Annotated in this window: 61 protein-coding genes and 1 riboswitch (1 of these 62 only partly in view); of the genes, 53 read left to right on the forward strand and 8 right to left on the reverse strand. The window is 32.0% G+C overall.

Annotation, left to right across the window (positions count from 1 at the left end):
• Positions 1-948: the 5' portion of a glycine--tRNA ligase gene (locus C7J89_RS08055; protein ID WP_106884405.1), read on the reverse strand. The gene continues 444 nt to the left of window position 1, outside the view; 948 of the gene's 1,392 nt are visible here — the first part of the coding sequence; the start codon lies at positions 946-948; its stop codon lies off the left edge, out of view.
• A gap of 349 nt (positions 949-1,297) precedes the next feature.
• Here C7J89_RS08055 and C7J89_RS08060 point away from each other — a divergent pair, with 349 nt between their 5' ends.
• From C7J89_RS08060 to gcvPB, 30 genes are all read left to right on the forward strand, one after another.
• Positions 1,298-1,921 carry a transcriptional regulator CcpN gene (locus C7J89_RS08060; protein ID WP_103295090.1) on the forward strand — a complete coding sequence of 208 codons (624 nt, stop codon included), beginning with the start codon at positions 1,298-1,300 and terminating at the stop codon, positions 1,919-1,921.
• A gap of 12 nt (positions 1,922-1,933) precedes the next feature.
• Entirely contained in the window at positions 1,934-2,758 is an 825-nt protein-coding gene (locus C7J89_RS08065) for a pyruvate, water dikinase regulatory protein (RefSeq protein ID WP_103295091.1), read from the forward strand.
• Positions 2,759-2,803: 45 nt separating this feature from the next.
• A complete protein-coding gene (gene dnaG, locus C7J89_RS08070) occupies positions 2,804-4,588 on the forward strand; it encodes a DNA primase (RefSeq protein ID WP_103295092.1) in 1,785 nt (594 codons plus the stop codon).
• A gap of 144 nt (positions 4,589-4,732) precedes the next feature.
• Positions 4,733-5,839, forward strand: coding sequence for an RNA polymerase sigma factor RpoD (gene rpoD / locus C7J89_RS08075; RefSeq protein ID WP_048793577.1), 1,107 nt, complete (start codon positions 4,733-4,735; stop codon positions 5,837-5,839).
• A 67-nt stretch (positions 5,840-5,906) separates the two neighbouring features.
• Positions 5,907-6,596, forward strand: coding sequence for a tRNA (adenine(22)-N(1))-methyltransferase (locus tag C7J89_RS08080; RefSeq protein WP_103295093.1), 690 nt, complete (start codon positions 5,907-5,909; stop codon positions 6,594-6,596).
• Positions 6,586-7,689 (forward strand): Nif3-like dinuclear metal center hexameric protein, encoded by a 1,104-nt coding sequence (locus C7J89_RS08085; protein WP_103295094.1) that lies wholly within the window; start codon positions 6,586-6,588, stop codon positions 7,687-7,689. The genes C7J89_RS08080 and C7J89_RS08085 overlap by 11 nt, the downstream gene beginning before the upstream one ends.
• Before the next feature lie 83 nt (positions 7,690-7,772).
• Complete coding sequence (locus C7J89_RS08090; protein WP_103295095.1) at positions 7,773-9,116, forward strand: DEAD/DEAH box helicase; 1,344 nt, start codon at positions 7,773-7,775, stop codon at positions 9,114-9,116.
• Between the two features lie 9 nt (positions 9,117-9,125).
• On the forward strand, positions 9,126-10,016 hold the full coding sequence (locus C7J89_RS08095; RefSeq protein ID WP_103295096.1) for a deoxyribonuclease IV: 891 nt from the start codon (positions 9,126-9,128) through the stop codon (positions 10,014-10,016).
• Positions 10,017-10,163: 147 nt separating this feature from the next.
• Positions 10,164-10,940 carry a metal ABC transporter ATP-binding protein gene (locus C7J89_RS08100; protein WP_103295097.1) on the forward strand — a complete coding sequence of 259 codons (777 nt, stop codon included), beginning with the start codon at positions 10,164-10,166 and terminating at the stop codon, positions 10,938-10,940.
• The gene (locus tag C7J89_RS08105) at positions 10,933-11,793 is read left to right on the forward strand and encodes a metal ABC transporter permease (protein ID WP_103295098.1); all 861 of its coding nucleotides are present in this window, start codon (positions 10,933-10,935) and stop codon (positions 11,791-11,793) included. The genes C7J89_RS08100 and C7J89_RS08105 overlap by 8 nt, the downstream gene beginning before the upstream one ends.
• Positions 11,783-12,190, forward strand: coding sequence for a Fur family transcriptional regulator (locus tag C7J89_RS08110; protein ID WP_103295099.1), 408 nt, complete (start codon positions 11,783-11,785; stop codon positions 12,188-12,190). The genes C7J89_RS08105 and C7J89_RS08110 overlap by 11 nt, the downstream gene beginning before the upstream one ends.
• Before the next feature lie 364 nt (positions 12,191-12,554).
• Positions 12,555-13,154, forward strand: coding sequence for a superoxide dismutase (locus tag C7J89_RS08115; protein ID WP_048793585.1), 600 nt, complete (start codon positions 12,555-12,557; stop codon positions 13,152-13,154).
• Between the two features lie 120 nt (positions 13,155-13,274).
• The gene (locus C7J89_RS08120) at positions 13,275-15,323 is read left to right on the forward strand and encodes a peptidoglycan D,D-transpeptidase FtsI family protein (protein WP_103295100.1); all 2,049 of its coding nucleotides are present in this window, start codon (positions 13,275-13,277) and stop codon (positions 15,321-15,323) included.
• A 141-nt stretch (positions 15,324-15,464) separates the two neighbouring features.
• Positions 15,465-15,614, forward strand: coding sequence for a 50S ribosomal protein L33 (rpmG, locus tag C7J89_RS08125; protein WP_002483181.1), 150 nt, complete (start codon positions 15,465-15,467; stop codon positions 15,612-15,614).
• Between the two features lie 127 nt (positions 15,615-15,741).
• Positions 15,742-16,278, forward strand: coding sequence for a 5-formyltetrahydrofolate cyclo-ligase (locus C7J89_RS08130; protein WP_103295101.1), 537 nt, complete (start codon positions 15,742-15,744; stop codon positions 16,276-16,278).
• Positions 16,279-16,292: 14 nt separating this feature from the next.
• Positions 16,293-17,735 (forward strand): rhomboid family intramembrane serine protease, encoded by a 1,443-nt coding sequence (locus tag C7J89_RS08135; protein ID WP_103295102.1) that lies wholly within the window; start codon positions 16,293-16,295, stop codon positions 17,733-17,735.
• A complete protein-coding gene (locus C7J89_RS08140) occupies positions 17,736-17,936 on the forward strand; it encodes a YqgQ family protein (RefSeq protein ID WP_103295103.1) in 201 nt (66 codons plus the stop codon).
• A complete protein-coding gene (locus C7J89_RS08145) occupies positions 17,937-18,923 on the forward strand; it encodes a glucokinase (RefSeq protein WP_103295104.1) in 987 nt (328 codons plus the stop codon).
• Positions 18,923-19,261, forward strand: coding sequence for an MTH1187 family thiamine-binding protein (locus tag C7J89_RS08150; RefSeq protein ID WP_061854584.1), 339 nt, complete (start codon positions 18,923-18,925; stop codon positions 19,259-19,261). The genes C7J89_RS08145 and C7J89_RS08150 overlap by 1 nt, the downstream gene beginning before the upstream one ends.
• Positions 19,248-19,871 (forward strand): MBL fold metallo-hydrolase, encoded by a 624-nt coding sequence (locus C7J89_RS08155; RefSeq protein ID WP_103295105.1) that lies wholly within the window; start codon positions 19,248-19,250, stop codon positions 19,869-19,871. Before C7J89_RS08150 ends, C7J89_RS08155 begins: the two co-directional genes overlap by 14 nt.
• Positions 19,872-19,920: 49 nt before the next feature.
• Complete coding sequence (comGA, locus tag C7J89_RS08160) at positions 19,921-20,895, forward strand: competence type IV pilus ATPase ComGA (RefSeq protein ID WP_103295106.1); 975 nt, start codon at positions 19,921-19,923, stop codon at positions 20,893-20,895.
• On the forward strand, positions 20,867-21,934 hold the full coding sequence (comGB, locus tag C7J89_RS08165; RefSeq protein ID WP_233432426.1) for a competence type IV pilus assembly protein ComGB: 1,068 nt from the start codon (positions 20,867-20,869) through the stop codon (positions 21,932-21,934). The genes comGA and comGB overlap by 29 nt, the downstream gene beginning before the upstream one ends.
• Positions 21,935-21,947: 13 nt before the next feature.
• Entirely contained in the window at positions 21,948-22,256 is a 309-nt protein-coding gene (gene comGC, locus C7J89_RS08170; RefSeq protein ID WP_103295107.1) for a competence type IV pilus major pilin ComGC, read from the forward strand.
• Positions 22,237-22,677, forward strand: a complete 441-nt coding sequence (gene comGD, locus C7J89_RS08175) for a competence type IV pilus minor pilin ComGD (protein WP_233432455.1) — start codon at positions 22,237-22,239, stop codon at positions 22,675-22,677. The genes comGC and comGD overlap by 20 nt, the downstream gene beginning before the upstream one ends.
• Positions 22,664-22,951 carry a hypothetical protein gene (locus C7J89_RS08180; protein WP_103295109.1) on the forward strand — a complete coding sequence of 96 codons (288 nt, stop codon included), beginning with the start codon at positions 22,664-22,666 and terminating at the stop codon, positions 22,949-22,951. The genes comGD and C7J89_RS08180 overlap by 14 nt, the downstream gene beginning before the upstream one ends.
• Positions 22,935-23,357 (forward strand): competence type IV pilus minor pilin ComGF, encoded by a 423-nt coding sequence (gene comGF / locus C7J89_RS08185; protein ID WP_267895088.1) that lies wholly within the window; start codon positions 22,935-22,937, stop codon positions 23,355-23,357. Before C7J89_RS08180 ends, comGF begins: the two co-directional genes overlap by 17 nt.
• A 167-nt stretch (positions 23,358-23,524) precedes the next feature.
• Positions 23,525-24,037: a shikimate kinase gene (locus tag C7J89_RS08195; protein WP_103295711.1), complete on the forward strand. Its 513-nt coding sequence runs from the start codon at positions 23,525-23,527 to the stop codon at positions 24,035-24,037.
• A riboswitch (glycine riboswitch) is annotated at positions 24,034-24,127 on the forward strand. Its footprint overlaps the gene before it by 4 nt.
• Positions 24,128-24,202: 75 nt before the next feature.
• Positions 24,203-25,294, forward strand: coding sequence for a glycine cleavage system aminomethyltransferase GcvT (gene gcvT / locus C7J89_RS08200; RefSeq protein WP_103295710.1), 1,092 nt, complete (start codon positions 24,203-24,205; stop codon positions 25,292-25,294).
• Between the two features lie 19 nt (positions 25,295-25,313).
• On the forward strand, positions 25,314-26,666 hold the full coding sequence (gcvPA, locus tag C7J89_RS08205) for an aminomethyl-transferring glycine dehydrogenase subunit GcvPA (RefSeq protein WP_103295709.1): 1,353 nt from the start codon (positions 25,314-25,316) through the stop codon (positions 26,664-26,666).
• Positions 26,653-28,128, forward strand: a complete 1,476-nt coding sequence (gene gcvPB / locus C7J89_RS08210) for an aminomethyl-transferring glycine dehydrogenase subunit GcvPB (protein ID WP_103295708.1) — start codon at positions 26,653-26,655, stop codon at positions 28,126-28,128. The genes gcvPA and gcvPB overlap by 14 nt, the downstream gene beginning before the upstream one ends.
• 214 nt (positions 28,129-28,342) lie before the next feature.
• On the opposite strand, the gene C7J89_RS08215 is transcribed toward gcvPB, so the two are convergent.
• Positions 28,343-28,729, reverse strand: coding sequence for a rhodanese-like domain-containing protein (locus C7J89_RS08215; RefSeq protein WP_061854596.1), 387 nt, complete (start codon positions 28,727-28,729; stop codon positions 28,343-28,345).
• Positions 28,730-28,876: 147 nt separating this feature from the next.
• Between C7J89_RS08215 and C7J89_RS08220 the strand changes: the two genes are divergently transcribed.
• Positions 28,877-29,707 carry a lipoate--protein ligase family protein gene (locus C7J89_RS08220; protein WP_061854597.1) on the forward strand — a complete coding sequence of 277 codons (831 nt, stop codon included), beginning with the start codon at positions 28,877-28,879 and terminating at the stop codon, positions 29,705-29,707.
• Positions 29,708-29,771: 64 nt separating this feature from the next.
• Here the strand turns inward: C7J89_RS08220 and C7J89_RS08225 are convergent, their stop codons facing one another.
• Complete coding sequence (locus C7J89_RS08225) at positions 29,772-29,990, reverse strand: SA1362 family protein (protein ID WP_061854598.1); 219 nt, start codon at positions 29,988-29,990, stop codon at positions 29,772-29,774.
• A gap of 26 nt (positions 29,991-30,016) precedes the next feature.
• On the reverse strand, positions 30,017-30,598 hold the full coding sequence (locus C7J89_RS08230; protein ID WP_106884406.1) for a hypothetical protein: 582 nt from the start codon (positions 30,596-30,598) through the stop codon (positions 30,017-30,019).
• Positions 30,599-30,701: 103 nt separating this feature from the next.
• On the opposite strand from C7J89_RS08230, the gene C7J89_RS08235 reads away from it, so the two are divergent.
• From C7J89_RS08235 to C7J89_RS08315, 17 genes are all read left to right on the forward strand, one after another.
• Positions 30,702-31,760 carry a M24 family metallopeptidase gene (locus tag C7J89_RS08235; protein WP_061854600.1) on the forward strand — a complete coding sequence of 353 codons (1,059 nt, stop codon included), beginning with the start codon at positions 30,702-30,704 and terminating at the stop codon, positions 31,758-31,760.
• Positions 31,761-31,788: 28 nt separating this feature from the next.
• A complete protein-coding gene (efp, locus tag C7J89_RS08240) occupies positions 31,789-32,346 on the forward strand; it encodes an elongation factor P (RefSeq protein ID WP_061854601.1) in 558 nt (185 codons plus the stop codon).
• A gap of 206 nt (positions 32,347-32,552) precedes the next feature.
• Complete coding sequence (accB, locus tag C7J89_RS08245) at positions 32,553-33,026, forward strand: acetyl-CoA carboxylase biotin carboxyl carrier protein (RefSeq protein ID WP_103296094.1); 474 nt, start codon at positions 32,553-32,555, stop codon at positions 33,024-33,026.
• Complete coding sequence (accC, locus tag C7J89_RS08250) at positions 33,026-34,387, forward strand: acetyl-CoA carboxylase biotin carboxylase subunit (protein ID WP_103296095.1); 1,362 nt, start codon at positions 33,026-33,028, stop codon at positions 34,385-34,387. Before accB ends, accC begins: the two co-directional genes overlap by 1 nt.
• Before the next feature lie 11 nt (positions 34,388-34,398).
• Positions 34,399-34,776, forward strand: a complete 378-nt coding sequence (locus tag C7J89_RS08255; RefSeq protein WP_103296096.1) for an Asp23/Gls24 family envelope stress response protein — start codon at positions 34,399-34,401, stop codon at positions 34,774-34,776.
• 125 nt (positions 34,777-34,901) lie between these two features.
• Positions 34,902-35,288, forward strand: a complete 387-nt coding sequence (nusB, locus tag C7J89_RS08260) for a transcription antitermination factor NusB (RefSeq protein WP_061854605.1) — start codon at positions 34,902-34,904, stop codon at positions 35,286-35,288.
• Positions 35,289-35,302: 14 nt separating this feature from the next.
• On the forward strand, positions 35,303-36,643 hold the full coding sequence (xseA, locus tag C7J89_RS08265) for an exodeoxyribonuclease VII large subunit (protein WP_103296097.1): 1,341 nt from the start codon (positions 35,303-35,305) through the stop codon (positions 36,641-36,643).
• On the forward strand, positions 36,633-36,869 hold the full coding sequence (locus C7J89_RS08270; protein WP_061854607.1) for an exodeoxyribonuclease VII small subunit: 237 nt from the start codon (positions 36,633-36,635) through the stop codon (positions 36,867-36,869). Before xseA ends, C7J89_RS08270 begins: the two co-directional genes overlap by 11 nt.
• The gene (locus C7J89_RS08275) at positions 36,850-37,728 is read left to right on the forward strand and encodes a polyprenyl synthetase family protein (RefSeq protein WP_103296098.1); all 879 of its coding nucleotides are present in this window, start codon (positions 36,850-36,852) and stop codon (positions 37,726-37,728) included. The genes C7J89_RS08270 and C7J89_RS08275 overlap by 20 nt, the downstream gene beginning before the upstream one ends.
• Positions 37,729-38,100: 372 nt before the next feature.
• Positions 38,101-38,553, forward strand: coding sequence for a transcriptional regulator AhrC/ArgR (ahrC, locus tag C7J89_RS08280; RefSeq protein ID WP_048793615.1), 453 nt, complete (start codon positions 38,101-38,103; stop codon positions 38,551-38,553).
• Between the two features lie 20 nt (positions 38,554-38,573).
• The gene (gene recN, locus C7J89_RS08285; protein ID WP_061854609.1) at positions 38,574-40,247 is read left to right on the forward strand and encodes a DNA repair protein RecN; all 1,674 of its coding nucleotides are present in this window, start codon (positions 38,574-38,576) and stop codon (positions 40,245-40,247) included.
• Between the two features lie 398 nt (positions 40,248-40,645).
• Positions 40,646-42,067, forward strand: a complete 1,422-nt coding sequence (lpdA, locus tag C7J89_RS08290; RefSeq protein WP_103295137.1) for a dihydrolipoyl dehydrogenase — start codon at positions 40,646-40,648, stop codon at positions 42,065-42,067.
• 13 nt (positions 42,068-42,080) lie between these two features.
• Positions 42,081-43,082 carry a thiamine pyrophosphate-dependent dehydrogenase E1 component subunit alpha gene (locus C7J89_RS08295; RefSeq protein WP_061854611.1) on the forward strand — a complete coding sequence of 334 codons (1,002 nt, stop codon included), beginning with the start codon at positions 42,081-42,083 and terminating at the stop codon, positions 43,080-43,082.
• Positions 43,075-44,058: an alpha-ketoacid dehydrogenase subunit beta gene (locus C7J89_RS08300; protein WP_103295136.1), complete on the forward strand. Its 984-nt coding sequence runs from the start codon at positions 43,075-43,077 to the stop codon at positions 44,056-44,058. The genes C7J89_RS08295 and C7J89_RS08300 overlap by 8 nt, the downstream gene beginning before the upstream one ends.
• A 13-nt stretch (positions 44,059-44,071) precedes the next feature.
• A complete protein-coding gene (locus C7J89_RS08305) occupies positions 44,072-45,328 on the forward strand; it encodes a dihydrolipoamide acetyltransferase family protein (RefSeq protein WP_103295135.1) in 1,257 nt (418 codons plus the stop codon).
• Positions 45,329-45,539: 211 nt separating this feature from the next.
• Entirely contained in the window at positions 45,540-45,977 is a 438-nt protein-coding gene (gene brxB, locus C7J89_RS08310) for a bacilliredoxin BrxB (RefSeq protein WP_103295134.1), read from the forward strand.
• 14 nt (positions 45,978-45,991) lie between these two features.
• A complete protein-coding gene (locus C7J89_RS08315) occupies positions 45,992-46,975 on the forward strand; it encodes an aromatic acid exporter family protein (protein ID WP_103295133.1) in 984 nt (327 codons plus the stop codon).
• Between the two features lie 200 nt (positions 46,976-47,175).
• On the opposite strand, the gene prli42 is transcribed toward C7J89_RS08315, so the two are convergent.
• Positions 47,176-47,271 (reverse strand): stressosome-associated protein Prli42, encoded by a 96-nt coding sequence (prli42, locus tag C7J89_RS13230; RefSeq protein WP_157881583.1) that lies wholly within the window; start codon positions 47,269-47,271, stop codon positions 47,176-47,178.
• Between the two features lie 209 nt (positions 47,272-47,480).
• Between prli42 and C7J89_RS08320 the strand changes: the two genes are divergently transcribed.
• From C7J89_RS08320 to C7J89_RS08335, 4 genes are all read left to right on the forward strand, one after another.
• Positions 47,481-48,602, forward strand: coding sequence for a M20/M25/M40 family metallo-hydrolase (locus tag C7J89_RS08320; RefSeq protein WP_103295132.1), 1,122 nt, complete (start codon positions 47,481-47,483; stop codon positions 48,600-48,602).
• Between the two features lie 82 nt (positions 48,603-48,684).
• Positions 48,685-50,094, forward strand: coding sequence for an NADP-dependent phosphogluconate dehydrogenase (gene gndA, locus C7J89_RS08325; protein ID WP_103295131.1), 1,410 nt, complete (start codon positions 48,685-48,687; stop codon positions 50,092-50,094).
• Between the two features lie 156 nt (positions 50,095-50,250).
• Positions 50,251-51,903, forward strand: a complete 1,653-nt coding sequence (locus C7J89_RS08330; RefSeq protein ID WP_103295130.1) for a glycoside hydrolase family 13 protein — start codon at positions 50,251-50,253, stop codon at positions 51,901-51,903.
• 190 nt (positions 51,904-52,093) lie between these two features.
• Positions 52,094-52,885, forward strand: a complete 792-nt coding sequence (locus tag C7J89_RS08335) for an alpha/beta hydrolase (protein ID WP_233432427.1) — start codon at positions 52,094-52,096, stop codon at positions 52,883-52,885.
• Between the two features lie 60 nt (positions 52,886-52,945).
• On the opposite strand, the gene C7J89_RS08340 is transcribed toward C7J89_RS08335, so the two are convergent.
• Positions 52,946-53,812: an AraC family transcriptional regulator gene (locus C7J89_RS08340; RefSeq protein WP_103295129.1), complete on the reverse strand. Its 867-nt coding sequence runs from the start codon at positions 53,810-53,812 to the stop codon at positions 52,946-52,948.
• A gap of 268 nt (positions 53,813-54,080) precedes the next feature.
• Positions 54,081-55,565, reverse strand: a complete 1,485-nt coding sequence (gene zwf, locus C7J89_RS08345; protein ID WP_061854620.1) for a glucose-6-phosphate dehydrogenase — start codon at positions 55,563-55,565, stop codon at positions 54,081-54,083.
• A gap of 151 nt (positions 55,566-55,716) precedes the next feature.
• On the opposite strand from zwf, the gene rnz reads away from it, so the two are divergent.
• Positions 55,717-56,637: a ribonuclease Z gene (rnz, locus tag C7J89_RS08350; protein WP_103295128.1), complete on the forward strand. Its 921-nt coding sequence runs from the start codon at positions 55,717-55,719 to the stop codon at positions 56,635-56,637.
• Positions 56,638-56,725: 88 nt separating this feature from the next.
• Here the strand turns inward: rnz and proC are convergent, their stop codons facing one another.
• Positions 56,726-57,544, reverse strand: a complete 819-nt coding sequence (gene proC / locus C7J89_RS08355) for a pyrroline-5-carboxylate reductase (RefSeq protein WP_061854622.1) — start codon at positions 57,542-57,544, stop codon at positions 56,726-56,728.
• Positions 57,545-57,671: the final 127 nt, after the last annotated feature.

The following is a 57,671-nucleotide window of genomic DNA, read 5'->3' on the forward strand; positions in this document are numbered from 1 at the left end:
ATGGTAAGTAAAGTCTTCACCAGAATGCTCACTATGTTTTTTCAAGTCGAAATCAGTACGGCTTGCAATCCCCCATAGTTCACCCCAACCGAATGGGAAACGATATTCAATATCTGTTGTTGCATTTGAATAGTGAGATAATTCGTCTTCATCATGATCTCTTAAACGAGTGTTTTCTTCACTTAAGCCAAGATCTTTTAACCATTCGCTAGCAAATGTTTTCCAATAGTTTTGCCATTCAATTTCTTCGCCAGGTTTACAGAAAAATTCTAATTCCATTTGTTCGAATTCACGTGTACGGAAAATAAAGTTACCTGGTGTGATTTCGTTACGGAAAGATTTACCGATTTGACCAATACCAAATGGTAATTTTTTACGCATAGTACGTTGAACATTTTTGTAGTTAACGAAAATACCTTGAGCAGTTTCAGGGCGTAAGAATAATTCGTTTGTTGAATCTTCAGTAACACCTTGGAAAGTTTTAAACATTAAGTTGAATTGACGGATATCAGTCCAGTTAGCTGTTCCACTTACAGGACATACAATGCCTTCTTCATCAATAATGCGTTTCATTTCATCAAAGCTTAAACCATCAGCAACAAAATTTTCGTCACCTTTTTCGTTTAACATGTAATCTTCAATGATTTTATCGGCACGATATCTAATTTTACTATCTTTGTTGTCAATCATTGGATCATTAAAGTTCCCTAAATGTCCAGACGCTTCCCAAGTTTTAGGATTCATTAGGATAGCAGCGTCGATTCCGACGTTGTATGGTGATTGAGTAATAAATTTTTGCCACCATGCTTTTTTAACGTTATTTTTTAATTCTACACCCAGTGGACCATAGTCCCATGTGTTTGATAGTCCTCCATAAATTTCACTACCAGGAAATACAAAGCCTCTATGCTTTGCTAATTGAACTACAGTATCCATATCTTTTGCCATTTTCAATTGCACTCCTTTTTTACATAAAAACGCCCCAAGACAACGAAAAATAAACATACTTCATCATTGTCTTGGGACGAGTTATACTTTAATCACATTAAATGTGTTTAATATTATAGTTTTTAACCCGCGGTTCCACCCAAATTAGTGTAGTCACTCGCTTTTAATTTGATTCATAAATTTTTATTTATATGTGCCATTAAATAGTTGTTAAGCTCTCACTATCCTTAACTCGCTTACAATCTTTATTTTAATCTATAGATACTCTATTAGCAAGTAATTATATGTATTTGTAGCTTGAGATAAATCAATGTATAATTAAAGTGTATGAATAAAGGGGTGAATCACAATAGAACTGAGTAAAAGACAACAACAAATAGTTGAGATTGTTAAAAACAATGGCCCAATTACGGGTGAACATATTGCAGAACGTTTAGAATTAACTCGAGCTACACTAAGACCTGATTTAGCTATACTAACAATGTCAGGCATATTAGAAGCAAGACCACGTGTTGGTTATTATTATCCTGGAAAACCAAAGAATAAATTAATATCTGAACAATTGAAAAAATATGTCGTCAAAGATTACTCATCACATCCAGTTGTTGTTAAAAGTGAAATGACTGTTTATGACGCAATTTGTACAATATTTCTTGAAGATGTAAGTACTTTATTTGTTATTAATGAACAAGGTGATTTTATCGGTGTATGTTCTAGAAAAGATTTATTAAGAGCGTCTATGATAGGCGAAGACATACATACAATGCCAGTCAATATCATTATGACACGCATGCCAAATTTAAATTATATATTAGAAAACGAACGCGTAATTTACGCCGCAAATTTAATGATCGAGAAAGAAATAGATTCATTACCTATTGTTAGTAAAAAAGACAACGGTAACTTTGAAGTAAAAGGTAGAATTTCTAAAACTACGATCACGAAAATTTTTGTGTCATTATTTAACGAATAGGTGGTATTTAACATGGAAAAAATTAATTTAATTGTTGCTTCTGACTCTGTAGGTGAAACAGCCGAATTAGTAGCAAGAGCCTGTATATCGCAATTCAATCCTAATCAATGCGAACATGAGATTATACGTTATCCTTATATAGAAGCGTTAGAGAATGTCGATGAAGTTATACAAGTAGCTTTAGATACGCAAGCAATCGTAATCTATACACTTGTTAAACCTGAAATCAGAAAATACATGGAAGCTAAAGTAAATGAATTAAGTATCCAGTCTGTCGATATTATGGGTCCACTTATGAATATATTATTAGATAGAATAGACGAACAACCTTATTTCGAACCTGGTTTAGTTCATAGATTAGACGAAGCATATTTCAAAAAAATTGATGCAATCGAATTTGCAGTTAAATATGATGATGGTAAAGACCCTAAAGGATTAGCTACTGCTGATATAGTACTTTTAGGTATTTCTCGAACATCTAAGACACCACTTTCTCAATATTTAGCGCATAAAAGCTATAAGGTGATGAATATTCCAATTGTTCCTGAAGTTACACCTCCAGACAATTTATTCGAAACAGACCCTTCTAAATGTATTGCACTAAAAATAAGTGAAGAAAAGTTAAATAGAATTCGTAAAGAGCGTTTACGCCAATTAGGATTGGGTGATAGCGCTAGATATGCAACTGAACAACGAATTAAGGAAGAACTGGATTATTTCCATGATTTAATTGATAGAATTGGATGTCCAGTTATCGATGTTTCAGACAAAGCAATTGAAGAAACTGCAAACGATATAATTAGCATCATTGAGCAAAATAATTTCAAAAAGGACTAATAACATTTATAATTATATAATTAATGTTTAATAAGGTGATGAACTTTGCGAATCGAACAATCTGTTATTGATGAGATTAAAAATAAGACTGACATTTTAGACTTAGTCAGTGAATATGTGAAATTAGAAAAAAGAGGGCGCAATTACATTGGTTTGTGTCCTTTTCATGATGAAAAGACGCCTTCATTTACTGTTTCTAAAGATAAACAAATTTGTCATTGTTTTGGTTGCAAAAAAGGCGGTAACGTTTTTCAATTTACTCAAGAAATTAAAGATATTTCTTTTACGGAAGCCGTACAGGAATTAGGTGCACGTGTTAATATTACCGTTGATACACAACAGGATAATCAATATCAAAATGAGGGTCATCAAATAGCGTCAGATGATTTGAAAATGATAGAAATGCATGAATTAATGCAACAATATTATCATTACGCCCTTAAAAAATCAGTCGAGGGTGAAGCAGCATTAGCATATTTAAAAGATAGAGGATTTACAGATGAGCTCATCGATGCACGTAAAATAGGCTATGCACCCAATAATTCTCACTTTTGCCATGATTTTTTAGAGAAAAAAGGATATGATATTCAACTTGCTTATGAAGCGGGCTTACTATCTAGAAACGAAGAAAACTTTAGTTATTATGATAGATTTAGAGACCGTATTATGTTTCCGTTAAATAATTCTCAAGGTAGAACTGTAGGCTACTCAGGACGAACTTATACAAACCAAGAACCAAAGTATTTAAACTCCCCTGAAACACCTATCTTTCAAAAGAGAAGGTTGTTATATAATGTAGATTTGGCACGTAAAGCAATTCGTAAAAATGATGAAGCTATCTTATTAGAAGGTTTTATGGATGTAATTAAGGCCGATCAAGCTGGTCTTAAACAAGTTATTGCGAGTATGGGGACACAAATTTCTCAAGATCATATAACTTTTTTAAAAAAGCTTACAAACAATATAACTTTAATGTTTGATGGTGACTTTGCAGGTAGTGAAGCCACATTAAAAACGGGTAATAATTTACTTAAACAAGGCTTCAATGTTTTTGTTGTTCAATTACCTAAAGATATGGATCCTGATGAATATATTGGTAAACATGGTGAAGAGGCATTCAATCATTATGTTGAACATGAAAAAAAAGCATTTATTCTTTACAAAGTAAATATGCATCAAGAAGAAATAGAAAATAATGACTTGGCTTATGAAAAATATTTAAAAGAAATAACGAACGATATTGCCTATATGTCTTCCACTATTTTAAGAAAAAAAGTTATCCAAGATGTGTCTGAAGTGTTTAAAGTCAATTTAGATAGTCTAAACAGTGAAATAGATAGTCAACAGTCTTATCATCAAGCACCATCTTATCAAGCACCGTCAGTACCACAATTTGCCAATTTGTCTAAAGAACAAAAAGCTGAGCGTGCTTTGCTCAAACATTTTATGAATGATAAAGATACTTTTTTAAATTATCATCAGTTAATTGAGCCTGAAGACTTTACAAATGAGTATTTTAAGCGTATATTTATTACTTTACGCGAGTTTTACGCAGAGAATGATTCGTTTAGTATAAGTGACGTATTACAGTACATCGAAATTTCGGAAATTAAAGAAGCATTTATATCATTAGATAACTTTATGATAAATGAAGAACCGTATGAAAACGAAATTGATGATTATATTAATACTATAACAAAATACAGAACCTCTGAAACGATAGAGTCGCTTAACAACAAATTAATAGAAGCTACTAGATTAGGGGATCAAGCTTTACAAAAACAATATTTAGAACGAATAGTAAACTTCAATAAAAATAGAATGAATTAAATATAATAGTTAAGTATCATTGCATATTTGACTATTGCTGGATTAACAATGTTTAATATGTGTCTTATTTGGAAATGAGTAGTAGTAATAAGCGTTCGTAATGATTATTATTACTAGTTGATATTATATTCGGGAGGCCTTTTCATGTCTGACAATAAAGTTAAAGTAAAAAAACAAACCATCGACCCATCTCTAACTTTAGAAGATGTTAAAAAACAATTGATCGAAAAAGGTAAAAAAGAAGGTCATCTTAGCCATGAAGAAATTGCAGAAAAACTGCAAAACTTTGAAATGGACCCAGACCACATGGATGACTTCTTTGATCAACTAAACGATAACGATATTAGTTTAGTAAATGAAAAAGATAGTTCAGATACTGATGATAAAATTAACCCAAACGATTTAAGTGCGCCTCCAGGTGTTAAAATTAACGATCCAGTGCGTATGTATTTAAAAGAAATCGGGCGCGTTAATTTATTAAGTGCACAAGAAGAAATTGAATTGGCTAAAAAAATTGAAGAAGGCGATGAAATTGCTAAATCAAGATTAGCAGAAGCAAACTTACGTCTTGTTGTTAGTATCGCTAAAAGATATGTAGGCCGTGGCATGTTATTCTTAGACTTAATACAAGAAGGTAACATGGGACTTATCAAAGCAGTAGAAAAATTCGACTTTAGTAAAGGGTTCAAGTTTTCTACTTACGCTACGTGGTGGATTCGACAAGCAATCACTCGTGCTATTGCTGACCAAGCTAGAACTATACGTATACCAGTTCATATGGTTGAAACGATTAATAAACTTATCCGTGTACAAAGACAATTACTACAAGATTTAGGCAGAGATCCAGCACCAGAAGAAATTGGTGAAGAAATGGATTTACCACCTGAAAAAGTACGTGAAATCTTAAAAATTGCACAAGAACCAGTTTCATTAGAAACACCAATCGGTGAAGAAGACGATAGTCATTTAGGTGATTTCATCGAAGACCAAGAAGCACAAAGTCCATCTGACCATGCTGCTTATGAACTATTAAAAGAGCAATTAGAAGACGTACTTGATACATTGACAGACCGTGAAGAGAATGTCTTAAGATTACGTTTTGGTCTTGATGATGGTAGAACTCGTACACTTGAAGAAGTAGGAAAAGTCTTTGGCGTTACTAGAGAACGTATTAGACAAATCGAGGCTAAAGCATTGAGAAAATTGAGACATCCAAGTAGAAGTAAACGTCTTAAAGACTTTATGGATTAATAATTGGGCTCTTTTGTACAACTACGTGCAAAAGAGTCTTTTTTACATTTATTAGAGGGGTAACGCAATGATTACTATTAATAAACGATTACAAAAAGTGAGTGAATTTATTAAAGGCGAGTATCTAGCTGATATTGGTTCAGATCACGCTTATTTACCTATTTATGCAATAACAAATAATATTGTTAGCACTGCAATTGCAGGTGAAGTAATAAAAGGCCCGTATGAAGCATCGATACAAAACGTTCAACAGTACCAACTTGATGATGTAATAAGTGTTAAATTAGGAGACGGTTTATCTGTATTAGACGATAATAATAAAATAGACTCTATTACAATATGCGGCATGGGTGGACCTTTAATCACGAAAATATTGACAGAAGGTAAAAACAAATTAGCTAACCATCCGAGACTTATTTTACAAAGTAATATTCAATCATATCCAATTAGGTTATGGCTGGAACAATCAGGATATACTATTACGAGTGAAGAAATAATGGAAGAAAAGAAACATATATATGAAATTATTGTCGCAGATAAACTAGATAATGATATGATACTTACTGAGCAAGAACGTAAATTCGGACCATTACTATTACAACAAAAAAATGATTGTTTTATAAAAAAATGGACACATGAATTGCAAGCGTTAAAAACAATAGCGCAGCAATTAGATGCATCAACACACCGTGATAGATTAGCAGAAGTAGACACAGAAATTAAATTAATTAGCGAGGTGCTAAATTATGAAAATTAATACATTGTTAACTATTATTAATAAGCATGTGCCACTAAACACTGCGGAAGAATGGGATAATGTTGGTTTATTAATTGGAAATAATGACAATGACGTTACCGGTATATTAACAGCTTTAGATTGTACCGAAGATGTTGTAGATGAGGCAATAGCGGAAGACCGTAATACAATAATTTGTCATCACCCGCTTATTTTTAAAGGCGTTAACAATATCGTAGAAAACGATGGTTATGGTGTAATTATCCATAAATTAATTAAAAATAATATTAATTTAATCGCTTTACATACTAATTTGGACATGTATGAACACGGTGTAAATAAAATGCTTGCCGATAAAATTGGCTTAACCAATCTATCCTTCTTAAATGAAGAAACTTATGAATACTACAAAGTACAAGTTTTCGTACCTGAAGAAAATAAAGAGGCATTAAAAAATAAACTGAGTGAACATGGCTTAGCTTCCGAAGGGGATTATGAACACTGTTTCTTTGAAAGTTCAGGCACAGGTAATTTCAAACCTATTGGCAATGCAAACCCACATATCGGCAATATTGATGAAATAGAAGCCGTTCAAGAAGCAAAAGTAGAATTCATGATTGAACTTCATCAAAAAGCATTAGCGCAACGATTAATTGAACAATATCATCCATATGAAACGCCAGTATATGATTTTATAACAATGACAAAAGTTGCGTCACATGGTCTAGGTATGATTGGTGATTTGGATAAGCCTGTTAACGCTAAACAATTTGCACAATCGGTTAAATCTAATTTATCTATTCCAAGCGTTCGTTTTACAGGGAATATAGATACCACTATTAATCGTGTAGCTATCATCGGTGGTTCAGGAATTGGTTTTGAATATCAAGCACAAGCTTGTGGTGCAGATGTTTTTATTACAGGAGACGTAAAACATCATGATGCGCTAGATGCGAAAATTAATGGCATGAACATATTAGACATTGATCATTATAGCGAATATGTTATGAAAGAAGGATTATTACAATTATTGCATACTTGGCTTAGCGATCATGATACTAAATTTAGTATTAAAGCTTCAACGATAAATACAAATCCTTTTGAATACCTTTAATAAACGAACTAATAATAAACTTATTCAAATTTAATAGCAGTTGCTTTATAATGAATAAGATGAACTTTAAGGAGGGCCAAAACGTGGCTAACCATCCATTTGAAAATTTTAATTTACAATCAGAACTTATAACAGCAGTAAAAGATTTAAACTTTAACAAACCAACAGAGATTCAAAGTCGAGTTATTCCTAAAATCATTAAAGGTACAAGTATAATCGGACAATCTCAAACAGGTACAGGCAAGTCTCATGCTTTCTTACTACCATTAATGCAACGAATAGACAGCTCAATTAACGAACCTCAAGCAATAATCGTCGCGCCAACGCGTGAATTAGCACAACAATTATTCGATGCAGCAAGTCATCTTGCTAAATTTAAACAAGATATATCTGTAAAATTATTTATTGGTGGAACAGATATTGAAAAAGATCGTCAACGTGCGAAAAATCAACCACACTTAGTAATCGGTACACCTACAAGAATTAATGATTTAGCAAAAAACGGTGAATTACATGTACATCTGGCATCTTATTTAGTCATCGATGAAGCTGATTTAATGATTGATTTAGGTCTTATTGAAGATGTAGATTTAATCGCAGCACGCTTAGAAGACAATGCTAGTATTGCTGTATTTAGTGCAACAATTCCAAAATCATTACATCCATTTTTAAATAAATATTTAGAAAATCCAGAGTTTATTGAGATAGAAAAACCTTCTCAAAACAAGGATAATATTGAATTTTATTTAATACCGACTAAAAGTGAAGATAAAGTTGATAAAACTTTAAAATTAATGAACGTTATTAATCCGTATTTAGGTATTATATTTTGTAATAGCCGTGATAGTGCGAATGAATTAGCAAAACATATAACTGAAGCAGGTGTTAAAGTAGGTATGATTCATGGTGGTTTAACGCCACGTGAAAGAAAACAACAAATGAAACGTATTAGAAATCTTGAATTTCAATATGTGATTGCCAGTGATTTAGCTTCTAGAGGCATTGATATACCAGGCGTCAGTCATGTTATTAATTTCGATGTTCCTAATGACATTGATTTCTTTACACACAGAGTTGGACGTACAGGACGTGGACAATACCACGGTGTAGCAATCACGTTATATAGTCCAGATGAAGAAGAAAACATTGGCCTAATTGAAGAACGTGGATATAAATTTAATGATGTTGATATTAAAGACGATGAACTTAAACCTATTAAGGCTCATAACAAGCGTAAAGTGAGAAAGAAACAAGATGATCACTTAACGAATCAAATTAAAAATAAGGTTAAGCGAAATAATAAGAAGAAGGTAAAACCTGGTTACAAGAAGAAATTCAAACAAGAAGTTGAAAACTTAAAACGTCAAGAGCGCAAACAATATAGTAAACGTCAAAATAGACTAGCCCGCAAAAATAAAAAAGGATAGGTGATTATTATGTTATTAGGCTCTCATGTTTCAATGAGTGGTAAGAAAATGCTAGAAGGTTCTGCAGAAGAAGCACATAAATTTGGTGAATCAACATTTATGATTTATACTGGTGCGCCTCAGAATACGCGTAGAAAACCAATCGAAGATTTAAATATTACTAAAGGTCATGAAGCTATGGAAAAATATGGCCTATCAAATATAGTCGTACATGCACCGTATATTATTAATATTGCTAATACTGAAAAGCCACATGTTTTTAATCTAGGTGTAGAATTTTTACAAAATGAGATTGCACGTACTGAAGCTATCGGCGCTAAAGATATCGTATTACATCCAGGCTCACACGTTGGTGCGGGAGCAGATGTCGGTATCAAAAAAATCATCGAAGGTTTAAATGAAGTATTAACGCAAGATAACGATGTACGAATCGCCTTAGAAACAATGGCTGGTAAAGGATCAGAAATCGGACGTAGCTTTGAAGAATTAGCTCAAATTATTGATGGTGTGCACCATAACGAACGCTTGTCGGTATGTTTCGATACTTGTCATACTAATGATGCAGGATATAATGTCAAAGAAGATTTTGATGGTGTTATTAACGAATTTGATAAAATTGTTGGTATCGGTAGAATTAAAGTTTTACACGTAAACGATAGTAAAAATCCAATTGGCGCACATAAAGACCGCCATGAAAATATTGGCTTCGGCCACATTGGTTTCGACGCGTTAAACTATATCATTCATCATGATTCATTCAAAGATATTCCAAAAATATTAGAAACACCATATGTTGGTGAAGATAAAAAGAACAAAAAACCACCATACAAATATGAAATTGAAATGATTAAAAACCAAAAATTTGATCCAGATTTAAAAGATAAAATATTACAACAATAATAGAAAATCAAATTAAAGGTAGTCGCACGCTAAGTAATTGGGCAGTAGCTAATTACAATACGTGCGTCTACTTTTTTTAATTAAGTCGTAAACATTACTATTTACATAATTGTTTTCACATTGTATAGTATTAGTCGAGGTGAAATCATGACTACGCCAGTATTCGAATTAAAAAAATTAAATTATGCTTTTGATAACAAAAAAGTGCTCGATAATATTAATATCAAAATTAATCGAGGTGAGTTTTTAGCAGTCGTCGGCCCAAATGGTGCTGGGAAATCGACATTGTTAAAATTAATTTTAGGTCTATTACCGTTGCAAAGTGGCAAGATATTTGTAGATGGTAAAGATTATAAAGGAAAACAATCTATGTTAAAAATTAGTTATGTATCACAGAAAGCACTTGCTTTTAAATCTGGTTTTCCTGCTAGTGTTAAAGAAGTAGTGCTTAGCGGTCTAACTAAACGTAAAAAATTAATACGCTGGTTCAATAAAAATGACGAGCAAAAAGTGCATGCAGTCTTGAAGCGTTTAAATATTGAACATTTAAGTAACGCTAACATTGCAGAATTATCTGGCGGACAGCAACAAAGAATCCTAATTGCTAGAGCCTTAATCAGTGATCCAACAGTTTTAATATTAGATGAACCGACAAATGGTATAGATGCAAAACATGTTAATGATTTTTATAATACTTTAAACCAACTGAAAGAAGAAGGCGTAACAATCATATTAGTAACACATGATATTGGAGTAGTAGCAGATACTGCAACCGAAGTGGCGTGTCTGAATAAACATTTACATTTCCACGGTTCTACCGAAGAATTTAAATCCCTAGATGAAGTACAAATTTCTAAAATCTATGGTCATCCAATTAAATTCGTAGATCATCAACATGATAGGGAGTGTTGTACAAATGATTGATGCGTTACTGAACTTTGACTTTATGAGGTATTCTCTATTAAGTGGTTTACTTGTTGGTTTTATTGCGCCACTTATCGGTGCTTTTATTGTAGTACGGAGATTATCATTAATTGCAGATGCATTAAGCCATGTGACGCTCGGAGGCATCTCATTTGGCATGTTTTTAATTACAGTTTTACCTGCATTAACTTTTATTAATCCGATGTGGTGCGGTATTTTATTCGCGATTATAGGTGCCATATTAATCGAAAAACTAAGAACTTCTTATAGTAATTATCAAGAAATCGCGATTCCTATTATTATGAGTGCTGGTATAGCGCTAAGTGCTATATTTATTTCATTAGCTGATGGTTTTAACCAAGAAATTGTAGGGCTATTATTCGGTTCTATTAGCGCCGTTTCATTAAGCGATTTATTAACTATCGTGGCAATTGTGGTAATTGTTTTAATATTTGTATTAGCCTTTTATAAAGAACTATTTATATTATCTTTTGATGAAGAATATAGTAAAGTTATAGGCATTCCAAAATGGATACAGTTTTTATTTATCGCTATCGTAGCTATGGTTATTTCAGCGTCAATGCGTGTAGTCGGAATATTATTAGTAAGTGCATTAATAACACTTCCTGTAGCCATTTCAATGAGAATTACAAAAGGATTTAAACAATTGATAGTATTTAGTATAATTATCGGTGAAATAGCCGTAATAGTTGGACTAACATTAGCCTTTTATATTAACATATCGCCTGGTGGCGTTATCGTTGTACTATTAGTGTTAATGCTAGCTTGTACCATGATGTATCAAAAATTAAATCTTCGACAAAAAAAAGGAGTTGAAGAAGATGAAAACTGAAGAAGCAATTCAAATTCTTAAACAAGATGGTCATAAATATACAGATAAACGTCGTGACATGCTTAATATTTTTGTAGAAGAAGATAAATATATTAATGCCAAACATATACAACAACAAATGGATACAAATTATCCGGGTATATCATTCGATACTATATATAGAAACTTACATTTATTTAAAGACTTAAATATTATTGAAGGCACTGAACTAGATGGTGAAATGAAATTTAGAATTGCCTGTACAGATCATCACCATCATCATTTTATTTGCGAACGTTGCGGTGATACTAAAGTAATTGAATTTTGTCCTATGGACGCGATTCAAAAACATTTACCAAATGTTGCAATTAATACACATAAATTAGAAGTTTATGGTATTTGTGAGAAATGTCTTTAAGTATTAATTAATACATTATAACGAAGGGCTCATCTTTTAAAAGGTGAGTCTTTTGTATTTACCTTGATAATTTGAACATGCTTGTAAGCGAATATTAATTGTTGGTTAATGTAATTATTAACTAAATGTATGAAAATGCTCGTTAATTCCATTCAAAATATAGTCCATTAGTCTGAATTACTATTAAACTAATATTTTATAAAGGATATATGTTTAAAAATTGCGAATTTGAGATATACTAGAAGAGTAACAAAGATGACAACTTATTAATTACATGTCTGATTAAAATGATAAGCATTTTAATTGTTGTCATATATAATAATTGTTATGCTTTACTTAACATTAATTAGGAGGATGATTATTTATGGCTTTTGAATTACCAAAATTACCTTATGAGTTTGATGCGTTAGAACCACACATCGATAAAGAAACTATGGAAATTCACCACGATAAACACCATAACACTTATGTAACAAAATTAAACGCAGCAGTTGAAGGAACTGAATTAGAATCTAAGTCAATTGAAGAAATTATTGCAAACTTAGACAGTGTTCCTGAAAACATTCAAACAGCTGTTCGTAATAATGGTGGGGGACATATTAACCATTCATTATTCTGGGAATTATTAACTCCTAACTCTGAAGAAAAAGGTACTGTAGTAGATAAAATTAAAGAACAATGGGGTTCTTTAGATGCATTTAAAGAAGAATTTGCTGATAAAGCTGCAGGCCGTTTCGGTTCAGGTTGGGCATGGTTAGTAGTAAATAACGGTAACTTAGAAATCGTTACTACACCTAACCAAGACAATCCATTAACTGAAGGTAAAACACCTATCTTAGGTTTAGATGTTTGGGAACACGCTTATTACCTTAAATATCAAAACAAACGTCCAGATTACATCAGTGCTTTCTGGAACGTAGTTAACTGGGAAAAAGTTGACGAATTATACAATGCAGCTAAATAATTCTATTTAGTATATGGCAGCCTTTAACGAGGCTGTCATTTTTTTAATTAAAATTATAGAAAAATAAGGTAATTTAATATATCATTTGAAGAGAGAACTATTGAATAGAGGTAGGTTGATTTGTTAAAACGTTTAAAAGAAAAATCAAATGATGAAAAAATTAGAAATACAATGAATAAAAGAGTTAGCTTTGTGTTTGGGCTAATTGTTTTTATTTTTGCTATTGTCGTACTCCGATTAGGTTATCTACAAATTGCCCAAGGTTCTCATTATAAACAGCAAATTAAAAATAGCGAAAACATAACTGTAAATGAGTCAGTACCAAGGGGTAGAATTCTTGATAGAAATGGTAAAGTCATCGTAGATAATGCGTCAAAAATGGCTATTACATATACACGTGGCAAAAAAACATCACAAGATGAGGTATTATCCACGGCACGAAAATTATCTAAACTTATTCATATGAAGACGGATCAAATTACTGATAGAGATAAACAAGATTATTGGATACAAAAGCATCCAAATAAATCTAAAGCTATGATGAAACATGAGCAAAGTCTATTAGATGATGGTAGTATTTCTCAAGAACAATATGATGATACTTTACATAAAAAGATAACATCAAAACAATTAAATAGTTTAACAGATAAAGATTTACAAGTACTGGCAATTTATCGTGAAATGATGTCCGGTTCTACTTTAAATCCACAAATCATTAAAAATGATGATGTGACGAAGAAAGAATATGCTGCTGTTTCACAAAAACTAACACAGTTACCCGGTGTGAATACAAGTATGGATTGGGATAGAAAATATCCTTATGGCGACACTTTAAGAGGCGTTTTAGGTGATGTTTCAACTTCTAAAGAAGGTATTCCAAAAGAATTAACAGATAAATATTTATCTAAGGGTTACTCACGTAATGATCGTGTCGGAAAATCATATTTAGAATATCAGTACGAAGATATTCTAAAAGGTAAGAAAAAAGAAATGAAATATACGACAGATAAATCTGGAGATATTATCAATTCTAAAGTTGTAAACCCTGGTTCTCGTGGTGATGATTTAGTTCTAAGTATTGATATTGATTTACAACGTAAAACAGAAAAATATCTAAAAGAGCAAATTAGTAAATTACGAAGCCAAGGCGCTAAAAATATGGATAACGCTTTAATGGTTGTGCAAAACCCTAATAACGGTGATATTTTAGCTATGGTTGGTAAACAAATCCATAAAGATGGCAGTATGACTGATTATGATATTGGTACTTTTACTTCCCAATATGCCGTAGGTTCATCAGTTAAAGGTGGAACTTTATTAGCTGGTTATCAAAATAACGCGATCAAAGTAGGCGAAAAAATGGTCGATGAACCATTGAAATTTGCCGGCGGTCTACAAAAACATTCATACTTTAACCAAAATGGTAGAGTTACGATTAATGATAAACAAGCGTTAATGCATTCATCAAACGTATATATGTTTAAAACTGCACTAAAAATTGCAGGTCATCCGTATATGCCTAACATGAATTTACCATCAGATATCACTGTGGCCGGTCAAAAATTACGTAAAGGATTAAACCAAGTAGGGCTTGGTGTTAAAACTGGAATCGATTTACCAAATGAAACTAGTGGTCAAATAGAACCTTTAAATAATAATCCAGGTAATTATTTAGACTTGGCAATCGGTCAATATGATACGTATACACCAATGCAATTGTCACAATATGTGTCTACAATTGCCAATAATGGTTATAGAATACAACCTCATATTGGACTAGAAATTAGAAATGCAACAAATCAAGACACACTTGGTCCCGTTAAACAAAAAATTAAAGGAAACGTCTTAAATAAAGTGAATAACACAAACGCACAAATCAATGAAGTTCAACAAGGTTTCAAAATGGCCTTCAATGAAGTGCCAGGTACAGGTTATGAAAGTTTCCATAATACAGATGTGCCTTCAGCGGGTAAAACAGGTACAGCTGAAGTGTTCCAAGATGGTAAACCTAGAGTTAACTCAACTTATATTGGTTATGCACCAATAAACAATCCTAAATTAGCATTTTCAATTGTCTACACAAACCAGCCAGTACCAGAACCATGGTTAAATGGCGGTGATGTAGGTAGAGATGTTATTAATAACTATTTTAAAAATAAAGAGAAATAATAACTTTAGTATTAAAATATGAACAATCAAGATATAAAAGAGCGATATAAAGCATTTTAATTAAAAATAAATACTTTTCAATTTTTCAAGTAAGTGGTATGATTAATAGGTCGTATTTTGAAAAGGTAAGGAGGAATTAGCATGCGCGTAAACGTAACATTAGCTTGCACAGAATGTGGAGAAAGAAACTACATTACAACTAAAAATAAACGTACTAATCCTGAACGAATCGAAATGAAAAAACACTGTGCTCGTGATAACAAACACACTATGCACCGTGAAACAAAATAATTCGTCTATAAACTAGGTTCTTATGAACCTAGTTTTTTTATTTTGGCTAGAATAAGTACCAGTTGAATGACATTACAATTGAGAAACGTTATAATATTGTCAGTATGGTTACGAAGAGGGTGAGCATTTGACTAAAGTTGAATTGAGAAAACAGATGCTAAATAAAATGAAATCATTTTCTAGCACGGGTAAACAAGCTGCAGATAGTTCCTTGGCCGATCAATTATTTGATACTGAGGTTTATCGCAAAGCACAAACTGTTGGTATAGTGTTATCGATGCCACACGAAGTGAATACATACAATATAATTAGACATATGTTCGAAGATAACAAGCAGGTTTTTGTTCCGGAAACAAACTACAAACTTCGTTCTATGATTTTCAAAGAAATCACTGATTTTGCTGACATTGAATTAGATAGCAAAGGAATTAATCATGTGGTTGCCGATAATGAAACTACAGAGAATTTAGATTTATTAATCGTACCTGGTGTGGTTTTTAATCATCATGGCTATCGTATTGGCTATGGTGGTGGATATTTCGATAAGTTTTTAGCAAATCATAAACAAGATACAATAAGCTTGATTTATGATTTTCAAATTGACGCATTTGAAACTGAGGACCACGATCAACCAGTTGATACTTTAATAATCGCTACAACTTAATAATGGAGGCACAAATGGTTACAGAAAAGCATTTTTGGAAATGCAGTTATTTTTGGATAAAATACTTTAATTTTGAGTTAGTGCATCACGATGAAAATAACCAAGAAGTGTGGCTTGCTCATAAAAAGAAAAATGAACTTGTTATTTTTAATTACAACATTAAATCTGCTCAAGAAATTCGATTTACTAAAGATAAAATAAAAGAACATAAACAAGATGTCTCAGAATTTTTGACCTTTGAACCAAAAAAAGTGACGCTCTATTTTATTACAGAACACAACTTTACAGATGAACAATTAAATGAGTCGGGTCAAACGACTTACACCGTTAAAATAATAAGGAATGAGCAATCACTTGAACGGATTATGCCTAATTTATTTGTTAAAACGATATATAAACAAGATAATAAAAAGCATACATTATCATATTTTAAGAAACGTGTTCTAAATACAAATCCTATTGAAAAACATATGTTAAAGTTTGCGCCAATTACATATGCCTTAATTATCATTAATGTCATTATTTGGTTATCGATGATTTTGTTTTTCAATCATTTTACACAATTAAGTTTATTAGACGCCGGTGGTTTGGTTCATTTTAATGTTATTCATGGAGAATGGTATCGTTTAGTGACTTCCATCTTTTTACATTACAACTTTGAACATATTTTAATGAACATGCTAAGCCTATTTATTTTTGGTAAAATAGTAGAATCTATAGTGGGTCATTGGCGTATGCTTGTCATATATTTGTTTGCAGGGATATTTGCTAACTTTGCATCATTATCATTTAATATTACGACGGTGTCAGCCGGTGCCAGTGGCGCAATATTTGGTTTGATAGGCGCGTTGTTTGCTTTTATGTTTATTAGTAAGAACTTTAATAAAAAATTAATTGGTCAATTACTTATTGTATTAGTTATATTAATCGTAATTTCATTATTTATGACTAATATTAACGTTTATGCTCATATCGGCGGCTTGATCGGTGGCTTTTTAATTTGTTTATTAGGGCATTATTTTGTTAGTGATAAAAATAAATTTTGGATTGTATTAGTTATTTTGTTAATTCTATTCGTAGCTGCCCAAATTCGTATTTTCACTATTAAAGAAGATAATATTTACAATACAATTATTACTAACGAAATGACTCAAGGTAATTACAAAGAAGCACAAAGCATGGTCAAACATACCATCAAAAAGAATTATGCGGATGATGAAACATATTATTTAAATGGATTAATTACAACGACATTAAATTCTAGAGCAGAAGGTATGGCTGACTGGGAGAGAGGCTTAAGATATTATCCTAATTCAGGTATTTTGAATTATGAGCTTGCTATAGCAAATCGTGCATTGGATGATAAAAGCAAGGCACGTAAATATGCTAAAAAAGCACTCAAAGCCGACCCCCATAACCATGATTATTTAAATTTAACAAAAGAGTTGAAAGATTAAATGAGACAAAATCTTAATAACTTTTATGATGTTTTACAATTGTTAAAACAATTTGGTTTTATTATTTATTTTAAAGACAAAGAAGATATGTATGAAATGATTGAACAAGAAATTTCTCAATTATTCCAATATGAATTAATATCAAAAGATGATTACATTAAATGCAAATTAATTATAAAGCAGAGAAGGATGAATAGATAAATGAAGAAAATCATATTAGCTGCAGACGTTGGCGGTACAACTTGTAAATTAGGTTTATTTGATGAAGATCTAGAAAGATTAGAAAAATGGTCAATTGAAACTGATACTACAGATTCAACAGGATATACGTTATTAAAAGGCGTTTATGATTCATTTGAAGAAAAAGTAGCAGCATTCGGATATAGTTTCGAAGATGTTATTGGTGTAGGTATTGGTGTACCAGGTCCAGTAGATTTTGAATCTGGAATAGTAAATGGTGCTGTCAATCTTTATTGGAAAGGTAATGTGAAAGTTAGAGAAATATTCCAACAGTTCGTTTCATGCCCTGTTTACGTAGATAATGATGCAAATGTTGCTGCATTAGGTGAAAAACATAAAGGTGCTGGTAAAGGTGCAGATGATGTTGTAGCCATTACTTTAGGTACTGGATTAGGTGGCGGTATAATTTCAAATGGTGAGATTGTTCATGGTCATAATGGCTCAGGAGCTGAGATAGGCCATTTCAGAGTTGACCATGATCAACGCTTTAAATGTAATTGTGGCAAGTCTGGTTGTATCGAAACAGTTGCTTCTGCAACAGGTGTCGTTAATTTAGTTAATTTCTATTACCCTAAGTTAACTTTTAAATCATCTATATTAGAATTAATTAAATCTAATAAAGTTACAGCAAAAGCTGTTTTTAATGCTGCTAAAGCAGGCGATCAATTCTGTATTTTCATTACAGAAAGAGTCGCTAATTATATCGCTTACTTATGTAGTATCATTAGTGTGACAAGCAATCCTAAATACATTGTTTTAGGTGGAGGCATGTCCACAGCAGGTTTGATTTTAATCGAAAATATTAAAACTGAATACTATAATTTAACATTTTCACCTGCACAACAAGGCACTGAAATTGTACAAGCAGAATTAGGTAATGATGCCGGAATTACAGGTGCTGCAGGATTAATTTATACGTATGTCTTAGAGAAGGAAGGTATTAAATAATGGCAATTGTTGATGTTGTTGTAATTCCAGTAGGTACTGAAGGACCAAGCGTAAGTAAATATATTGCAGAAATTCAAACTAAATTAAAAGAGTATAAAAAAGCTGGTAAAATAGATTACCAACTTACACCAATGAATACTTTAATCGAAGGCGAATTAGCTGACTTATTAGAAGTCGTGCAAGCAATTCACGAACTACCTTTCGATAAAGGATTAGATAGAGTTTGTACAAATATTAGAATTGATGACAGACGTGATAAATCAAGAAAAATGAATGATAAATTAGCATCTGTAGAAAAACATTTAAATTCTAATGGTGATAATAATGAGAATATCTAGTTTAACTCTAGGCCCAGTTGAAACTAATTGTTATTTTATCGAGAATGAAGACGGTATAATAATTGTTGATCCAGCAGGCGAAAGTGGACAAATTATTAAAAAAGTAAACCAACTAAATAAAACTGTCAAAGCGGTATTACTAACGCATGCGCACTTTGACCACATTGCCGCTTTAGATGATATTGTCGAAAAATATCAAGTTCCGGTTTATATGAGCGCCATTGAGTTTGATTTTTTAGTTAATACCGAAAAGAATGGCTCAGCAAAATTTAAACAATTTGGCTTACCAGAAGTCGTCAGCGACGCTAAGCCACAATCCTTAGAAGAAGGCAAAGTTAATTTAGCCGGTTTTGAATTTGAAGTGTTACATACACCAGGACATTCACCTGGTAGTTTAACTTTCGTATTCAATGACTTTGCTGTAGTAGGCGATACTTTATTTAAGCAAGGTATTGGTCGCACTGATTTATATAAAGGGGACTATGAAACGTTAGTTGACTCAATACAAGATAAATTATTTGAGTTAGAAGGCGATTTACCATTATTCCCTGGTCACGGTCCATATACAACCGTTGACGATGAACAATTTAATCCATTTTTACATGGTTAGAAGTAATTTAGTCACCTCTTACGTTTATTAAAGTAGGAGGTGACTTTTTTTGAAACTATTGTTCAATGAATTAATTAATAAAGCTATTAACCAAAATAGTTCTGACATTCATTTTATTCCTACTGATAATAATGTGTTAATTAAATTACGAGTACAAGATGATTTAATTCAACATCAAGCTATTACTAAAAGTTTATATTTAAAACTCTTAACTTTTATGAAATATCAAGCAAATTTAGATGTATCGACGAGTCACATAGCTCAAAGTGGTAGGTATGTATACAAATATAAAGAGCTATATTATCTCCGAATTTCAACATTACCGCTATCACTTGGTTTAGAAAGTTGTGTTATTCGAATTGTGCCACACTACTTTAACGAACAGCAACAACCGTTAAATTTGCCTTATTTATATGATTTTATGAATAAAAAGCAAGGCTTGCTACTATTCACTGGACCAACAGGTTCTGGGAAAAGCACTAGTATGTATAATATGTCGATGTATGCTAAAGAGCAACTTAATTTAAATGTTATTACAATAGAGGACCCTGTTGAACGTATTATTAATGGTATAACTCAAGTTTCAGTAAATGAAAAAGCTGGTATTAATTATCAAAATACGTTTAAAGCTATATTACGCTGTGATCCTGATGTAATTTTGATAGGAGAGATTAGAAACCAATCAATCGCAAAAGAAGTCTTACATGCAAGTTTAAGTGGCCATTTAGTTTTAACAACGATGCATGCGAATAATTGTAAAGGAGCATTATTACGATTGTTAGAAATGGGTGTCACGCAACAAGAATTATCACAATCAGTACTCTGCATTACAAATCAAAGACTTGTTACTTCTAACGACAAAGAGAGATTTTTAATAGCCGAGCATATGAATAATAATGATATTAATTATTTCTTTGAACATAACTATAAGTTGCCCGCAAATTTTCAAAGCCTACCAAAGGAATTAAAATCTTTGTCAGAAGAGGGGGTAATTTGTGAGGATACTTACCAAAAATATATTTAGACCGTATAACCAAAAAATTATATCAGCCCAAGAACAAATAGAATTTATAAGTAGATTAAATGATTTAATAAACCATGGCTTTACTATTTCCGAAGCGTTTAGATTTTTAGTTAAACAAACAACATTTCGTAAAGATATTATTAAGGAGAAAATTTTAACAACAATAAATTCAGGTGCAAGTTGTCATCAAATATTAAAATCATTAAACTTTCCTCAATCAGTTGTTATGTTTATTTACTTTGCAGAACTTTTTGGGGATTTATCTAGCTGTTTGACTCATGTACAAACTTTTTTAGAACGTAATTATCAAGCGAAGAAAATGCTTCTCAAAACGATTCAATACCCCATAGTATTAATCACAATTTTTATTATTATGCTTATTGCAATAAACTATACGATTATTCCTCAATTCAATGACCTGTTTAAAACGATGGAAGTCAAACTTTCACCACTACAACAATTTATGAGCCTCTTCATTACATTTTTACCTGTTATATTTATCTATACAATATTAATACTTATTATTTTAACTGTTATTTTTTGGATGATATATCATCACCTGACAATACCTCAACAAATTAAACTTATGCAATTTATTCCAATTATTAAACACTATTTTAGTCTATTCAAAACATATAGATTAGCTTCAGAATTCTCGTTGTTTTATCGTCATGGCGTCACATTACAAAATATAGTTAAGTTATATAACTTACAAGAAGACGATCTTTATTTAAAATATTTAGCTGAACAAATCGCTCAAGGCACTCAACAAGGTGATACGTTAGGAACAATTTTATCTAATATTTCTTGTTATCAAGCAGACTTAATCACGTTTATTACACAAGGTGAGCAAAGTGGAAAATTAGGTTTAGAACTACAATTTTACAGTACGATTATCAGAACTAAAATCGAACAAAGAATGCAACGCCAAATCAAAATTATACAACCCGTAACTTTTGTCATATTAGCTTTTCTAATCATTGCACTTTATTTAGTAATCATGCTACCTATGTTTGAATTAATCCAAACTATTAAATAACTGGAGGTTAGAAATGAACAAAATTAAACATTTTAAAGCATTTACTTTAATAGAAATGCTTTTAGTATTACTCATAATTAGTCTACTTTTAGTATTAATAATCCCTAATATTTCAAAACAATCTAAACATATTCAGACAACAGGATGTAAAGCACAGCTAAAACTTATAGATAGTCAAATTCAAGCTTATACATTGAAATTTGGACAACCACCTAACACTATAGATAATCTAGTAAGCGAGGGATTCATCAAGGATGAACAAAAATCTTGTAAAAATGGTCAAACAATAGCAATAAACAATGGTGAGGCTGTTGCAAGCTAAGCCAGCATTTTCTTATTTAGAATTAATCATTGTTATGCTCATTCTGTCCACTATGCTCTATTTACAATTCAATAATAAAATTCAATCTTCGTCTTTTTATTCGACGGATAATCAAATTAAACAGCTAATTACAGAAATACAGTATTTAAAATCTAAAGCAATTAAAGAGGAGCAATCAATTGTATTAATATTTAGACCAGATAGTAATTCAATAAAAATTATCGATGCACAACATAATATGTATCAGCCATTATTAATAAAAAATGGCACTATTCATCCGTATACTAACCTTAAATATATAACTTTTGACAAAGATGGTCATAATCATCAATTTGGTTCACTCTATGTTCAATTAAATCATGCAATGTATAAAATTATATTTCATATTGAAAAAGGAAGAATCCGATATGAAAAACTATAATGGTTCTGTGCTACTAGATGCACTATTTTCGTTTTTAATGCTTAGTACTTTATGTATTACGTTACTTCCACTATTAAATATTTCTAATAATAAATTGAATGATCAACATAGTGATTTAGAATTAAAGCGAGTTTTATACAACAAACTTATTAAGACGCCAAAATTACCAGAAAATACTAATTTTAATCAATATATAATAACGAATCGCGATAAAATGATTTGCATTAAAAAGGAGACGACTAATAAAAAAGTATGTTATCAACAAAAAAGTTAAAGCATTTACAATGATTGAAATGATGCTAGCCATGTTAATTATGTTAATACTCGTTCAATTAATACCATTCTTATTAAAGACTATAGTTATATTTAACACTAACATAACTAGCGTCGCCGATATTGAATTAGAATTTTTCCTAAGAGACATGATTAAAGATTATAAAGAAACAAATAAGGTCACGATAGTAAACAATAGCAATATCAGATTTCAGAAAGATGATACGACATATTATTATAAATTCAAAAACAATAAAGTTATTAAAGAAGTTAATAACAGTGGCAACATCACTATGTTATATAATGTTATGGCTTTTAACGTGACTGAGTTAAACAACGATAATTTTTTAATAGATATTAAACTGCAAGACAAAGGTGAAATAATTGAAAAAACATTATATTTTTAAAGGTAATGGCTATTTCTATCCTTTTGTGATGAGCTTTTTTATGCTATATTTATTTTTAATATCATTTTATATTATAAATTATAGTTTGAAATTGAAGACACTATCGAACATAAACGATTATTACGATAATCAAATTCAAAGACAACTAGTGGAGGAAGAGTAATTTCATGGATAGCAGTATAACACCAATTGTTTTAATAGGTTTTATGGGTACAGGTAAAACAACGCTTGGCCAATACATGGCTAAATCTAACCATCTTTCTTTTGTGGATTTAGATCATTATATCGTTCAACAAGAACACCAAACGATACCCGAAATATTTGATTCGATAGGTGAACAAGGTTTTCGCCAACTAGAAGCTAAATATTTGAAAGATTGCTTAGCTTACTACGATATCATTTCTACTGGTGGAGGTATTATAGAAGGCGACGAATCTTATCAATTATTAAAAAATGTTAGTAACGTGATTTGGTTAGATTGTGATATTAATATTTTATACGACCGTATTAAAAATGATCAAAATCGTCCCAATGCGAATAATAAAACACTTTCCTCACTAAATGACTTGTATTTAACTAGAGTTTCAAGATATAATGAAATCGCATTCATCAAAGTCATCAGTGATATGACTTTAAATGAATTACAAACAACTATAATAGAACGCTTAACAAGCGATTGATCAGTGTTGGAGAGAATGACAAAGTTTGGATGTCATCGCCGAAGGTGCAAGTTTAACGAAACTCTCAGGCAAAAGGATAACACTGTGACGCATTCCTGGATGAAGAAACAGGGTAGCTTTAATTAGCTATCCTGTTTTTTAATATATAAATTAGGAGGTAGCATAATGACGAATGACCTAAAAAAAACGCCGCTTTATCAAACTTTTGTTGATAGTGATGCAAAAATTGTAGAGTTTGGTGGATGGGCTATGCCTGTACAATTTTCAAGTATTAAAGATGAGCACATTGCAGTAAGAACTTCTGTAGGTATCTTTGATGTCAGTCACATGGGAGAAATATTAATCAAAGGTACAGAAAGTGCTCAATTTATCCAATATATTCTTTCTAATGATACTGACCAAATAACAACTGATAAAGCACAATACACTGCTTTATGTAATGAAAATGGTGGTGTTATTGATGATTTAATCACTTATAAACTAGATCAAGATACATTTTTATTAGTAGTTAACGCTGCTAATACTGATAAAGATTTTGATTGGATTAAATCTCATGCTAATGATTTTGATGTTGAAGTAGAGAATGTTTCAAATCAATATGGACAATTAGCTGTACAGGGACCTGAAGCTAGAAAACTAATACAACAAGATGTAGATTTTGATCTTTCATCAATGAAACCATTTGATGTAGCTCATAATGTTTCTTATTTAGGTAAAACTATTATGCTTTCTCAATCCGGTTATACTGGTGAGGATGGCTTTGAAATTTATTGTGAAGCAAACGATTGTGTTATTTTGTGGAATCACTTTATCGAGCATGGGGTTACTCCGTGTGGCTTAGGTGCAAGAGATACATTGCGTTTAGAAGCCGGTTTACCGTTACATGGACAAGATTTAAGCGAAACAATTACACCGTATGAAGGTGGCATAGCATTTGCAGCAAAACCACTGATTGACGCTGATTTTATTGGGAAATCTGTTTTAAAAGAACAAAAAGAGAATGGTTCTAAACGTAGAACTATCGGTATCGAAATGATTGATAAAGGTATTCCTCGTACTGGATATGAAGTTTTAAATCTTGATGGCAATCAAATCGGAGAAGTTACTTCTGGAACACAATCACCACAAAGTGGTAAATCTATTGGGTTGGCAATAATTAACAGAGATGAATTCGAATTAGATAAAGAAATACTAGTGCAAGTTCGTAAACGTCAAGTTAAAGCTAAAATTGTCAAAAAAAATCAAATTTCTAAATAACTAAAAAGGGGTGTCCGCAGTGAGTCATCGTTATATTCCATTAACTGAACAAGATAAACTAGAAATGCTAGATGTCATAGGTGCAAAGTCTATTGATGAACTTTTTGGAGATGTACCAAAAGACATATTATTAAATAGAGAATTGAAAATTGATGATGGGGAGTCAGAAACTTCTTTATTTAAAAAACTTAATAATATCGCTAAAAAGAATGTTACTAAAGAAACACATACTTCTTTTTTAGGTGCCGGTGTATATGATCATTACGCTCCTGCAGTAGTAGATGCAATGATTTCTAGATCAGAATTTTATACTGCATACACACCTTATCAACCGGAAATATCACAAGGGGAATTACAAGCAATTTTCGAATTCCAAACTTTAATTTGTGAATTAACTGGTATGGATATAGCAAACTCTTCTATGTACGATGGTATGACTAGTTTTGCAGAAGCTTGTATTTTAGCATTTAGTCAAACTAAAAAGAATAAAATCGTAGTTTCTAAAGGGTTACATTATCAAGCACTTCAAGTATTAAAAACATATATACAAACACGTGCCGAATTCGAGTTAGTCGAAGTTGATTTAGATGGCACAATAACTGATTTAGCTAAATTAGAAGAAGCTGTAGATGATGATACCGCTGCAGTTGCAGTTCAGTATCCAAACTTCTACGGCTCAATCGAAGATTTAGAAAAAATACAATCCTTTATTAATGACAAAAAAGCACTATTCATTGTCTACACAAATCCAATTTCTCTTGGTTTATTAACGCCACCTGGTGATTTTGGTGCGGATATTGTAGTTGGCGATACTCAACCATTTGGTATACCAGCTCAATTTGGTGGTCCACATTGTGGTTTCTTTGCAACGACTAAGAAATTAATGCGTAAAACGCCTGGTCGTTTAGTAGGTCAAACTGAAGATGAAGATGGCAATCGTGGATTTGTATTAACGTTACAAGCACGCGAACAACATATTAGACGTGATAAAGCGACTTCAAACATCTGTTCAAACCAAGCACTCAATGCATTGGCATCGTCTATTTGTATGTCAGCTTTAGGAAAACAAGGTTTACAAGATATCGCAGTTAGAAACTTTGAAAATGCTAATTATGCCAAAGATCAATTTAAGAAGAATGGGTTTGAAGTGTTAGAAGGTACTTCATTTAATGAATTTGTCGTTAAATTTGATCAACCTATTGCTGAAATTAATGCCAAATTAGTTGATGAAGGTTTTATTGGAGGCTTTGATTTAAAAGAAGTTGACGCAAAATTAGATCAACACATGTTGGTGGCAGTAACTGAATTAAGAACTAAAGCTGAAATAGATACATTTGTTGAGAAAGCAGGTGAAATCAATGGTAGTAAGTAAATCCACTCCATTAATTTTTGAACGTTCTAAAAAAGACCGCTATGCATATACATTACCTAAAAAAGAAATAGAGAGTAACGCTGTTGAACAGTTACTTGATGAAAAATTTATTCGTAAAAACAAAGCTGAATTTCCTGAAGTATCTGAATTAGATTTAGTTCGTCACTATACTGAATTATCAAATAAAAATTTCGGCGTAGATTCTGGCTTTTATCCACTAGGTTCTTGTACGATGAAATACAACCCAAAAATCAATGAAAAAGTTGCACGTATTCCTGGATTTGCTGAAGCACATCCATTACAAGAGGAATCACAAGTGCAAGGATCATTAGAAATAATTTATAATTTACAAGAAGAATTAAAAGAGATTACTGGTATGGATGAAGTGACGTTACAGCCAGCTGCTGGGGCTCATGGTGAATGGACTGCGTTAATGATTTTTAAAGCATATCACTTAAAAAATAATGAAGGTCATAGAGAGGAAGTTATAGTTCCAGATTCAGCGCATGGTACAAATCCTGCATCTGCAGCATTTGCTGGTTTCAAAGCTGTAACAGTTAAATCTAATGAACGTGGAGAAGTCGATGTAGAAGACTTAAAACGTGTTGTAAACGAAAATACAGCTGCAATTATGTTAACCAACCCAAATACGTTAGGTATTTTCGAACAAAACATAATAGAAATTAGAAACATTGTACATGAAGCAGGTGGCTTATTGTATTATGATGGCGCTAATTTAAATGCGATTATGGACAAAGTAAGACCTGGTGATATGGGCTTTGACGCTGTACATTTAAACTTACACAAAACATTTACAGGACCACATGGTGGCGGTGGACCAGGTTCAGGACCTATAGGTGTTAAAAAAGAATTAGCTAGCTTTTTACCTAAACCAATGGTCGTAAAAGAAAATAATACGTTCAAATATGATAATGATATTAAAGACTCTATTGGTCGAGTTAAACCATTTTATGGTAACTTTGGCATTTATTTAAGAGCTTATACTTATATTAGAACAATGGGTAATATAGGTTTAAAAGAAGTTTCAGAAGCAGCTGTGCTCAATGCTAACTATATTAAAGCTCGATTAAGTAAACACTTTGCAATTCCTTACGAACAATATTGTAAACATGAATTCGTGTTAAGTGGTTCTAAACAAAAAGAACATGGCGTACGTACATTAGATATGGCTAAACGACTATTAGACTTTGGTGTGCATCCACCAACAATATACTTCCCATTAAATGTCGATGAAGGCATGATGATTGAACCAACAGAAACAGAATCAAAAGAAACATTAGATTACTTCTGTGACACAATGATACAAATTGCAGAAGAAGTTGAAAACAATCCAGACATTGTGTTGGAAGCACCACATACGACTATTATAGATCGTCTAGATGAAACTAAAGCTGCACGTAAACCAGTACTTAAATTCGAACGATTAGAAGAAGAAAAATAATAACAAGTTACTTAATTATGACGGTTTCTATTAAATTTAAATAGAAGCCGTCATTTAATATTATTTTAAGTGTTTATGAATTTAGTGAGTAAATTTGCTTCAAGTAACAGTTTAAAAATAAAATAAAAAAGACTAAGTTATTGTAATATAACTCAGTCTCAATAAATTATGTTCAAACTATATCTAATCTTTTTAAATTAACCATTTAAGTGGTTTATTTTTTTGATTTAATTTTGCCTGTCCATTTTTTATAGCCACCTTTTAACATGTAGATGTCAGTGTAGCCATTCTTTTTCAAGATTCTTGCGGCACGATAACTTGCTATTCCATTTGCATCACAAAGGTAAATAGGTTGGTCTTTTCTTAAACCTTGAAATCTTTGTTTAAACATTGTAATAGGTATGTTGCGAGCTCCAACAATGTGCCCATATTCGTAATCAACTTTTTCCCTTACATCAATAACTTGAGCTTTTCTTAAACCATCATGAAAATCATTTTGATTTAATTCTGTAACTGCTCTTTTATTGATTAATTGGTTGATTAACATATAAGCAATGATAATAATTATTAATGCTAAAGCTATAAACCAAAAGTTACTCATCTTGCATCCTCCCTATTTTCTCGATAATATATATTATAAGACTGTTAGAACGATTTATCAAAAGATATTTTTTAAAAATATTAAAGTTTTGTAACCGATATCATTAAACAGTTCCTATACTTTTTAAATATGATTGGAGTTTTTATAGTGACTGAAACATGGCATTTTATTAACACTGGTAGTAACGACCCATATTACAACATGGCAATGGACGAAGCTTTATTGAATTTTGTTTCTAGGGGCGAAATTGATCCAGTTATTAGATTTTACACTTGGAATCCAGCCACATTATCTGTAGGTTATTTCCAAAGGTTAACAAAAGAAATTGATGTCGACAAGGTTAATGAGAAAGGTTATGGCCTAATTCGACGTCAAACAGGTGGTAGAGGAGTATTACACGACAAAGAACTTACTTATAGTGTGATAGTGCCTGAATCACATCCGAATATGCCATCGACCGTTACAGAAGCATACAGAGTGATCTCAGAAGGGCTTTTAGAAGGATTCAAACAGCTAGGTTTCGATGCTTATTTTGCAATACCACGTTCTAAAGAAGAACGTGAAAAATTAAAACAACCACGAAGCGCTGTATGTTTCGACGCGCCAAGTTGGTACGAATTAGTTGTTGAAGGGCGCAAAATTGCTGGTAGTGCGCAAGTCAGACAAAAAGGCGTTATTTTGCAACACGGTTCATTATTGCAAGATGTTGATATTGATGACTTATTTGATATGTTCATCTTTAAAAATGACAGATTAAAAGAGAAAATGAAACAAGCATTTGTAGATAAAGCTGTAGCAATCAATGATATCGCTACTAAACATATCACTATTCCAGAAATGGAAGAAGCTTTTGAAGCTGGATTTAAAAAAGGCTTAAATATAGAATTCAAACCATTAACTTTAACGTCTGAACAACAAAATGAAGTAAACGAACTTATAGAAAAATATAAATCTGATGAGTGGAATTACCGTAAATAATAACATTAAAAGAGAACTTTACAAGATTGATGTAAAGTTCTCTTTTTAATTTACTTTAAAGTTTTTAACGTTTTCTATGCTGCTTTTTAGCTTTACGTACTGCTTTTTTATATTTTCTTTGATCTTCAGTTAAGAAGAAGAAGTAATATATACCATAAATGATTGCAGCTATTATAGCGAAACTGACGAGCATTTTCACAAGACCAAAAACAAAATCATCTAAATTCATAAATAGTCCAAATGCTGCAATCGCAATAACTATATAAAATAAAACTCGTTTCATTTAATTCCTCCCAAATTACTTCAAGGCTAATTACTATTTATATTAACATTTGAAAGAGCATGTTGTCCTTTTTGAATCTTTTTCTTATCTTTTGCAGCATAACCATCTTTAATCGTTTCTAATGCACTTGTAAGTTTTTTATCTAAATTTTTAATACTTTTATCAGTAGATTTGTCAGACGATGACATTTCTCCTTTATCAATGTTTGTTGAATAATTAGAATAAGCTTTATCTGCATCATTTGTTACATTTTCAATTTTCTCTTGAATTTTGTTGTCACCTTTATTTTTGGTAATATCATCTTCAATATTTTTATAATTTCTAATCACTTCAGTAATATCATCATAATAGTTAGAAGATGCTTTCAAATAGGATGCTTTGTTTTTATTGCTTTTAGCTTTTTTAACGTCATCTTTATCTTTTTTCAGAGAACTTATTTTTTCATTTTGAGATGAGATTTGTTGATTTAAATCTTGAATTTCGGATTTTAACTTATGATTTTCATCGTGTAATTTACTCGATTTTTTCTCTAATGGGGCTAAATTTTGACTACCACATCCTGCTAATAACGATGTAGCCGCTATGATTGAAATGATTTTCTTTTTCATTATTATCTCCTAGTTTAAAAACTATAATTATTGTATGTATTTATGCTATCATTTTAATGTATAAAGAAAAAATGTACAAATTTATCGAATAGGGGGATGTATTATGAGTAGATTAAATCAATTGAATACATATATTGAAGAAAAACATTTAGATGGTGTCGTAGTACTGTCGGACTTTAATAGACGTTATTTATCAGGTTTCACTGGTACGAGTGGCGCTTTAGTTATTACCAAAGACCATCAATACTTAATTACTGACTTTAGATATATTGAACAGGCAACATCACAAGCAACTGAATTTAAAATCATCGAACAAACTGGTGGTTTAATTGATGAAGTCAAACAACAAATTAAAAATTTAGGACTAGAAAACGTTGGTTTTGAAGGAAATTTAGTAAGCTATGATACATATTTACAATTAAGTAAATCTAGCGTTAGTCTAATAAGCATAAGTGGTGCTATTGAAAAAATTAGAGAAGTTAAAGATGATAATGAGATAGCAATCATTCAAAAAGCAGCTGAAATTGTAGACGAAACATATGAATATGTATTATCTATAGCTAAAAGTGGTATGACTGAACAAGAGTTAAAAGCCAAATTAGAAAGTAAAATGCTAGAGCTTGGTGCAGAAGGTACTTCATTTGATACGATCGTAGCTTCTGGTTATCGTGGCGCATTACCACATGGCGTAGCGAGCGAAAAAGTAATCGAGCAAGGAGAATTAATCACACTAGACTTTGGTGCTTATTACAAAGGTTATTCTTCAGATATAACACGTACTTTTGCTATTGGCGAACCAGACGAGAAAATGAAAGAAATTTATCAAATCGTGTTAACTGCTAACCAAAAAGGTATAGAAGCTGCAAAAGCTGGAATAACAGGTAAAGAATTAGATGCCGTTGCTAGAGACTACATTACTGAACAGGGATACGGTGAAGCTTTTGGACATTCATTAGGTCATGGTATTGGATTGGATGTTCATGAAGGTCCAGCACTATCTAAAAAATCTGATAGCTTATTGCAACAAAATAATTGTGTTACAATTGAACCTGGCATTTATGTTGATGGTTTAGGTGGAGTTAGAATCGAAGATGACATTTTAATAACAGAAAATGGTTGTGAACTCTTTACTAAATGCACAAAAGACCTTATTATTTTATAGAAGAGCGTAAAGTTGAGGAGGAAACTGAATGATTTCGGTTAATGATTTTAAAACAGGTTTAACAATATCAGTAGATAACGGTATTTGGAAAGTTATTGATTTCCAACACGTAAAACCGGGTAAAGGTTCTGCGTTCGTACGTTCAAAACTACGTAACTTAAGAACTGGAGCTATCCAAGAAAAAACATTCCGTGCAGGCGAAAAAGTAGAACAAGCTATGATCGAAAACCGTCGCATGCAATATTTATATGCTGATGGTGATATGCACGTATTTATGGATAATGAAACTTTTGAACAAACTGAATTAGCAGCAGACTATTTAGCAGACGAATTAAAATATTTAAAAGCTAACATGGAAGTTCAAATTCAAAGTTATGAAGGCGAAACTATTGGTATCGAGTTACCTAAAACTGTTGAGTTACAAGTAACTGAAACTGAACCAGGTATTAAAGGTGATACAGCAACAGGTGCTACTAAATCTGCAACTGTTGAAACTGGTTATACTTTAAACGTTCCTTTATTCGTTAATGAAGGTGACGTACTTGTAATTAATACAAGTGATGGTAGTTACATTTCAAGAGGATAAAAACTACTTAATATAATATTAAAACCTTTCCAATCGAAATTAGAAGGTTGGAAAGGTTTTATTTTGTAAAAAATACATAGACGGCACATTTTAAAGTGGTAAAATTACTTTAAAATGTTGTTCTGTACTTATATATACTTGAATTGATATTTTCACTCGAGTAAAATAAACAAAGTAGATGAAAACATTCTGAAGGAGTTATTTTTATGAATTTTAAAGAGATAAAGGAATTAATAGAAATTTTAGATCAATCGAGTCTAACTGAAATTAACATTGAAGATAAAGGCAATGTAGTCAACTTAAAAAAAGAAAAAGAAACTGAAATAATCACTCCACAAATATCACAGCAACCAATGCAACAAGTAGCTCCTCAACAAGAAATTGCTACTGCACCTGCTGCGGCTAATAATGTCGACAACACTGCGAATGGCGCTGCGGATACGAGTGGTAAAACAATTAACGCACCGATGGTTGGGACTTTCTATAAATCACCATCACCAGAAGAAAGCGCATATGTACAAGTCGGAGATTCAGTTTCAAATGATACGACTGTATGTATCTTAGAAGCTATGAAACTATTTAATGAAATCCAAGCCGAAGTTACCGGGGAAATTGTTGAAATATTAGTAGAAGACGGTCAAATGGTAGAGTATGGCCAACCGTTATTTAAGGTGAAATAATGAAGAAAATATTAATAGCAAACCGTGGAGAAATTGCTGTACGCATTATCCGCGCATGCCATGAATTAGGACTACAAACAGTTGCTATTTATTCTGAAGGGGATAAAGATGCATTACATACTCAAATTGCTGATGAAGCATACTGTGTTGGTCCTACCCAATCTAAAGATTCATATTTAAACATACCAAATATTCTTTCTATCGCAACTTCAACTGGTTGTGATGGCGTACATCCCGGATACGGTTTTTTAGCTGAAAACGGAGATTTTGCTGAGTTATGTGAAGCTTGCCAATTACAATTTATTGGACCAAGTTATGAATCAATTCAAAAAATGGGTATTAAAGATATTGCTAAAGAAGAAATGAAAAAAGCGAATGTACCAGTAGTACCAGGTAGCGAAGGTCTTATAAAGTCTATTGATGATGCTAAGAAAGTTGCTTCTGATATTGGTTATCCGGTAATTATTAAAGCTACTGCTGGTGGTGGCGGTAAAGGCATTCGTGTAGCTCGTAATGAAAAAGAACTAGAAAACGGCTACAAAATGACACAACAAGAAGCTGAAACTGCTTTCGGCAACGGTGGATTATATTTAGAAAAATTCATCGAAAACTTTAGACATATAGAAATTCAAATAATTGGCGATAAACATGGTAACGTTATTCATTTAGGTGAAAGGGACTGTACAATTCAGCGTCGTATGCAGAAATTAGTCGAAGAAGCACCTTCACCAATTCTTTCAGAAGAAAAGCGTGAAGAGATGGGTAATGCCGCCGTCAGAGCAGCCAAAGCCGTTAACTATGAAAATGCCGGCACTATAGAGTTTATATTTGATTTAGATTCAAATAATTTCTACTTTATGGAAATGAACACGCGTATTCAAGTGGAGCATCCAGTAACTGAAATGGTAACTGGTATTGATTTAGTTAAATTACAATTAAAAGTAGCAATGGGTGAAGCAATTCCATTTACTCAAGAAGACGTTACTATTAATGGACATGCTATGGAGTTTAGAATAAATGCTGAAAATCCATACAAAAACTTTATGCCGTCACCTGGTAAAATAACACAATATTTAACTCCTGGTGGTTTTGGTGTACGTATTGAGTCAGCTTGTTATACTAATTATACAATTCCACCATATTATGACTCTATGGTAGCGAAACTTATAGTCCATCAACCTACTAGAGAAGAAACGATAATGAGTGCTATTCGTGCATTAGAAGAATTTGTCGTCTTAGGTATAGATACTACGATTCCTTTCCATATTCGTTTATTAAATAATGATATCTTCAGAAGCGGCGAATTTAATACTAAGTTTTTAGAAGAACATAATATCATGGATACAGATGAATCTAACTAGGAGGTCTGTATATGGTAAAGATTTCAGAACAAGCTCAAACCAATCTAGGTGAAATAGAAATATCAACAGAAGTTATTGCAAGAACAGTGAGCATTGCAACTTCACAAATTGATGGATTACATGGTCATTTTAAAGAGCTAAAAAATGCTGATTTTGACACAATTACTCAAAGACAGTTAAATAAAGGTTTAAGAATTGCAATTGAAAATAATTCAGTTTATGTCGATATTTATTGCGCTTTTGAATATGGCGTGAATATTGCTGAAACTGCAAAAAATATTCAACAATCTGTATATAATTCTTTAAAATCACTAACTTCTATTGAACCAGAACAAATAAACATACACATTTCACATATTGCTACTGAGCAAGTGAATAACAACAAATAATAGTTAACAGTTAAATAAAAAATAAGTCTGTATGAAAGTGTTATAGATTGTTCTACATGCTATAATCTTTGCAGACTTCTTTCTTAGTATTAACTTAGACATTAACTTGACTTAAGGAGCATAACATGAGTAGAAAAGAATCAAGAATGCAAGCCTTCCAAACGTTATTTCAAATTGAAATAAAAGATAACTCATTATCAATTGAAGAAGCAATAGACTTCATTAAAGATGATAACGAGGATTTAGACTTTGAATTTATTCATTGGTTGGTTACAGGCGTAAAAGATCATGAACCAGTGTTAGATGATAAAATCCAACCCCATCTAAAAGAATGGACAATTGATAGATTATTAAAAACCGATCGTATCATTTTAAGAATGGCGACATTCGAACTATTAAACAGCTCAACACCACAAAAAGTTGTAATTAATGAAGCAGTAGAACTTGCAAAACAATTTAGCGACGACGACCATTATAAATTTATTAATGGTGTTTTAAGCAATATTGAATAAAAGAGTGATAAACTATGGCCGATTATTTAAGTGTTTCTGCATTAACTAAATATATAAAATATAAATTTGACCAAGACCCACACCTTCAGTCTGTTCTTATCAAGGGCGAATTGTCTAATTTTAAGAAACATTCAAGCGGTCATATGTACTTTAACGTAAAAGATAAAAACAGCGTAATTAATGCTATGATGTTTAAAGGTGCTGCGAACAACTTAGATTTCGAACCCAAAGAGGGCGACGAAGTTCTTATTGAAGCACGAGTATCTGTTTATGAAAGAAGAGGCAATTATCAAATATATGTCAATAAGATGCAAATTGATGGTATAGGAAATCTTTATCAAAAATTAGAAGCACTTAAGAAAAAATTAACTCAAGCGGGTTACTTTAACCAAGAACATAAAAAGACGATACCTAAATTCCCTAAAAGAATAGCTGTGTTAACTGCAGGCACTGGTGCAGCAATAAGAGATATTCATTCGACTATTAACAGTCGATATCCACTAGTCGAACAAGTACAAATTAATACGTTAGTTCAAGGCGAACAATCAAAACAAGATATTATTGAAAAATTACAATATGCAGACACATTAGATGTAGATACTATAATTATTGGCCGTGGTGGTGGTTCCATAGAGGATTTATGGAACTTTAATGAAGAGGAAGTAATTAAAGCAATTTTTAATTGTGACACGCCTGTAATTTCAGCCGTTGGTCACGAAACCGATTTTACATTGAGTGATTTTGTCGCAGATGTTAGAGCAGCCACTCCTACACAAGCTGCGGTAATTGCTACACCTGATCAACAAGAACTGTATCAACAAATTGCACAGGTTAAATTATTTTTAACGCGTAATATTAATCAGTTTATTCAGCAACAGCGCAAACAATTAGAACATACGTCTTCATACTACAAATTTAAAACACCATCATTACTTTATGACCAACAAATTCAAAAACGAGATGACCTTGAGAAACAATTAAATGCTTCCATCACAATGTTGATTAGTCGTTCTCAGCAACGTTTACAATTACTGGATAGTAAATTTAATTTAAAAAAATTCAAATTAGATATTGAAAGATATCAAAAAGTTACTTCTCAGAAACAACAAGAGCTCGTTAAAGTTTTAAAAAATAGTATTAGTTTAAGACAGCAAAATCTCGCTAATAAATTAGAAAACTTAAATACTTTAAGTCCTACAAATACAATGTTACGTGGGTATACTATAGTTAATAAAGAACAACAGGTAATTACAAGTACTAAAGATTTATCAGAAAATGATAGCATCGTTTTAACCATGAAAGACGGTACTGTTGATGCAAAAGTACAGAAAGTTAGGTGCGAAGATGACGAATAAAAAGCAAAGTTTTGAAGAAATGATGGAAGAACTTGAATCAATCGTTCAAAAGTTAGATAACGAAAATGTTTCGTTAGAAGAATCGTTAGATTTATATCAGCGTGGAATGAAATTATCAGCATCATGCGAAGAAACATTAAAAAATGCTGAAAATAAAGTGAATGAGTTAATAAAAGAAGAAGATGACACAGACGAGGAACAAAACAATGAAAAAATTGATGGATAAATATATTTCTGAAATCGATGCTGCAATAACTCACGCTATAACTACATCAAATTTAGGAACTAACTTAGAAGAAAGTATGACTTATTCCCTAACTGCCGGTGGTAAACGAATTAGACCTGTTTTACTTTTATTAACTTTAGATATGCTAACAAATGATTACAAAAAAGGACTTGCACCAGCGTTAGGTGTGGAAATGATTCATACATACTCATTAATACATGATGATTTACCAGCTATGGATAATGACGATTACCGTAGAGGTAAATTAACAAATCATAAAGTTTATGGTGAATGGAAAGCAATTTTAGCTGGAGATGCGCTATTAACTAAAGCATTTGAAGTAGTTTCTCACGACGAATTATTATCTGATAGTGTTAAAATTAAATTAATCAAACGTTTGTCATCTGCTAGTGGTCATTTCGGTATGGTAGGTGGTCAAACCTTAGATATGCAAAGTGAGAATACAGCAATTGACGTTACAACTTTAGAGCAAATTCACCGTGCTAAAACAGGCGCACTTATTTCATTCGCTGTAATGGGCGCAGTAGATATAGCACAACCAGATGAAAAAGTTGCTCGCGCGTTAAGCGATTACAGCGACCATATTGGTTTGATGTTCCAAATTAAAGATGATTTGTTAGATGTATACGGTGATGAACAAAAATTAGGTAAATCTGTAGGTAGTGATATCGAAAATGATAAAAGCACTTATGTTTCATTATTAGGTTTAGAAGGTGCCGAACAAAAATTACAATACCATACGGATGCTGCATATAACTGTTTGACCCAATTACCTGATCAATATGATACTTCATCTCTTAAATATATTATTGAATTATTTATCAATAGAGAATCATAGTATTTTAGGTTGAGATTATAGGCGATTATACAAGAAATATTATTTTTACTATATTTCTTGTATACAATGTTTTAATATTAGATTTATGCATGCTATTAAAATCTAATAAACGTCATTATGCCTATGTAATCTTAACCTTTTTGTGTGACTTTGTATTAAAAGAACCAATTTTATACATGTAATATTCATGTAAGTTGCATATTACACATTGATACAACATTATTTTACATAGTCAAAAACTGCATTTATTATGCTCTAACACAATTAACTGTAAAATTTCATAAGAAGATTACTGCTAATGTCTTTAGTAGTAGATAAATCATGCTTATGGTAAAATCAATGTATAAATATTCGTAATTAGAGGTGTTTGTTATGGCAAAAAAATCAGTAAGGCATATAAAAATAAGAGAAATAATCTCAAATGAAAAGATAGAAACACAAGATGAATTAGTAAAGCGTCTAAATGACTATGAACTAAATGTTACGCAAGCAACTGTTTCTCGTGACATTAAAGAACTACAGTTAATTAAAGTACCTACACCGACAGGCCAATATGTTTATAGTCTTCCAAACGATAGAAAATATCATCCTTTAGAAAAATTAGGCCGTTATTTAATGGATTCCTTTGTAAATATAGATGGTACTGAAAACTTACTTGTCCTTAAAACTTTACCTGGTAATGCGCAATCCATCGGTGCAATTTTAGATCAAATAGCATGGGAAGAAGTTTTAGGCACTATATGTGGCGATGATACTTGTCTAATTATATGTCGTGATGCTGATGCAAGCGAAAATATCAAAACTAGAATCTTTAACTTATTATAGTTTTAGGAAGTGATACAACTATGTTACAGACCTTATCAATTAAGCAGTTTGCAATAATTGACGAACTTGAAATTAATTTTAGTGATGGCTTGACAGTGCTTAGTGGTGAAACTGGCGCAGGTAAATCGATCATAATTGATGCGATAGGTCAACTTATTGGAATAAGAGCATCTTCAGATTTTGTAAGACATGGTGAAAAAAAAGCAATTATAGAAGGAATATTTGATATAGATAATAGTAAAGAAGCAATTACAATTCTTGAAGACTTATCAATTGATACCACGGAAGACTTTCTCATCGTTAAACGTGAGATATTTAGCACTGGAAAGAGTATGTGTCGTATCAACAACCAAATTGTGACGCTACAAGATTTAAGAAAAGTAATGCAAGAATTGTTAGATATTCATGGCCAACACGAAACACAAACACTTCTAAAACAAAAATATCATTTACAATTATTAGATAACTATGCTGAGGGTCGTTATGAAAATTTATTATCTGACTACACGCAAACATATCAAGCATATAAAACTAAGAAAAAAGAATTACAAGATTTAGAAAATGCCGACCAAGCATTACTTCAACGTTTGGATTTGCTTAAATTCCAAAATGACGAGCTGAAAGAAGCGAATTTAGATGAAAGTGAATCTGAGCAACTTGAGCAAGACATTAAACGAATTCAAAATTCAGAGAACCTAAGTCTCGCATTAAATAATGCACATATTACATTAACAGACGAACATGCTATAACTGATAGACTGTATGACTTAAGTAATCAATTAAGTGCCATAGACGAAATCTTGCCAGGCAAATACGCTGAATTAAAAGAAAATGTTGATCAATTTTATTACACGCTAGATGATGCTAAGCATCAGTTATATGATGAATTAACAAATACAGAATTTGATGAACAGTATTTAAATGAATTAGAATCTAGAATGAATTTATTAAACAATTTAAAACGTAAATATGGCAAAGATATTCCTGAACTTATTAAATATCAAGAAAAGATAGAACATGAGATTAATAAAATCGAAAATTATGAAGAAAGTACTTCACAACTACGTAAAGATATTGAAGCTTTATATAATGACGTCATTGCTATTGGTAAAAAACTTTCTACAGAAAGACGCAAAGAAGCACAAACTTTACGAGACCATATTGTAGAAGAAATTCAAAATTTACAAATGAAAGATGCCAATTTGGAAATTTCTTTCAAACCTTTAGATGAACCTAATAATGAAGGTATAGAATTTGTTGAATTTCTTATTAGTCCAAATAAAGGTGAACCTCTTAAAAGCTTGAATAAAATTGCTTCTGGTGGTGAACTTTCAAGAATTATGTTGGCTCTGAAAACTATTTTTGTTAAATCACGAGGACAAACTGCAATTTTATTTGATGAAGTAGATTCAGGTGTGTCAGGTCAAGCAGCACAAAAAATGGCTGAGAAAATGAAAGATATTGCTCAACATATTCAAGTTATTTGTATTTCTCATTTACCTCAAGTCGCATCGATGAGTGATCATCATTTATTAATTAGCAAAGCATCAAATGATGACCGCACAACTACAAAAGTAAAAGAGCTTTTAGATGATGAGCGTATCGATGAAATTGCACGAATGATTTCAGGTGCTAGCGTAACAGATATTACGAGACAAAATGCCAAAGAAATGTTAGAACAAAATAGTAATTAATTAGTATTTCTTATTCTCCTTATAAAACGTAAATTACTAAAGTTTATCTCGTTTACGTTTTATAAGGAATATTATGAAATTAAATTAGTACCTAGTACTAATTTTTCACTAAATGTTACATCTCACATACTATAATAAAACTGAAAAGTTTAGTAAATTAACTTAAAAATGTATATTTCTCGCTCCCCTTAATAATATATTTAAATGTTATTATTTTTATATAATGAGCGTATAAGTTAAACTATAGTAGGTACGAAATAGAAATTAGAAAACTTTTTAAAATTAGTTAAGTAACCGTTGTTGCTCATTTTAAGTTGAACACATTAAAACTTATAAAATTAATATCATTGAATTTATAAATGATATCTTATCAACAACGTTAAGTTAGGAGCACAAAAATGTCAGAAGAAAAATATGATTTAGTGATTTTAGGAGGCGGAACAGCGGGCTATGTTTCAGCTATTCGCGCATCACAACTTGGTAAAAAAGTTGCCTTAGTCGAAAATAATTTGCTAGGAGGCACTTGTTTACATAAAGGATGTATTCCTACTAAAGCATTACTAAAATCTGCAGAAGTGATGGATACAGTTAAACGCTCAAGTGAATTTGGGATAGATGTTGATAATTTCAAACTTAATTTCAAAAATATTCAACAACGTAAAAACGATATCGTTAATCAAATGCATAATGGTGTAAATCACTTAATGGATCATAACAAAATCGATGTATTTAATGGCACTGGACGAATATTAGGTCCATCTATATTTTCTCCTCAAAGCGGTACAATATCGGTCGAGTATGAGGATGGCGAGTCAGATTTAATTCCTAATTCAAATGTACTTATTTGCACAGGGTCTGAACCTATCTCATTACCATTTTTACCATTTGATCACAATACAATCTTATCTAGTAGTGACATTTTAGCATTAGAACAATTACCTAATACTTTAGCTATTATCGGCGGTGGCGTAATAGGTTTAGAATTTGCATCGCTAATGAATGACTTCGGTGTTGAAGTTAGCGTTATAGAAGCTGGCGAACGCATTTTACCGACCGAAAGTAAAAATATAGCCAATACTTTAAAATCCGAATTAACAAATAAAGGCGTTAAATTTTATGAAAACACGCAATTAACAGAAGAAAAGGTTACAGTTGATAACGAGTCAGTGACATTCAATTTAGAAGATTCACAACTCACAGTGGATAAAGTACTTGTTTCTATAGGACGAAAACCTAGAACTGAAGATATTGGATTAAATAACACTAAAATAAAAACAACTGATAAAGGACACATTATTGTTAATGAATATCAACAAACTGATGATAAACACATATATGCAGCTGGGGATTGTATAGGAAAATTACAATTAGCTCATGTAGGTTCAAAAGAAGGTATGATTGCCGTTGAACATATGTCTGATCAACAGCCATTACCGTTAGACTATAATAAAATGCCACGTTGTGTTTATACGCAACCCGAAGTTGCTTCTATAGGCTTAAATATTGATGAGGCAAAGCAACAAGGATACAAAGCTAGAGCATTTAAAGTGTCATTTAAAGCTATTGGTAAAGCAGTAATCGAAGATACAAATAACCAAAATGGTTTTTGTGAAATCGTGATTGATCAAAATGAAGAAAGTGTTTTAGGACTAAATATGATTGGACCGCATGTTACAGAATTGATTAATGAAGTATCGTTACTACAATTTATGGATGGTTCCACACTTGAACTTGGTTTAACTACTCATGCGCATCCGTCATTATCTGAAGTATTAATGGAATTAGGTCTTAAAGTAGAAAATAGATCAATTCACGTATAAAGGAGGAAATTTCATGTTTGATTATAAATCAGTGGGTCTTAATGAAGACGACTTAAAAGCAATGTTTAAGTGGATGGATTTAGGACGTAAACTGGATGAACGTTTATGGTTGTTAAATAGAGCGGGTAAAATTCCGTTTGTGATTAGCTGTCAGGGACAAGAGGCAGCGCAAATTGGTATGGCATTTGCTATGCGCGAGGGCGATATTTCAGCTCCTTATTATAGAGATTTAGCTTTAGTGACATATTTAGGTATGACGCCATTAGACACTATGCTATCTGCGTTTGGTAAAAGAGACGATATAAATTCTGGTGGTAAACAAATGCCTGCTCACTTTAGTAATAAAAAATTAGGTATTTTATCTCAAAGTTCACCAGTGGGAACTCAAGTACTTCAAGGCGTCGGTGCGGCGCTATCTTTAAAAATGGATAAAAAGCAAAATATTGCAATGTGTACATTAGGTGAAGGCACTTCAAACCAAGGTGATTTTCATGAAGGCTTAAACTTTGCTGGAGTACATAAATTACCTTTTATTTGTGTGATTGAAAACAACAAATATGCAATTTCCGTTCCAGATAGTTTACAATATGGTGCTGAAAAATTATCCGATAGAGCTATTGGTTATGGTATACACGGCGAACACGTAGACGGTAATGACCCAATTGCTATGTATAAAGTAATGAAAGAGGCACGTGATAGAGCGTTAAATGGTGACGGTTCTACACTAATTGAAGCGATGTGCACACGTATGACTGCCCATTCATCAGATGATGACGATAGTGGTTACCGTCCGCAAGAAGAACGTGAAGGACTAAAATCAGAAGATTGTAACGTCAAATTCAAGTCATTTTTATTATCTGAAAATATAATTGATGATGAATGGTTGGCTCAAATTGAACAAGAACATAAAGAAATCGTTAACCAAGCAACTAAAGAAGCAGAAAAAGCACCTTATCCATCACCAGAAGAAACTTATAACTATGTTTACGAAGAAGGGAGCTTTTTAAATGGCTAAGTTAACTTATTTAGATGCGATTCACAATGCTTTAGATCAATCTATGGAAAAAGATAAAGATGTTTTTATTCTTGGTGAAGACGTAGGTAAAAAAGGCGGCGTTTTTGGCGTAACTTTAGGTTTACAACAAAAATACGGCATCGAACGTGTTATTGACACGCCATTAGCCGAATCAAATATCGTTGGTACAGCTGTCGGTGCAGCTATGTTAGGAAAAAGACCTATTGCAGAAATTCAATTTGCTGAATATATTTTACCTGCAACTAACCAAATTATGAGTGAAGCTGCCAAAGTTAGATATAGATCAAACAACGATTGGGATTGTCCAATTACAATTAGAGCTCCTTTTGGTGGCGGCATACATGGTGCCTTATACCATTCACAAAGTGTAGAAAGCATTTTTGCTTCAACACCAGGATTAACGATAGTCATTCCATCGTCACCTTATGATGCTAAAGGCTTATTATTGGCTTCAATTGAATCTAATGATCCGGTATTATATTTTGAACATAAAAAGGCTTATCGTTTATTAAAAGAAGAAGTTCCTGAATCATATTACACTGTGCCTATTGGTAAAGCAGATGTTAAGCGTAAAGGCGACGATATTACAGTATTTTCATATGGTTTATGTGTTAATTACTGTATTCAAGCAGCAGACATGTTAGCCGAAGATGGTATAAATGTAGAAGTTGTAGATTTAAGAACAGTTTATCCACTAGATAAAGAAACAATTATTGATCGTGCTAAACAAACAGGTAAAGTACTATTAGTGACTGAAGACAATTTAGAAGGAAGTGTAATGTCTGAAGTTGCTGCTATTATTGCAGAAAATTGCCTGTTCGATTTAGACGCGCCAATTATGCGTCTTGCAGGTCCAGATGTTCCATCAATGCCATTTGCACCAACAATGGAAGATGAGTTTATGATTAATCCTGACAAGATTCAAACAAAAATGCGTGAGCTTGCAGAATTCTAAGGAGGCACCAACAATGGAAATAAAAATGCCTAAATTAGGTGAAAGTGTCCATGAGGGAACAATAGAACAATGGCTAGTATCTGTCGGCGATACAGTTGAAGAATACGATCCAATTTGTGAAGTCATCACAGATAAAGTAACTGCTGAAGTACCTTCTTCATATACAGGTACCATTAAAGAAATTACTGTTAACGAAGGTGAAACAGTTTCTGTTGGTGAAATTATTTGTCATATGGATGTTGAAGGCGAATCTAGTGATAACACTAGTGAAGAAGTTAGTAGCAATGAACAACCACAAAATGATACTAAACAATTTACCGAAAATAGTCTAGATAATAAACAAGATGAAAACGCGCCTAAAAACAATGGTCGTTATTCACCGGTAGTCTTTAAATTGGCATCTGAAAATGAAATTAACTTATCACAAGTTGTCGGTACAGGCTTTGAAGGTCGTGTTACGAAAAAAGACATCGAAAAAGCAATTAAAGAAGGTACAGCAAAAGAATCTTCTCACTATGTTAATGCAAAAACACCACCAGTTAACACACCAACAACAATAGGCACTCAAGAACCTGGTTCATCTATACCGGTAAATGGTGTTAGAAAACAAATTGCACAAAATATGGTAAATAGTGTAAATGAAATACCACATGCGTGGATGATGATTGAAGCAGATGCAACAAATCTTGTTAAAACACGAAATCATCATAAAGATAGCTTTAAAAATAAAGAAGGCTATAACTTAACGTTCTTTGCTTTCTTTGTGAAAGCAGTGGCAGAATCACTTAAAGCTTATCCATTACTTAATAGTAGTTGGCAAAATGATGAAATAGTAATTCATAAAGATGTAAATATCTCCATCGCCGTCGCTGATGAAGATAAACTTTACGTTCCAGTCATTAAAAATGCTGATGAAAAATCTATTAAAGGTATCGCACGTGAAATTAACGACTTAGCACAAAAAGCACGTTATAAAAAATTGCGTTCTGAAGATATGCAAGGCGGTACATTTACTGTTAACAATACAGGTACGTTTGGCTCTGTTTCATCAATGGGTATTATCAACCACCCACAAGCGGCTATTTTACAAATAGAATCTATTGTAAAAAAACCAGTTGTAATAGATGATATGATTGCTATTCGTAATATGGTTAATTTATGTTTATCTATCGACCACCGTATTTTAGATGGCTTACAAGCTGGAAGATTTATGAATTATGTAAAAACACGCATTGAACAATATGCAATTGAAACTACGAGTATTTTTTAAAAAAGTTACAAAATGATCAATATTTTAAAAAGTCTTACTTACTTTTAAGAATAAATTGTAACGTTCGGTAATCATTTTAAAGAGGGGTAATAAAATCTTTTTACGCAATTAGATTTTAACCTCTCTTTTTTCGTCAAACCAACATGTTGAAGTATAAGTAATAAATTAGTAGAATGAAGATACCAATTTAGAAATGAAAGGTGACCTTAATATGGATTTAAATTTTGATTTATATATGAATGATGTTGTGGATCAAGCAAGAAATGAAATGATAGAAGCTGGTTATGAACAACTAACTAGTGCTGAAGAAGTTGACGAAGTATTACAACAAGATGGAACAACTTTAGTAATGGTTAACTCAGTATGTGGTTGTGCGGGCGGTATGGCTAGACCAGCTGCAACACACAGTTTACATTATGATAAATTACCAGATAGACTTGTAACTGTTTTTGCAGGACAAGATAAAGAAGCCACACAAAGAGCTAGAGAATATTTTGAAGGTTACGCACCATCAAGTCCATCATTTGCACTAATGAAAGATGGCAAAATAACTCAAATGATCGAACGTCATCAAATCGAAGGACATGACGTTATGGATGTCATCACTCAATTACAAAATTTATTCGAAGAATATTGTGAAGAACGATAGAGAGGCATACCAACATGTTGAGTTTAAATCCATACAGAATAGGATTTAGAACGATTAAAACAGCAATTGGCATGGCACTAGGTATAATTATCGCTAAACTATTAGGTCTTGATAATTTTGCTTCTAGTGCCATTTTGGTAGTGCTTTGTATTAAACATACTAAAGTACATTCTTTACAAGCGATTGTCTCACGTTTTGTAAGCTGTACTTTAATTTTAATCTTAGGGTCTATTATCTTTAGTTTATTAGGACAACATGCCATCGTCCTAGGCATAATCGTTTTATTTTTTATACCGTTAACCGTGGTCTTTAAAGTACAAGAAGGTATAGTAACAAGTTGTGTTATTTTACTTCATGTCTTTAATGCACCAACAATAGATTTCCATTTGTTTATTAATGAAATTGAATTACTTATTGTTGGATTAGGCATTGCATTCTTAATGAATTTAATCATGCCAAGTCTTGACAAAAATTTAAAAGCATATAAGAAAAACATAGAAGATAGTTTCACAAAAATATTTATTTGTTTTAGTGACAAATGTGATGATTTGCAACACCCACTCGATATACATTTTTCAGAAATTCAATTAACGATTGAAAAGGCAAAATCGTTAGCATTTAGAGATGTTAAAAATCATTTTGGACGTAATGAAAATTCATACTATCATTACTTTGACATGCGTGAACAACAATTAGATTTAATTCATAGAATAGAAATCATGTTAGAAAACGTTGAATTTAAAGATGAGTTACTGACAAAACTTGCTCAATTATTTAAAGAAGTTGCTGAAAATGTGAATAGTAATGATTATACAGCGCTTAGATTACATTCATTATATGAAATCAGACTACAACTTGATAATTTAGAGTTACCGGATTCTTACGCATCACTCAAAACACGCGCAAGTCTTATACAGTTGTTAAATGAATTAGAAAGTTATTTACAAATTAAATCCGATTTTGGATCATTAAAAACATATAGCGAAGCAGCTTCTTAATTTAGGAACTAAACGTCTTAATTGATGTTTAGTTCTTTTTAATAGCAAAAAAAACTATCGTTAAGATGATATACCTACCGATAGTTTTGTATTAAATTTATTTTGTTATGATTTTACATATCATTATCACAATTTTAAAAGTAAAAATTTAGTAAGACGTTATACACAAATGATTGTTTATACTACATATTGACGTAGTTTTATCCCATAATTGGTGCAAGACTTGATAAAATCAATGCAATAACTACGGCAACTAACATGACAATAATAATTGTTTTTAACACTTTATTACTCAATTGTTATTCCTCCATATGATTTTTTATTAATCAAACCACAATATCAACTAATGACATTACATATTTTATTATAATTCCAATAAGAATAAAAGCAATCCACTAAGTTTGTTTTTAACTAGAAAGTTAGCTACACTTTATATATTGAAACTAAAGTAAATGTATTTCTTAATTTAATTTTAGAAATATACTATTTTTATGGGAGTGTCATGATGGTAAATAACGATAGATTATTAGCAACATTTTTAGAGTTAGTGCAAATTGATTCCGAAACAGGGAATGAAGCTACAATACAGCCAATCTTAAAGAGAAAATTTGAACAATTAAATCTTCAAGTAGAAGAGGACGATGCTGGTAAATATGATTATTTAGGTGCTAATAATTTGATATGTACCTTACCAAGTTCAGAAGGTTATGAAAATAGTGATAAAATCTATTTTACTAGCCATATGGATACAGTAGCACCGGGCATAGGTGTCAAACCAACAGTAGCTGAGGATGGCTATATTTATTCAGATGGCACTACGGTATTAGGCGCCGATGATAAAGCAGGATTAGCCGCAATATTAGAAACAATACAAGTTATAAATGAGCAAAATTTACCGCATGGACAGATGCAATTCGTCATAACTGTTGGTGAAGAGTCTGGTTTAGAAGGTGCAAAAGTTTTAAACTCATCTTTATTAGATGCCGACTACGGTTATGCTGTAGACGCAAGTTCTCCAGTAGGAACAACAGTTATTGGAGCACCTACGCAAATGAAATTATCTGCAACAATTTACGGCAAAAAAGCACATGCAAGTACACCAGATATGGGTGTAAGTGCCATAAATATTGCAGCTAAAGCAATTAGCGAAATGTCATTGGGACGCATTGACGATGAGACTACTGCAAATATTGGCCGTTTTGAAGGCGGTTCAGCGACAAATGTCGTAGCTGATGAGGTAACGCTACAAGCAGAAGCACGTTCACATTCTGAAGATAAAATTAATCAACAAGTCGCTCATATGAAACAAGTTTTTGAAAACACAGCAGAATCATATGGTTGTACTGCGTCTGTAACTATTAAAGAAAGCTATAAAGGCTTTAAAGTTGATGCTGAGGCTAAAGTTGCAAAAATTGCAGCTCTTAGTGCTAGTCAACTAAACCTAGACCCACAAACCAAAGTTGGTGGCGGAGGTTCTGATGCTAGTATTATTAATACTTATGGCATTCCTTCCGTAATATTAGGCGTAGGTTATGAAAATATTCATAGTAAAAATGAAAGAATGGAAATCAAGTCATTACAACTATTAACACAACAATTATTAAAGATAGTCGAATTAACGCATTAACATAGTAAAACTGTTTAAGTGATGTAGGAGACGCTTTGTGATACAATTAGTTTGTAAACTTTAATTAAGAGAGGTTAGTAATATGACACAACAAATTGGTGTAGTAGGTTTAGCAGTAATGGGTAAAAACCTTGCTTGGAATATTGAATCACGTGGTTATAGTGTTTCTGTATTCAACCGTTCTTCTGAAAAAACAGATGAAATGGTCAAAGAATCTGAAGGTAAAAATATTCACCCAACATACTCAATTGAAGAGTTTGTAAATTCATTAGAAAAACCCCGCAAAATCTTATTAATGGTTAAAGCTGGACCAGCAACTGACGCTACAATTGATAGCTTATTACCATTGTTAGACAATGATGATATTTTAATTGATGGTGGTAATACAAATTACGAAAACACTATCAGAAGAAATAAAGCACTTGCTGAAAGTGGCGTTAACTTTATCGGTATGGGCGTTTCAGGCGGAGAAGTTGGTGCGTTAACTGGACCATCATTAATGCCAGGTGGACAAAAAGAAGCATTCGATAAAGTAAGCGATATTTTAGAAGCTATTTCGGCTAAAGCTGACGACGGTGCACCATGTGTTGCTTATATCGGACCAAATGGCGCTGGACATTACGTTAAAATGGTACACAATGGTATCGAATATGCTGACATGCAATTAATTGCTGAAAGTTATGCAATGATGAAAGATTTACTTGGTATGTCACACGAAGAAATTTCTCAAACATTTAAAGACTGGAATGCTGGCGAACTTTCTAGTTACTTAATCGAAATCACTGGTGATATCTTCACTAAATTAGATGAAGGTAGCGATGAAGCACTAGTCGAAAAAATCTTAGATACAGCTGGACAAAAAGGTACAGGTAAATGGACTTCAATCAATGCCTTAGAATTAGGTATTCCATTGACTATCATTACAGAATCTGTATTCGCTAGATTTATTTCTTCAATTAAAGAAGAACGTGTTAATGCTTCAAAACAATTAAATGGACCAAGTGCAAACTTCCAAGGTAATAAAGAAGAATTCTTAGAAAAAATACGTAAAGCTTTATATATGAGTAAAATTTGTTCATATGCACAAGGATTTACTCAAATGAAAAAAGCTAGTGAAGATAACGACTGGAACTTAAAATTAGGCGACTTAGCTATGATTTGGAGAGAAGGTTGTATCATCCGTGCACAATTCTTACAAAAAATTAAAGATGCATTTGATAACGATGCTAACTTACAAAACTTATTATTAGATCCTTACTTCAAAGACATCGTTACAAATTATCAAGATGCATTACGTGATGTTGTAGCTACTGGTGTACAAAATGGGGTACCAACACCAGGATTCTCTGCAAGTATTAACTATTACGATAGTTACCGTTCAGAAAATCTACCAGCTAACTTAATTCAAGCGCAACGTGATTACTTTGGCGCTCATACTTATGAACGTAAAGACCGCGAAGGCGTATTCCATACACAATGGGTAGAAGAATAATAGGTAATTAGTAAAGTACAAGGCATTCTCATATTGAATGCCTTGTTTTTTTATTAATTTTAAAGCAAGCGTTTACATTACTGTTTTAGAAAAGGTAAAATCTAGAGTATAATTAATATATACATACTTTAAAAAATTCTGTGAAGGAGAATGATCATGCAAAGTAAACAATGGTGGAAAGAAGCTGTAGCTTATCAAGTGTACCCCCGTAGTTTTAATGATTCTAACGACGATGGTATTGGAGACTTACGTGGCGTAATTAATAAATTAGATTATTTACAAGATTTAGGCATAGATGTTATTTGGTTAAGTCCAATGTATAAATCGCCTAACGATGATAATGGTTACGATATTAGCGATTATCAAGATATTATGGGTGAGTTTGGTACGATGGAGGACTTTGATGAATTACTAACGTCCATTCATGAAAGAGGTATGAAATTAATTTTAGATTTAGTAGTCAATCATACTTCTGATGAACATCCTTGGTTTATAGAATCTCGATCTAGTAAAGATAGTGCAAAACGCGATTGGTATATATGGAAAGACCCTAAACCTGATGGCAGTGAACCGACAAATTGGGAAAGTATTTTTAACGGTTCTACTTGGGAATATGATAGTAAGACAGACCAGTATTATTTCCACTTATTTAGTAAAAAACAACCCGACTTAAATTGGGAGAATCCAAAGGTTAGGGCAGCTATTATTTCAATGATGAATTGGTGGTTTGATAAAGGGATAGATGGCTTTAGAGTTGATGCAATTACCCATATAAAAAAATCTTTCGAATATGGTGATTTACCAGCAGATAATAATGAACAATATGTGCCGGCGTTCGATGTAGCAATGAATCAACCGGGTATACACGATTGGTTACAAGAGTTAAAAGAAAACAGTTTATCGAAGTACGACATTATGACTGTCGGTGAAGCAAATGGCGTGACACCAGATGATGCAGATTTATGGGTAGGGGAACAAGAAGGTAAATTTAACATGATTTTCCAATTCGAACATTTGGGCTTGTGGAATACTGGTGATGTTAAATTTGATGTTTTATCATATAAACAAGTATTAAACCGTTGGCAGCAACGATTAGCAAACAACGGCTGGAATGCCTTATTTATAGAAAATCATGATCAACCACGTAGGGTGTCTACATGGGGCGATGATCAACAATTTTGGTATGAATCTGCTACGAGTCATGCTATCGTATATTTTTTACAACAAGGTACGCCTTTTATTTATCAAGGCCAAGAAATAGGCATGACCAATTATCCATTTGAGAATATAGAAACTTTTAATGATGTTGCAGTTGTAAATGAATATAATATTGTAAAAGAGCAGGGCGGCGATGTAAACGCCTTATTAAACAAACATAAAATGGAAAATAGAGATAATTCCCGCACACCAATGCAGTGGAACGACGAACCTTTTGCAGGCTTTTCTACTGTAGAACCTTGGTTCCCTGTAAATCCAAATTATAAAAATATCAATGTAGCAGAGCAACAAAAAGATAAACACTCAATTTTAACTTTTTATAAAGATTTAATTAAACTAAAAAAATCTGATGATTTATATACTTATGGTAATTTCGAATTAGTTGATGCAGATAATCCAAAAGTTTTTGCATATACAAGAACTTTAAATAATAAGCGTGCTTTAATTGTAGGTAATCTATCAAATGATACATCTGCACTTAACCTAGATATCACTTTTGATGATTCAAAAATTAAATTACACAATTACAATTCCGCTATTGATTTAAATCATTTAAAACCTTATGAAGCATTTGTTATTCATTTAACTTAATTGGCATTGATGTTAGTAAACCGTAATCGCTAAAGATAGCGGTTTTTATCTTTGTAGTCATGTTATTACTTTACAAACATCCTTTTATAACTATACTAATAACTATCAACAACATAGAAAATAAATAATTTAAATAGCAATATAATAAATAGTATAAAACATTGAATGATGATGAAAGTAGGACATTTTAATGAAAAAATTTGCCATAGCTATACTGATTACAATGACTATGTGTCTAGCAATTGTGTTGAGTATTTTAATAGAAAAGCGTTTGCCATTAACAAACTTCACATCACATAACAATACACGACATTTTGAGGCATCTAATGGTTTATCTGGCCGCTATCATATCTATCCAGCTATACACGCTAAAGGCGTTCTATTATGGCTTCACGGTGACGGTGCATATGAGTTCAAATATCCTAATTCCAAAAGATATTTAGGTGGAGAATTAGGTATTAAAGAAATTGCACGACAACACAATTTAACCCTTATCGTTCCTAAAACACCATCAAAGGATGAGACATGGTGGACAAATGGCGTACCAAATAGTATATATTTAACTGAGTTAATCAATTCTATACCGAATCATCAACATTTATGGATCTGTGGATTCTCAGGTGGTGCTGAAATAACAACGTATTGGTTATTAGAAAAATTACCAAATATGAACGTTAAATCTGGTGGTGCAATTATTTTTAGTGGTGGCGGTTCACCTAAAATTAAAGGTATAACGCATACTTTACCGAAAGATAAATATGTAAAACAATCTTATCCTCTTACTTGGCTTGTAGGCGAATACGACGATGGTACAACGAGCAGTGACAATTTCAATGCGTTAAAACTTAGTAAACAGGGGTATGATTTTTATCGTCAACAGGGATGGGATACTAAACGTTATATCATTCCTAAATTTCATCATGTTCTTACCAAAAATAATCGTGGCATATATGGTCAGTTATTACATAATCATTTAAATTAATAAATATAAATAACGAGCACGTAAGCTTATTATAAGTTTACGTGCTCGCTTTAATTATTGTTATAAATCATTATAGTCGTCCTGATTTACTGGTAACCATAATTGAACTTTAGTGAAACTATCATCAAAAGAAATATCAAAAGGATATACTTCTACGTATAAACTATCTCTCTCATATGGTAATGTCATTTGAAGACTTGTTTCAATGTAATACCATGCTTCATTTGTAATATAATCAATCTCACCTTGTAAATTAAATTTAGCATATTGTCTTTCAGGCAAATAACGGCTTTCTAAATGTTCTGGATAGCGATCACTAGGAACGCCAACAAAAATTTCAACGCCATATTCTAAAGGACAACTAATAACGAAAAGTTCATGAGGACTTACATTATTATAACGTTCTAATTCCTTTATCTTACCATCAATCAATAAATCTTCCAAAATGTCAGGAATTTTAAAAGGATTATCTATATTAGCAGCATTGATAAATTCTGCATATCCCACTAGGTTTATACCATTGATTGTTTCTAATCTATATGAATAAGGTGATTTTTCTGTAGTAGTAATTTTTAAATATTGTCTATTTTTGATATTTAACTGTTCTTTTTTTGCATTCGCTTGTAATGGTGAAATGCCATGGTATTTACTGAATTCATTTGCGAAATCATTGGCGGTTGGATAATGATATTTTTTAGCAATATCTACCATTCTATTAGAACTGGTAATCAGTTCTTGTGCCGCTAAAGTCATTTTACGTGCAAGTGCATATTCAGAAGGTGACTGCCCGACAATCATTTTAAAACTTTGATCTAAATGATACGGTGAAAGACCAACGTAATCACTAAGTTGTTGCATATTAAATTGCTCTAGCAAATGATCTTCGATATAAACAATTGCTTGTTGTATTTGCTTGATAACGTCCAAAACTTCCACTCCTATAAATCTAACAATGTAAACATAAGAAAACTAAACAACAAAAGCTTTATGTTTCACTCTATTTAATATTATTATAGATGTTTCTTAATAGTTTACACCATTTCTTCACATCTGACATCTAAAGTGCTACTTACCGTTTAAGGGTTACACTTATTTATGATTTAAGTTATATAATAACACAAGTGAAAGACAATAAAAAAGCGACAGTAACAGTGTACTTTCACACTATTACTGTCGCTTTAACAAATACTATTAATTAATGAATATCTTCCCACCAATGGAAGCCATCTCTACTTAATAGTAAGTCACTTTCTAACGGACCATTTGTACCCGCTTCATAGTTAGGGAATTCTGGTTCTGTTTTATCCCAGTATTCTTGAATCGCATCAACAAATTTCCAAGTTGATTTTAATTCTTCCCAGTGAGTGAAGTTTGTTGCATCACCATTTAGACAATCGAAAAGTAAGTTTTCATACGCATCGACAGTGTTCATTTTATCTTGAGCACTCATAGCATAAGATAATTGAACAGGTTCTGTTTCAATACCTTGAACATTCTTTTTAGCGTTTAGATGTAGTGACACACCTTCATTAGGTTGAATATTAATAACTAGTAAATTAGAGTCTAGTTTTTTATCTGTTTCGTAATATAAGTTCATTGGTACTTCTTTAAACTCAACTACAACTTGAATTGTTTTACTCTTCATACGTTTACCAGTTCTAATATAGAATGGCACGCCAGCCCATCTAAAGTTATCGATAGTTAATTTACCTGATACAAAAGTAGGGGTTTTTGAATCTTCTGCAACACGGTCTTCGTCACGGTATTTTTTTACTTCTTGTCCACCAATGACACCTTGATCATATTGACCTCTAACAAAGTTTTGGCTAACTTCATCTGGTTCTAATTTTCTTAGAGATTTTAGTGCTTTTACTTTTTCGGCACGAATATCTTCACTGTGTAAGCTAATTGGTGCTTCCATAGCTAATAGAGCTACCATTTGTAACATATGGTTTTGAACCATATCTTTCAGTGCACCACTTGTTTCGTAATAACCACCTCTATCTTCAACACCTAGTATTTCAGAAGAAGTAATTTGAATGTTTGAAATATATTTATTGTTCCATAATGGTTCGAACATTGCATTAGCAAAACGTAATACTTCGATATTTTGTACCATATCTTTACCTAAATAATGGTCGATACGATATATTTCTTCTTCTTTAAATGAACGACGTAATTGTTCATTTAATTGCTCTGCTGATTTAAGGTCAGAGCCGAATGGTTTTTCAATAACTAAACGTTTAAAGCCATCAGTATTAGTTAAACCTGATGATTTTAAGTAATCGGAAATTTCACCAAAGAATTTTGGCGCCATAGCTAGGTAGAATAATCTATTACCTTCAAGTTTAAATTCTTTATCTAAGTTATTACTAAATTCTAATAAAGATTCATAACTTGCTTCGTCACTAACATCATGTCTATGGTAAAATACATGTTCCATAAATTTATCTAAATGTTTAGTGTTTTTTACATGTTCTTGAATTGACGACTTCACTTGACTACGGAAATCATCGTTCGAAATGTCTCTTCTACCTATTCCAATAATTGCGATTTGTTCATTTAAATTTTCTTGTTGATATAAATGGAATAACGATGGAAATAATTTTCTATGGCTCAAATCACCCGTCGCTCCGAATATAGTAATTAAACAAGGGATGTTCTTATTTCTAGTACTCAAGATAAAAACCTCAATTCTTTTTAAAATCTTACTTAATTATAGAACAATTATTACCATAGTTCATATAATTTTGCTTGAAAACAATTTCCTCTTTATTATAACATTATTCTTTATATATGCTAAAATATGTTCAAGAAGAGGAGGCTCATGCATGGAAATAACTTTTTTTGGTACCAGTGCTGGATTACCTACAAAAGAGCGTAACACCCAAGCAATTGCACTTAATTTGGAACCTTACTTAAATAACATATGGTTATTTGACGTAGGTGAAGCAACTCAACATCAAATATTACATCATTCTATAAAATTAGGTAAGGTTAATCATATCTTTATTACTCATATGCATGGCGATCATATTTTTGGGCTTCCTGGTATTTTAACTACTCGTTCATTTCAAGGTGGGGAAGGTAAACCTTTAACTATAGTTGGACCAAAAGGCATCAAGGAATATGTTGAAACAACGTTAAGAGTTTCGGAATCGCGGTTAAATTACCCATTAACTTTTATCGAAATTGACGATCATTTTGCATATCAACATAATGGCTTTACGGTTACAGCTAACTTATTAAATCACGGTATAACCTCATATGGTTATCGTATAGAAGCACCTTATACACCTGGTAAAATTGATGTAGCAGCGTTAAAAAATATCGGGTTAGAACCTGGGCCAAAATACCAAGAAATAAAAGCTAATGACACATTTGAATACGATGGTTTGATTTACGATTCAAATGACTTCAAAGGAGAACCTACGCGAGGGCCAATCGTTGCAATATTTGGAGATACAAAACCATGTACCAATGAATATTTAATTGCAAACGATGCAGATGTTATGATTCATGAAGGCACTTATTTAGAAGGCGACAAAACATTAGCTAATAATTATAATCATAGTCATATTGAAGATGTCTTCGAATTAATGGAACGTGCGAATGTTAAATATGCTCTTATTACACATATTAGTAATCGTTATACTTTTGAAGATGTGGAACAAATTTATAATGAATTAGTTAATCAGCGCCAACAAACAAACTTTAAATTCGTTAGTGATTTTGACTCTTATAAGTTTTAACCTTAAAATTACATATTTTTTATGCATTAAAATAGAGATAGCTGTATTTATTACGGCTATCTCTTTCTTTAAATATTATTATAAATTTTTAATCATCATCATCTTGGTTAGATAATTCAATACTTCTATTTACAGCAGAACGCAGACAATCTTCGAAAATACCTTCGATATCATATTCAGATAATGCATTTAATCCAGCTTGCGTCGTACCGCCTTTAGAAGTAATGTTTTTACGTAACTGTCCCATACTCAATTCTGATCTTTCAATCATTTTACTCGTACCTATAATTAAGTTTCTAATTGATTCTTCTACTTGGTCTTTTTCTAATCCTAAGCGTGTACCAGCCGTTACATATTGTTCGAATACGTGGTATAAAAATGCTGGTCCGCTTCCTGTTATTGCTGTTACTTGATGTAAATTGTCTTCTGGCACTTCAATTGCAGAACCGAATGCATTAATTAAATTATCAACTTCATCCTTAGAAGTAGCACCAAAATTACTTGAGAAACTTATACCTGTTACAGAATGACCAACGTGTGCATTTGTATTAGGCATAATACGTGCTATAGGATTTTTAGTATCTAATTGCTCTCTAATATAATCCATCGGTAAACCAGCCATAATTGAGATAAATTTATTTTTATCAGTAATATAAGGTCGAATTCTTTCTGCTAACGACTCAAAATCATATGGTTTTGTACCAATAAAGACGTAATCAGCTTGAGCAAGCAATGCTTTGTCATCGTAACTATAATTTACGCCTAGTTCTTGTGCGTAATCCTTTAAAGCTTGCTCATTTGATCTATTTGTTAAATAGATATCATTAGAATCAATAACATTTGAATTAACTATTCCCGTAAAAATAGCATGTGCCATATTACCTGCTCCGTAAAACACTAGTTTCATGTAGAATCAACACTTCCTTATTATGTGATGTTTCCATACTAACATAGTTGTATTATTTTCCTAATGATTATATGTAATTATTTACAAAGATAAAGAATAAATTTATACTATTAAAAATATTAATTAG

This window comes from Staphylococcus kloosii (assembly GCF_003019255.1).
Taxonomy (GTDB): domain Bacteria; phylum Bacillota; class Bacilli; order Staphylococcales; family Staphylococcaceae; genus Staphylococcus; species Staphylococcus kloosii.

Bases quoted from the DNA above. Each gene is read 5' to 3' on its own strand.
- C7J89_RS08065 (WP_103295091.1), top strand. From the start codon at position 1,934: ATGGAAAAAATTAATTTAATTGTTGCTTCTGACTCTGTAGGTGAAACA.
- rpoD (WP_048793577.1), top strand. From the start codon at position 4,733: ATGTCTGACAATAAAGTTAAAGTAAAAAAACAAACCATCGACCCATCT.
- C7J89_RS08080 (WP_103295093.1), top strand. From the start codon at position 5,907: ATGATTACTATTAATAAACGATTACAAAAAGTGAGTGAATTTATTAAA.
- C7J89_RS08085 (WP_103295094.1), top strand. From the start codon at position 6,586: ATGAAAATTAATACATTGTTAACTATTATTAATAAGCATGTGCCACTA.
- C7J89_RS08095 (WP_103295096.1), top strand. From the start codon at position 9,126: ATGTTATTAGGCTCTCATGTTTCAATGAGTGGTAAGAAAATGCTAGAA.
- C7J89_RS08100 (WP_103295097.1), top strand. From the start codon at position 10,164: ATGACTACGCCAGTATTCGAATTAAAAAAATTAAATTATGCTTTTGAT.
- C7J89_RS08105 (WP_103295098.1), top strand. From the start codon at position 10,933: ATGATTGATGCGTTACTGAACTTTGACTTTATGAGGTATTCTCTATTA.
- C7J89_RS08110 (WP_103295099.1), top strand. From the start codon at position 11,783: ATGAAAACTGAAGAAGCAATTCAAATTCTTAAACAAGATGGTCATAAA.
- C7J89_RS08115 (WP_048793585.1), top strand. From the start codon at position 12,555: ATGGCTTTTGAATTACCAAAATTACCTTATGAGTTTGATGCGTTAGAA.
- rpmG (WP_002483181.1), top strand. From the start codon at position 15,465: ATGCGCGTAAACGTAACATTAGCTTGCACAGAATGTGGAGAAAGAAAC.
- C7J89_RS08135 (WP_103295102.1), top strand. From the start codon at position 16,293: ATGGTTACAGAAAAGCATTTTTGGAAATGCAGTTATTTTTGGATAAAA.
- C7J89_RS08140 (WP_103295103.1), top strand. From the start codon at position 17,736: ATGAGACAAAATCTTAATAACTTTTATGATGTTTTACAATTGTTAAAA.
- C7J89_RS08145 (WP_103295104.1), top strand. From the start codon at position 17,937: ATGAAGAAAATCATATTAGCTGCAGACGTTGGCGGTACAACTTGTAAA.
- C7J89_RS08150 (WP_061854584.1), top strand. From the start codon at position 18,923: ATGGCAATTGTTGATGTTGTTGTAATTCCAGTAGGTACTGAAGGACCA.
- C7J89_RS08155 (WP_103295105.1), top strand. From the start codon at position 19,248: ATGAGAATATCTAGTTTAACTCTAGGCCCAGTTGAAACTAATTGTTAT.
- comGC (WP_103295107.1), top strand. From the start codon at position 21,948: ATGAACAAAATTAAACATTTTAAAGCATTTACTTTAATAGAAATGCTT.
- C7J89_RS08180 (WP_103295109.1), top strand. From the start codon at position 22,664: ATGAAAAACTATAATGGTTCTGTGCTACTAGATGCACTATTTTCGTTT.
- C7J89_RS08195 (WP_103295711.1), top strand. From the start codon at position 23,525: ATGGATAGCAGTATAACACCAATTGTTTTAATAGGTTTTATGGGTACA.
- gcvT (WP_103295710.1), top strand. From the start codon at position 24,203: ATGACGAATGACCTAAAAAAAACGCCGCTTTATCAAACTTTTGTTGAT.
- gcvPB (WP_103295708.1), top strand. From the start codon at position 26,653: ATGGTAGTAAGTAAATCCACTCCATTAATTTTTGAACGTTCTAAAAAA.
- C7J89_RS08215 (WP_061854596.1), bottom strand. From the start codon at position 28,729: ATGAGTAACTTTTGGTTTATAGCTTTAGCATTAATAATTATTATCATT.
- C7J89_RS08225 (WP_061854598.1), bottom strand. From the start codon at position 29,990: ATGAAACGAGTTTTATTTTATATAGTTATTGCGATTGCAGCATTTGGA.
- C7J89_RS08230 (WP_106884406.1), bottom strand. From the start codon at position 30,598: ATGAAAAAGAAAATCATTTCAATCATAGCGGCTACATCGTTATTAGCA.
- C7J89_RS08235 (WP_061854600.1), top strand. From the start codon at position 30,702: ATGAGTAGATTAAATCAATTGAATACATATATTGAAGAAAAACATTTA.
- efp (WP_061854601.1), top strand. From the start codon at position 31,789: ATGATTTCGGTTAATGATTTTAAAACAGGTTTAACAATATCAGTAGAT.
- accB (WP_103296094.1), top strand. From the start codon at position 32,553: ATGAATTTTAAAGAGATAAAGGAATTAATAGAAATTTTAGATCAATCG.
- accC (WP_103296095.1), top strand. From the start codon at position 33,026: ATGAAGAAAATATTAATAGCAAACCGTGGAGAAATTGCTGTACGCATT.
- C7J89_RS08255 (WP_103296096.1), top strand. From the start codon at position 34,399: ATGGTAAAGATTTCAGAACAAGCTCAAACCAATCTAGGTGAAATAGAA.
- nusB (WP_061854605.1), top strand. From the start codon at position 34,902: ATGAGTAGAAAAGAATCAAGAATGCAAGCCTTCCAAACGTTATTTCAA.
- xseA (WP_103296097.1), top strand. From the start codon at position 35,303: ATGGCCGATTATTTAAGTGTTTCTGCATTAACTAAATATATAAAATAT.
- C7J89_RS08270 (WP_061854607.1), top strand. From the start codon at position 36,633: ATGACGAATAAAAAGCAAAGTTTTGAAGAAATGATGGAAGAACTTGAA.
- C7J89_RS08275 (WP_103296098.1), top strand. From the start codon at position 36,850: ATGAAAAAATTGATGGATAAATATATTTCTGAAATCGATGCTGCAATA.
- ahrC (WP_048793615.1), top strand. From the start codon at position 38,101: ATGGCAAAAAAATCAGTAAGGCATATAAAAATAAGAGAAATAATCTCA.
- recN (WP_061854609.1), top strand. From the start codon at position 38,574: ATGTTACAGACCTTATCAATTAAGCAGTTTGCAATAATTGACGAACTT.
- lpdA (WP_103295137.1), top strand. From the start codon at position 40,646: ATGTCAGAAGAAAAATATGATTTAGTGATTTTAGGAGGCGGAACAGCG.
- C7J89_RS08295 (WP_061854611.1), top strand. From the start codon at position 42,081: ATGTTTGATTATAAATCAGTGGGTCTTAATGAAGACGACTTAAAAGCA.
- C7J89_RS08300 (WP_103295136.1), top strand. From the start codon at position 43,075: ATGGCTAAGTTAACTTATTTAGATGCGATTCACAATGCTTTAGATCAA.
- C7J89_RS08305 (WP_103295135.1), top strand. From the start codon at position 44,072: ATGGAAATAAAAATGCCTAAATTAGGTGAAAGTGTCCATGAGGGAACA.
- brxB (WP_103295134.1), top strand. From the start codon at position 45,540: ATGGATTTAAATTTTGATTTATATATGAATGATGTTGTGGATCAAGCA.
- C7J89_RS08315 (WP_103295133.1), top strand. From the start codon at position 45,992: ATGTTGAGTTTAAATCCATACAGAATAGGATTTAGAACGATTAAAACA.
- C7J89_RS08320 (WP_103295132.1), top strand. From the start codon at position 47,481: ATGGTAAATAACGATAGATTATTAGCAACATTTTTAGAGTTAGTGCAA.
- gndA (WP_103295131.1), top strand. From the start codon at position 48,685: ATGACACAACAAATTGGTGTAGTAGGTTTAGCAGTAATGGGTAAAAAC.
- C7J89_RS08330 (WP_103295130.1), top strand. From the start codon at position 50,251: ATGCAAAGTAAACAATGGTGGAAAGAAGCTGTAGCTTATCAAGTGTAC.
- C7J89_RS08335 (WP_233432427.1), top strand. From the start codon at position 52,094: ATGAAAAAATTTGCCATAGCTATACTGATTACAATGACTATGTGTCTA.
- rnz (WP_103295128.1), top strand. From the start codon at position 55,717: ATGGAAATAACTTTTTTTGGTACCAGTGCTGGATTACCTACAAAAGAG.
- proC (WP_061854622.1), bottom strand. From the start codon at position 57,544: ATGAAACTAGTGTTTTACGGAGCAGGTAATATGGCACATGCTATTTTT.